This is a genomic window from Paractinoplanes brasiliensis (genome assembly GCF_004362215.1).
GTDB lineage: Bacteria > Actinomycetota > Actinomycetes > Mycobacteriales > Micromonosporaceae > Actinoplanes > Actinoplanes brasiliensis.
In genome coordinates, this window is the sequence record NZ_SNWR01000001.1 from 1,664,872 (window position 1) to 1,720,176 (window position 55,305).

58 protein-coding genes (2 of these 58 cut by a window edge) are annotated in these 55,305 nt (G+C 70.7%); 24 read left to right on the top strand and 34 right to left on the bottom strand.

Annotated features, from left to right (window positions below; genetic code table 11):
- Positions 1 to 1,452: the 5' portion of an MFS transporter gene (locus tag C8E87_RS07045; RefSeq protein ID WP_341771730.1), read on the bottom strand. Its footprint begins 111 nt before the window's first position; 1,452 of the gene's 1,563 nt are visible here — the first part of the coding sequence; its start codon is at positions 1,450 to 1,452; the stop codon falls past the left edge of the window.
- Between the two features lie 95 nt (positions 1,453 to 1,547).
- On the opposite strand from C8E87_RS07045, the gene C8E87_RS07050 reads away from it, so the two are divergent.
- Positions 1,548 to 2,006, top strand: coding sequence for a PH domain-containing protein (locus C8E87_RS07050; protein ID WP_133872329.1), 459 nt, complete (start codon positions 1,548 to 1,550; stop codon positions 2,004 to 2,006).
- A gap of 186 nt (positions 2,007 to 2,192) precedes the next feature.
- Here C8E87_RS07050 and C8E87_RS07055 read toward each other — a convergent pair whose 3' ends face one another.
- The 3 genes from C8E87_RS07055 to C8E87_RS07065 form a co-directional block, all read right to left on the bottom strand.
- Positions 2,193 to 3,221 carry a threonine aldolase family protein gene (locus tag C8E87_RS07055; RefSeq protein WP_133872330.1) on the bottom strand — a complete coding sequence of 343 codons (1,029 nt, stop codon included), beginning with the start codon at positions 3,219 to 3,221 and terminating at the stop codon, positions 2,193 to 2,195.
- Positions 3,214 to 4,620: a class II 3-deoxy-7-phosphoheptulonate synthase gene (locus C8E87_RS07060; RefSeq protein ID WP_133872331.1), complete on the bottom strand. Its 1,407-nt coding sequence runs from the start codon at positions 4,618 to 4,620 to the stop codon at positions 3,214 to 3,216. The genes C8E87_RS07055 and C8E87_RS07060 overlap by 8 nt, the downstream gene beginning before the upstream one ends.
- A 74-nt stretch (positions 4,621 to 4,694) precedes the next feature.
- On the bottom strand, positions 4,695 to 6,173 hold the full coding sequence (locus C8E87_RS07065; protein WP_133872332.1) for a glycosyl hydrolase family 18 protein: 1,479 nt from the start codon (positions 6,171 to 6,173) through the stop codon (positions 4,695 to 4,697).
- A 218-nt stretch (positions 6,174 to 6,391) separates the two neighbouring features.
- Between C8E87_RS07065 and C8E87_RS07070 the strand changes: the two genes are divergently transcribed.
- Positions 6,392 to 7,069, top strand: coding sequence for a DUF429 domain-containing protein (locus tag C8E87_RS07070; protein ID WP_133872333.1), 678 nt, complete (start codon positions 6,392 to 6,394; stop codon positions 7,067 to 7,069).
- A gap of 3 nt (positions 7,070 to 7,072) precedes the next feature.
- Here the strand turns inward: C8E87_RS07070 and proC are convergent, their stop codons facing one another.
- From proC to C8E87_RS07090, 4 genes are all read right to left on the bottom strand, one after another.
- Entirely contained in the window at positions 7,073 to 7,894 is an 822-nt protein-coding gene (proC, locus tag C8E87_RS07075; RefSeq protein ID WP_133872334.1) for a pyrroline-5-carboxylate reductase, read from the bottom strand.
- 65 nt (positions 7,895 to 7,959) lie between these two features.
- Positions 7,960 to 8,988: a 6-phosphofructokinase gene (locus tag C8E87_RS07080; protein WP_133872335.1), complete on the bottom strand. Its 1,029-nt coding sequence runs from the start codon at positions 8,986 to 8,988 to the stop codon at positions 7,960 to 7,962.
- Between the two features lie 272 nt (positions 8,989 to 9,260).
- Complete coding sequence (locus C8E87_RS07085) at positions 9,261 to 9,749, bottom strand: polyadenylate-specific 3'-exoribonuclease AS (RefSeq protein WP_133872336.1); 489 nt, start codon at positions 9,747 to 9,749, stop codon at positions 9,261 to 9,263.
- Positions 9,750 to 9,771: 22 nt separating this feature from the next.
- On the bottom strand, positions 9,772 to 10,626 hold the full coding sequence (locus C8E87_RS07090) for a phosphotransferase enzyme family protein (RefSeq protein ID WP_133872337.1): 855 nt from the start codon (positions 10,624 to 10,626) through the stop codon (positions 9,772 to 9,774).
- 278 nt (positions 10,627 to 10,904) lie between these two features.
- Here C8E87_RS07090 and C8E87_RS07095 point away from each other — a divergent pair, with 278 nt between their 5' ends.
- Positions 10,905 to 11,585: a Crp/Fnr family transcriptional regulator gene (locus C8E87_RS07095; RefSeq protein ID WP_236029546.1), complete on the top strand. Its 681-nt coding sequence runs from the start codon at positions 10,905 to 10,907 to the stop codon at positions 11,583 to 11,585.
- Here C8E87_RS07095 and C8E87_RS07100 read toward each other — a convergent pair.
- Positions 11,536 to 12,264 (bottom strand): lysophospholipid acyltransferase family protein, encoded by a 729-nt coding sequence (locus C8E87_RS07100; RefSeq protein ID WP_133872339.1) that lies wholly within the window; start codon positions 12,262 to 12,264, stop codon positions 11,536 to 11,538. The two genes, C8E87_RS07095 and C8E87_RS07100, sit on opposite strands and share 50 nt — an antisense overlap.
- 129 nt (positions 12,265 to 12,393) lie before the next feature.
- On the opposite strand from C8E87_RS07100, the gene C8E87_RS07105 reads away from it, so the two are divergent.
- Positions 12,394 to 13,212 (top strand): DUF308 domain-containing protein, encoded by an 819-nt coding sequence (locus C8E87_RS07105; RefSeq protein ID WP_133872340.1) that lies wholly within the window; start codon positions 12,394 to 12,396, stop codon positions 13,210 to 13,212.
- 81 nt (positions 13,213 to 13,293) lie between these two features.
- Positions 13,294 to 14,691, top strand: coding sequence for an alpha,alpha-trehalose-phosphate synthase (UDP-forming) (locus C8E87_RS07110; protein ID WP_133872341.1), 1,398 nt, complete (start codon positions 13,294 to 13,296; stop codon positions 14,689 to 14,691).
- Here C8E87_RS07110 and C8E87_RS07115 read toward each other — a convergent pair.
- From C8E87_RS07115 to C8E87_RS07145, 6 genes are read right to left on the bottom strand one after another with little or no spacing between them, the layout of a single operon-like run.
- On the bottom strand, positions 14,680 to 15,450 hold the full coding sequence (locus C8E87_RS07115; RefSeq protein ID WP_133872342.1) for an alpha/beta hydrolase: 771 nt from the start codon (positions 15,448 to 15,450) through the stop codon (positions 14,680 to 14,682). The two genes, C8E87_RS07110 and C8E87_RS07115, sit on opposite strands and share 12 nt — an antisense overlap.
- A complete protein-coding gene (locus tag C8E87_RS07120; protein ID WP_133872343.1) occupies positions 15,447 to 16,799 on the bottom strand; it encodes a flavin-containing monooxygenase in 1,353 nt (450 codons plus the stop codon). Before C8E87_RS07120 ends, C8E87_RS07115 begins: the two co-directional genes overlap by 4 nt.
- 26 nt (positions 16,800 to 16,825) lie before the next feature.
- Entirely contained in the window at positions 16,826 to 17,503 is a 678-nt protein-coding gene (locus C8E87_RS07125) for an endonuclease/exonuclease/phosphatase family protein (protein ID WP_133872344.1), read from the bottom strand.
- Positions 17,504 to 17,522: 19 nt separating this feature from the next.
- Entirely contained in the window at positions 17,523 to 18,473 is a 951-nt protein-coding gene (locus C8E87_RS07130) for an ROK family glucokinase (RefSeq protein ID WP_133872345.1), read from the bottom strand.
- 12 nt (positions 18,474 to 18,485) lie between these two features.
- Entirely contained in the window at positions 18,486 to 19,451 is a 966-nt protein-coding gene (locus tag C8E87_RS45360; RefSeq protein ID WP_239080608.1) for a hypothetical protein, read from the bottom strand.
- Positions 19,452 to 19,474: 23 nt separating this feature from the next.
- Complete coding sequence (locus C8E87_RS07145) at positions 19,475 to 19,924, bottom strand: SRPBCC family protein (RefSeq protein WP_133872347.1); 450 nt, start codon at positions 19,922 to 19,924, stop codon at positions 19,475 to 19,477.
- A 90-nt stretch (positions 19,925 to 20,014) separates the two neighbouring features.
- Between C8E87_RS07145 and C8E87_RS07150 the strand changes: the two genes are divergently transcribed.
- Both C8E87_RS07150 and C8E87_RS07155 read left to right on the top strand, forming a co-directional pair.
- Positions 20,015 to 21,697: a GAF domain-containing sensor histidine kinase gene (locus tag C8E87_RS07150; RefSeq protein ID WP_438866018.1), complete on the top strand. Its 1,683-nt coding sequence runs from the start codon at positions 20,015 to 20,017 to the stop codon at positions 21,695 to 21,697.
- A gap of 7 nt (positions 21,698 to 21,704) precedes the next feature.
- Positions 21,705 to 22,373 carry a response regulator transcription factor gene (locus tag C8E87_RS07155; RefSeq protein WP_133872348.1) on the top strand — a complete coding sequence of 223 codons (669 nt, stop codon included), beginning with the start codon at positions 21,705 to 21,707 and terminating at the stop codon, positions 22,371 to 22,373.
- An 80-nt stretch (positions 22,374 to 22,453) separates the two neighbouring features.
- On the opposite strand, the gene C8E87_RS07160 is transcribed toward C8E87_RS07155, so the two are convergent.
- Together C8E87_RS07160 and C8E87_RS07165 are read right to left on the bottom strand one after the other, a co-directional pair.
- A complete protein-coding gene (locus C8E87_RS07160) occupies positions 22,454 to 22,867 on the bottom strand; it encodes a DUF4395 domain-containing protein (RefSeq protein WP_133872349.1) in 414 nt (137 codons plus the stop codon).
- A 59-nt stretch (positions 22,868 to 22,926) separates the two neighbouring features.
- The gene (locus C8E87_RS07165; protein ID WP_133872350.1) at positions 22,927 to 23,439 is read right to left on the bottom strand and encodes a MarR family winged helix-turn-helix transcriptional regulator; all 513 of its coding nucleotides are present in this window, start codon (positions 23,437 to 23,439) and stop codon (positions 22,927 to 22,929) included.
- Between the two features lie 59 nt (positions 23,440 to 23,498).
- Between C8E87_RS07165 and C8E87_RS07170 the strand changes: the two genes are divergently transcribed.
- Positions 23,499 to 24,740 carry an MFS transporter gene (locus tag C8E87_RS07170; RefSeq protein ID WP_133872351.1) on the top strand — a complete coding sequence of 414 codons (1,242 nt, stop codon included), beginning with the start codon at positions 23,499 to 23,501 and terminating at the stop codon, positions 24,738 to 24,740.
- A 696-nt stretch (positions 24,741 to 25,436) separates the two neighbouring features.
- On the top strand, positions 25,437 to 25,787 hold the full coding sequence (locus C8E87_RS07175; protein ID WP_239080609.1) for a thioredoxin family protein: 351 nt from the start codon (positions 25,437 to 25,439) through the stop codon (positions 25,785 to 25,787).
- Here the strand turns inward: C8E87_RS07175 and C8E87_RS07180 are convergent.
- The 4 genes from C8E87_RS07180 to C8E87_RS07195 all read right to left on the bottom strand — a co-directional run bounded on the left by C8E87_RS07180 (position 25,784) and on the right by C8E87_RS07195 (position 29,926).
- Entirely contained in the window at positions 25,784 to 26,911 is a 1,128-nt protein-coding gene (locus C8E87_RS07180) for a glycosyltransferase family 4 protein (protein WP_133872352.1), read from the bottom strand. The two genes, C8E87_RS07175 and C8E87_RS07180, sit on opposite strands and share 4 nt — an antisense overlap.
- A complete protein-coding gene (locus C8E87_RS07185; RefSeq protein WP_203720925.1) occupies positions 26,911 to 28,167 on the bottom strand; it encodes a M48 family metallopeptidase in 1,257 nt (418 codons plus the stop codon). The genes C8E87_RS07180 and C8E87_RS07185 overlap by 1 nt, the downstream gene beginning before the upstream one ends.
- A 48-nt stretch (positions 28,168 to 28,215) precedes the next feature.
- Complete coding sequence (locus C8E87_RS07190) at positions 28,216 to 28,437, bottom strand: hypothetical protein (RefSeq protein WP_133872354.1); 222 nt, start codon at positions 28,435 to 28,437, stop codon at positions 28,216 to 28,218.
- 118 nt (positions 28,438 to 28,555) lie between these two features.
- Complete coding sequence (locus C8E87_RS07195) at positions 28,556 to 29,926, bottom strand: NYN domain-containing protein (protein ID WP_133872355.1); 1,371 nt, start codon at positions 29,924 to 29,926, stop codon at positions 28,556 to 28,558.
- Between the two features lie 106 nt (positions 29,927 to 30,032).
- Between C8E87_RS07195 and C8E87_RS07200 the strand changes: the two genes are divergently transcribed.
- The 4 genes from C8E87_RS07200 to C8E87_RS07215 all read left to right on the top strand — a co-directional run bounded on the left by C8E87_RS07200 (position 30,033) and on the right by C8E87_RS07215 (position 35,103).
- Complete coding sequence (locus C8E87_RS07200; RefSeq protein WP_133872356.1) at positions 30,033 to 31,832, top strand: DEDD exonuclease domain-containing protein; 1,800 nt, start codon at positions 30,033 to 30,035, stop codon at positions 31,830 to 31,832.
- Between the two features lie 109 nt (positions 31,833 to 31,941).
- Positions 31,942 to 33,732, top strand: coding sequence for a RelA/SpoT family protein (locus C8E87_RS07205; RefSeq protein WP_133872357.1), 1,791 nt, complete (start codon positions 31,942 to 31,944; stop codon positions 33,730 to 33,732).
- A gap of 94 nt (positions 33,733 to 33,826) precedes the next feature.
- Positions 33,827 to 34,273 (top strand): NUDIX hydrolase, encoded by a 447-nt coding sequence (locus tag C8E87_RS07210; protein ID WP_133876679.1) that lies wholly within the window; start codon positions 33,827 to 33,829, stop codon positions 34,271 to 34,273.
- Positions 34,270 to 35,103 (top strand): sugar phosphate nucleotidyltransferase, encoded by an 834-nt coding sequence (locus C8E87_RS07215; RefSeq protein WP_133872358.1) that lies wholly within the window; start codon positions 34,270 to 34,272, stop codon positions 35,101 to 35,103. The genes C8E87_RS07210 and C8E87_RS07215 overlap by 4 nt, the downstream gene beginning before the upstream one ends.
- A gap of 159 nt (positions 35,104 to 35,262) precedes the next feature.
- Here the strand turns inward: C8E87_RS07215 and C8E87_RS07220 are convergent, their stop codons facing one another.
- The 5 genes from C8E87_RS07220 to ctaE form a co-directional block, all read right to left on the bottom strand.
- The gene (locus C8E87_RS07220) at positions 35,263 to 35,550 is read right to left on the bottom strand and encodes an Lrp/AsnC family transcriptional regulator (RefSeq protein WP_133872359.1); all 288 of its coding nucleotides are present in this window, start codon (positions 35,548 to 35,550) and stop codon (positions 35,263 to 35,265) included.
- Between the two features lie 105 nt (positions 35,551 to 35,655).
- On the bottom strand, positions 35,656 to 37,266 hold the full coding sequence (gene qcrB / locus C8E87_RS07225) for a cytochrome bc1 complex cytochrome b subunit (protein ID WP_133872360.1): 1,611 nt from the start codon (positions 37,264 to 37,266) through the stop codon (positions 35,656 to 35,658).
- On the bottom strand, positions 37,263 to 38,369 hold the full coding sequence (qcrA, locus tag C8E87_RS07230; RefSeq protein ID WP_133872361.1) for a cytochrome bc1 complex Rieske iron-sulfur subunit: 1,107 nt from the start codon (positions 38,367 to 38,369) through the stop codon (positions 37,263 to 37,265). The genes qcrB and qcrA overlap by 4 nt, the downstream gene beginning before the upstream one ends.
- On the bottom strand, positions 38,366 to 39,214 hold the full coding sequence (gene qcrC, locus C8E87_RS07235; RefSeq protein ID WP_133872362.1) for a cytochrome bc1 complex diheme cytochrome c subunit: 849 nt from the start codon (positions 39,212 to 39,214) through the stop codon (positions 38,366 to 38,368). Before qcrC ends, qcrA begins: the two co-directional genes overlap by 4 nt.
- A 52-nt stretch (positions 39,215 to 39,266) precedes the next feature.
- Complete coding sequence (gene ctaE / locus C8E87_RS07240) at positions 39,267 to 39,866, bottom strand: aa3-type cytochrome oxidase subunit III (protein ID WP_133872363.1); 600 nt, start codon at positions 39,864 to 39,866, stop codon at positions 39,267 to 39,269.
- Positions 39,867 to 39,974: 108 nt separating this feature from the next.
- Between ctaE and C8E87_RS07245 the strand changes: the two genes are divergently transcribed.
- The 4 genes from C8E87_RS07245 to C8E87_RS07260 all read left to right on the top strand — a co-directional run bounded on the left by C8E87_RS07245 (position 39,975) and on the right by C8E87_RS07260 (position 42,835).
- The gene (locus tag C8E87_RS07245) at positions 39,975 to 40,952 is read left to right on the top strand and encodes a cytochrome c oxidase assembly protein (protein ID WP_133872364.1); all 978 of its coding nucleotides are present in this window, start codon (positions 39,975 to 39,977) and stop codon (positions 40,950 to 40,952) included.
- A 50-nt stretch (positions 40,953 to 41,002) separates the two neighbouring features.
- Positions 41,003 to 41,437 carry a hypothetical protein gene (locus tag C8E87_RS07250; protein WP_133872365.1) on the top strand — a complete coding sequence of 145 codons (435 nt, stop codon included), beginning with the start codon at positions 41,003 to 41,005 and terminating at the stop codon, positions 41,435 to 41,437.
- A 28-nt stretch (positions 41,438 to 41,465) separates the two neighbouring features.
- On the top strand, positions 41,466 to 42,524 hold the full coding sequence (trpD, locus tag C8E87_RS07255; RefSeq protein ID WP_133872366.1) for an anthranilate phosphoribosyltransferase: 1,059 nt from the start codon (positions 41,466 to 41,468) through the stop codon (positions 42,522 to 42,524).
- 119 nt (positions 42,525 to 42,643) lie between these two features.
- Positions 42,644 to 42,835 (top strand): hypothetical protein, encoded by a 192-nt coding sequence (locus tag C8E87_RS07260; RefSeq protein WP_133872367.1) that lies wholly within the window; start codon positions 42,644 to 42,646, stop codon positions 42,833 to 42,835.
- A 61-nt stretch (positions 42,836 to 42,896) separates the two neighbouring features.
- Here C8E87_RS07260 and C8E87_RS07265 read toward each other — a convergent pair whose 3' ends face one another.
- Both C8E87_RS07265 and ctaC read right to left on the bottom strand, forming a co-directional pair.
- The gene (locus C8E87_RS07265; RefSeq protein ID WP_133872368.1) at positions 42,897 to 43,322 is read right to left on the bottom strand and encodes a cytochrome c oxidase subunit 4; all 426 of its coding nucleotides are present in this window, start codon (positions 43,320 to 43,322) and stop codon (positions 42,897 to 42,899) included.
- A gap of 7 nt (positions 43,323 to 43,329) precedes the next feature.
- On the bottom strand, positions 43,330 to 44,244 hold the full coding sequence (gene ctaC / locus C8E87_RS07270) for an aa3-type cytochrome oxidase subunit II (protein WP_133876680.1): 915 nt from the start codon (positions 44,242 to 44,244) through the stop codon (positions 43,330 to 43,332).
- A gap of 223 nt (positions 44,245 to 44,467) precedes the next feature.
- Between ctaC and C8E87_RS07275 the strand changes: the two genes are divergently transcribed.
- Entirely contained in the window at positions 44,468 to 45,604 is a 1,137-nt protein-coding gene (locus C8E87_RS07275) for a cysteine desulfurase family protein (RefSeq protein ID WP_133872369.1), read from the top strand.
- Positions 45,601 to 45,813, top strand: a complete 213-nt coding sequence (locus C8E87_RS07280; RefSeq protein ID WP_133872370.1) for a sulfurtransferase TusA family protein — start codon at positions 45,601 to 45,603, stop codon at positions 45,811 to 45,813. Before C8E87_RS07275 ends, C8E87_RS07280 begins: the two co-directional genes overlap by 4 nt.
- On the opposite strand, the gene C8E87_RS07285 is transcribed toward C8E87_RS07280, so the two are convergent.
- The 4 genes from C8E87_RS07285 to C8E87_RS07300 all read right to left on the bottom strand — a co-directional run bounded on the left by C8E87_RS07285 (position 45,806) and on the right by C8E87_RS07300 (position 49,037).
- Positions 45,806 to 46,309, bottom strand: coding sequence for a P-loop nucleotide/nucleoside kinase family protein (locus C8E87_RS07285; protein ID WP_133872371.1), 504 nt, complete (start codon positions 46,307 to 46,309; stop codon positions 45,806 to 45,808). The two genes, C8E87_RS07280 and C8E87_RS07285, sit on opposite strands and share 8 nt — an antisense overlap.
- 24 nt (positions 46,310 to 46,333) lie before the next feature.
- A complete protein-coding gene (locus tag C8E87_RS07290; RefSeq protein ID WP_133872372.1) occupies positions 46,334 to 47,311 on the bottom strand; it encodes a carbohydrate kinase family protein in 978 nt (325 codons plus the stop codon).
- 122 nt (positions 47,312 to 47,433) lie between these two features.
- Positions 47,434 to 47,802, bottom strand: a complete 369-nt coding sequence (gene erpA / locus C8E87_RS07295; RefSeq protein WP_133872373.1) for an iron-sulfur cluster insertion protein ErpA — start codon at positions 47,800 to 47,802, stop codon at positions 47,434 to 47,436.
- A gap of 119 nt (positions 47,803 to 47,921) precedes the next feature.
- Positions 47,922 to 49,037 (bottom strand): glycerate kinase family protein, encoded by a 1,116-nt coding sequence (locus C8E87_RS07300; RefSeq protein WP_133872374.1) that lies wholly within the window; start codon positions 49,035 to 49,037, stop codon positions 47,922 to 47,924.
- A gap of 113 nt (positions 49,038 to 49,150) precedes the next feature.
- Here C8E87_RS07300 and nadA point away from each other — a divergent pair, with 113 nt between their 5' ends.
- The 4 genes from nadA to C8E87_RS07320 all read left to right on the top strand — a co-directional run bounded on the left by nadA (position 49,151) and on the right by C8E87_RS07320 (position 53,404).
- Positions 49,151 to 50,320 (top strand): quinolinate synthase NadA, encoded by a 1,170-nt coding sequence (gene nadA / locus C8E87_RS07305; RefSeq protein ID WP_203720926.1) that lies wholly within the window; start codon positions 49,151 to 49,153, stop codon positions 50,318 to 50,320.
- A 209-nt stretch (positions 50,321 to 50,529) separates the two neighbouring features.
- The gene (gene murA, locus C8E87_RS07310; RefSeq protein ID WP_133872376.1) at positions 50,530 to 51,885 is read left to right on the top strand and encodes a UDP-N-acetylglucosamine 1-carboxyvinyltransferase; all 1,356 of its coding nucleotides are present in this window, start codon (positions 50,530 to 50,532) and stop codon (positions 51,883 to 51,885) included.
- Between the two features lie 68 nt (positions 51,886 to 51,953).
- On the top strand, positions 51,954 to 52,577 hold the full coding sequence (locus C8E87_RS07315) for a DUF3043 domain-containing protein (RefSeq protein WP_133872377.1): 624 nt from the start codon (positions 51,954 to 51,956) through the stop codon (positions 52,575 to 52,577).
- 68 nt (positions 52,578 to 52,645) lie between these two features.
- Positions 52,646 to 53,404 carry a class I SAM-dependent methyltransferase gene (locus tag C8E87_RS07320; RefSeq protein WP_133872378.1) on the top strand — a complete coding sequence of 253 codons (759 nt, stop codon included), beginning with the start codon at positions 52,646 to 52,648 and terminating at the stop codon, positions 53,402 to 53,404.
- Positions 53,405 to 53,572: 168 nt separating this feature from the next.
- Here the strand turns inward: C8E87_RS07320 and C8E87_RS07325 are convergent, their stop codons facing one another.
- Positions 53,573 to 53,881, bottom strand: a complete 309-nt coding sequence (locus C8E87_RS07325; protein WP_133872379.1) for an AzlD domain-containing protein — start codon at positions 53,879 to 53,881, stop codon at positions 53,573 to 53,575.
- A 242-nt stretch (positions 53,882 to 54,123) separates the two neighbouring features.
- Positions 54,124 to 54,786, bottom strand: coding sequence for an AzlC family ABC transporter permease (locus C8E87_RS07330; RefSeq protein ID WP_133872380.1), 663 nt, complete (start codon positions 54,784 to 54,786; stop codon positions 54,124 to 54,126).
- Positions 54,787 to 54,841: 55 nt separating this feature from the next.
- Between C8E87_RS07330 and C8E87_RS07335 the strand changes: the two genes are divergently transcribed.
- A protein-coding gene (locus C8E87_RS07335; protein WP_133872381.1) for a helix-turn-helix domain-containing protein crosses the window boundary here: on the top strand, positions 54,842 to 55,305 show its 5' portion. 103 nt of this gene lie beyond the right edge of the window; only the first 464 of its 567 coding nucleotides appear in the window; its start codon is at positions 54,842 to 54,844; its stop codon lies off the right edge, out of view.

Sequence of the window (55,305 nt, forward strand, 5' to 3'; positions counted from 1 at the left end):
CAGGGTGTATCCGGCGTGCAGGGCCTCGGTCGCCGAGCCGGCATGGGAGGCGGTACGGCCGGCGGCGAGGGCGGCCAGCACCGACAGGCCGAGCGCTCCTCCGGCCTGCTGCGCGGTGTTGATGAAACCCGAGACCACGCCGGTTTCGGCCGGTGCGGCGCCGGCCATGGCCAGCATGATGATCGACGGAATCGTGACGCCGATGCCGAGACCCATGATGATCAGCGCGGGCAGCATGTCGGTGAGGTAGGCGGGCGTGGCCGGTATGCGGGAGAGCAGCAGCAGACCGCCGAGGAGGACGACCAGGCCGCCGATCAGCACCGGGCGCGGGCCGAGGCGGCCGGTCAGCCGGGGTGCGGCGAAAAGCGACACGAGACCGATGACGATCGGGGTCGGCAGGAAGGCCAGGCCGGTGCCGAGCGCGTCGTAACCTATCACCCGCTGCACGAACAGGGCGTTCACGAACTGGAAGCCCATGCCGGTGGCGAACACCAGCACGACGGCCGCGTTCGAGATCAGCAGCCGGCGACGGCTCAGGATCTTGAGCGGGATCAGCGGGTGGCGGGCGAGGCGCTGCCGCAGCAGGAAACCGAGGAGCAGCAGGACGGTCACGACGCCGGCGGGCGCCGAGGCGCGGACGATCGCGTACACGCCGAGCGAGAGACCCGCGGTGACCAGCAGAGCGCCCGAAACGTCGAGCCCCCGGCCCGGCCCGGGTTCACCCGGCGAGCCGGGTCGCCGGCCCAGCCCTGACTCGCGCGGCGAGCCGGGTCGCCGGACCGCCATCAGTTCGGCCTCGCGCGGCGAGTCGGCTCGCCGGACCGCCATCAGTTCGGCCTCGCGCGGCGAGCCGGCTCGCCGGGCCGTCATCAGGCCGGCCTCGCGGGGCAGCAGACGGCGGCCGGACACCCACACAGCGATGCCGATCGGCACGTTGATCAGGAAGATCACCGGCCAGCCGAGCGCGTCGGTGAGCATGCCGCCCAGCACGAACCCGGCCGCGGCCCCGCCCGCCTGGGTGAAGCTGTAGATGCCCATCGCGCGGGCCTGCGCCCCGGGTTCGGGGAAGAGCCGCACGATCATGCCGATGACGACGGCCGCCGCCAGCGCGCCACCCGCACCCTGCAGGAACCGTCCGGCGATCAGCAGGGCCGCCGTGCCGGCGAGGCCGCAGAGCAGGCTGGCCACGGTGAAGACGGCCAGCCCGGTGAGGAAGACCCGCCACGCCCCGGCCAGGTCGCCGAGCCGTCCGGCCAGCAGGAGCAGGCCCGCGAACGCCACCAGGTAGCCGTTGACCACCCAGGACACGCCGGCGTCGGAGAAGCCGAGGTCGCGCTGAATGTCGGGAACTGCCACGGCCACGATCGTGCTGTCGAGAACGATCATCAAGGACATCGCGCACAGCACCGCAAGGGCTGGGGGGCGTCGTTCGGTCCCGCTCGGAGAACTCATGCTCCGACCGTAACAGATGATCCGCTACCGAACTATCCCGAAGGAACCGATCCACTTTGAGAGCGTTTTTGCGGCGCCGTCCGTCAGTACCGGCCATGAACGCAGAGTGGTCCCGCGCCTATCCACCCAGCGCGGGCCGGTGGGTCGTCATCGCCTGGGAGGCCGCCGGCCTGACATATCTCCACTGGACCACCGTGCGCCTGTTCTCCCTCGGCGACGCCGCCGGCTGGCTGCTGGCCGCGGCCCTGGCCGTAGCGTGGGCCGCCGGCTCCTGGCAGGTGGTCCGGATGGGGCTGTACCTGAGCGAAGCCGCACTGCGGATCCGGGGCGTGTTCCGAACCCGTACGATCCCGTGGCCGTCGATCGCGGCGGTGACCGTCGAGAACGTCGCCTATCGCGCGGGCCCGTGGCGGATCCCGGCCGGCGGCACCGTGATGCTGACCCTGCACGACGGCACCCGCCTCAACACGGCGATGTGGCAGCGCGGCATGGACTTCCACAACCGGCCCGACATGTTCCGCTCCGTCTGCCAGGAACTCCGCCGACGGCTGTGACCCCCGTTACATACAGCGACGCTGAGATGATCCGCCGGCCATGTCCTCAGCATCTTCGGCGGCTTGAAGACACTCGCCTGCCACGGTCTCGCCAGATCCCATGAGCGCACCAGGTCGCACAACTCGGCTTCACTGGTTGAGGTCTCGGCATTGCCACAGCCGACGATGAGGATCTTGGCGCTGGGGTTACAGCTCGGCGCTAAGCAGGCCGCCCAGAACTACGATGGCCTGGTCGAGTCCTTCGTCGTCGATGTCGAGGTGGGTGACCACGCGGGCCACCGAGGGCAGCATCGGCGAGATCAGCACGCCCTGCTTCGCGGCCAGGCCGGTCAGGGTGGGCGCGTCCAGCGACGACTTCGACAGGTCGAGCGGCACCAGGTTGGTGCGGACCTTCGACGGGTCAACCACGCCCAGCGGGGCCAGCGCCTCGGCCAGGCGGCGGGCGCGGGCGTGGTCGTCGGCCAGGCGGTCGATGTGGTTCTCGAGCGCGTGCAGACCGGCCGCCGCCAGGATGCCGACCTGCCGCATGCCCCCACCCAGGCGTTTGCGGATCACGCGGGCCTGGGCCATGCGCTCGCGGCTGCCCACGATCAGCGACCCCACCGGCGCGCCCAGCCCCTTGGACAGGCACACCGACAGCGTGTCGAACACCGCGCCGTACTCCGCCAGCGGCACGCAGTCGGCGACGTGCGCGTGCCAGATGCGGGCGCCGTCACAGTGCAGCCCCACACCCGATTTTTCCGACAAATCCCGTAAATCGCGAAGAACTGAGAGCGGCACGACCGAGCCACCACCGAGGTTGTGGGTCTGCTCGACGGCGATCGCCCGGGTGGGCACCGACGGATAACCCACCGGCCGGATCATGCCGGCGATCTGCTCGACGTCGAGATCGGCGCCGACCGAGGGCCACGTACGGGTCGAAATGCCCCCGAGAACAGCGGCCGCCCCCAGCTCGTACGTGACGACGTGCGCATCCGCCCCGGCCAGCAGCTCCGACCCCGGCTGAACGTGCAGCTGCAACGCGATCTGATTGGCCATCGTCCCCGACGGGGCGAACAACGCCGCCTCGTGCCCGAACAGCCCGGCGACGTGCTCCTCCAGCGCCAGCACCGTCGGGTCGTCCCCGAAGACGTCATCCCCCACCGGCGCCGCCGCCATGGCTTCCCGCATGGCCGCCGTGGGCCGCGTGACCGTGTCCGACCGAAGATCAACCACGAAGCATCTCCGCCACCAGGAACGCGAGCTCCAGGCTCTGCTGAGTGTTGAGGCGCGGGTCGCAGGCCGTCTCGTAGCGGCCCGGCAGGTCGAGGTCTTCGATGCCTTGCGCGCCGCCCAGGCACTCGGTCACGTCTTCGCCGGTGAGCTCGATGTGGATGCCGCCGGGGTGGGTGCCGAGGCCGCGGTGCACCTCGAAGTACCCGAGCACCTCGTCGACGATCCGGTCGAAGTGGCGGGTCTTGTAGCCGTTGGACGACTCGTGTGTGTTGCCGTGCATCGGGTCGCACTGCCAGACGACCTTGGCCCCGGACGCGTTCACCTTTTCCACGATCGGCGGCAGCGCGTCGCGGACCCGGCCGTTGCCCATCCGGCTGATCAGGGTGAGCCGGCCCGGGATGTTGTTCGGGTTGAGCTTCTCGCACAGCTCGATCGCGGTCTCGGGCGAGGTGCCCGGCCCGAGCTTGACGCCGATCGGGTTGGCGATGCGGCTGACGAAGTCGATGTGCGCGTGGTCGAGCTGCCGGGTCCGCTCGCCGATCCACAGGAAATGACCGCTGAGCCCGTACGCCCGTCCGCCGCTCACCCTCGTGAGAGCGCGGTCGTACTCGAGCGCGAGCGCCTCGTGCGAGCAGTACAGGCTGACCGTACGCAGGGCCTCGTTGTCGGTCATGCCGCAGGCGCGGATGAAGTCGAGAGCGCGGTCGATCTCGCGCGCGATGGCCTCGTAACGTTCCCCGGCCGGCGAGGCGCGGACGAAGTCCTTGTTCCAGTCGTGCAGCCCGTGCAGGTCGGCCAGGCCGCCCGCGAGGTAGGCGCGCAGCATGTTCATGGCCGCGGCCGAGTTCGCGTACGCCCGGATCATGCGCTGCGGGTCGGCGACGCGGGCCGCCTCGTTGGCGTCGAGCGAGTTGATCAGATCGCCCCGGTACGCCGGCAGTCCGAGCGAGTCGGTCGGGGCGGAACGGGGTTTGGTGTACTGCCCGGCGACGCGCGCGACCTTCACGACCGGCATCGAGGCCCCGTACGTGAGAACGACCGCCATCTGCAGCAGGGTGCGCGCGTTGGCCAGCAGGTGGCTCTCCGTGTTGTCGCCGAACGTCTCGGCGCAGTCACCGCCCTGCAGCAGGAACGCCCGGCCCTCGCAGACGTCGGCCAGCTTGGCCCGGAGCTGGTCGACCTCGTAGGGCGCCACGATGGACGGCACGTTGTCGAGCACCTGGCAGACCGAGGCGACCTCGTCCATGTCGGCCCAGGGCGGCATCTGCACCCGGGGCAGGCTGCGCCAGCGGTCGAGACCGAGAGCCTCGTCCTCGGCGGAGTCGGTCGACGGGCGGGACGTCTGCAGGGCCTGGTGACCCACTCCCGGGTAGCTCAGCTGATGCCACTCTCGCTGCATAGGGGAAAGCGTACGGAAGCGGGGCACCGAGCTTGCGCCCGGTGCCCCGCTTCCTTTCTGAGGAGATGCAGGCTTTACAGGTTGTTCTTGATCGCGGTGATCAGCTCACCGTTGGCGGTGTCGCCGGAGAACTCCCAGAAGAACGCTCCGCCGAGACCCTGCTGCTTCACGTACGCCATCTTCCCGGCGATGGTCGACGGGGTGTCGTAGCTCCACCAGTTGCTGCCGCACTTGGCGTACGCGGTGCCGCCGACCGTGCCCGTGGCCGGGCAGCTGTTCTTGAGCACCTTGTAGTCCTCGATGCCGGCCTCGTACGTGCCGGGGGCCGCGCCGCTGGCCGAACCGCCCGGGGCGGTCTGGCTGACGCCGGTCCAGCCGCGTCCGTAGAAGCCGATGCCCAGCAGCATCTTGCTGGCCGGGACGCCCTTGCTCTTGAGCTTCTGGATCGCCGCGTCGGACCAGAAGCCCTGCTGCGGGATGCCGGAGTACGAGTTCAGCGGCGAGTGCGGGGCGGTCGGGCCCTGCGGGGCGAACGCGCCGAAGTAGTCGTAGGTCATCGGGAAGACCAGGTTCAGCTTCGAGATGCCGGAGGCGTAGTCGGCCACGTCGAGCTTGCCGCCGTTCGAGCCGTCCGCCGAGATCGCCGAGGTGACCAGGAAGTTGTTGCCGAACTTGTTGCGCACCGCGGTGATCACGTTGTTGTACGACGCGGGACCGCTGGCGTCACAGGTCAGGCCGCAGGCGTTCGGGTACTCCCAGTCGAGGTCGATGCCGTCGAAGACGTCGGCCCAGCGGGGGTCCTTGACCAGGTTGTAGCACGAGTTGGCGAACGCGGTCGGGTTGGCCGCGGCCTGGGTGAAGCCGCCGGACCAGGTCCAGCCGCCGAACGACCAGATGATCTTGATGTTCGGGTACGCCTTCTTGAGCTTGCGCAGCTGGTTGAAGGAGCCGCGCAGCGCGCCGGCGTCCCAGGTGTCGGCGACGCCGTCCACGCTGTTGGCCGCGGTGTAGGCCATGTCGTAGTCGGCGTACGAGTCGCCGATCGTGCACTGGCCGCCGGTGGTGTTGCCGAACGCGTACAGCAGGTGGGTCAGCTTCGCGGCCGAGCCGGAGGTGACCAGGTTCTTCACGAAGTACTGACGGCCGTAGACGCCCCACTGGGCGAAGTAGCCGACGACGTTCTTGCCGCTGGGGCCGGGCGGCTGGGTGGTCGGCGGCGTGGTGGGCGGGGTCGTGGGGGGCGTCGTCGGAGGAGTCGTGGGCGGGGTGGTGGGGGGCGTGGTGGGGGGCGTCGTTCCGCCGCAGACACCGTTGTCGATCCAGACGTCCCACTGGCCGCTCTTGGTGGCGGGCGACTCGCCCTGGGTCCACCACTTGGCGGTGTAGTTGTGGCCGTTCTGAGAGGCGACGTTGTCCTTGACGTAGACAGCGGTGGAGGACCACGCGGGGGCACAGGCCGCAGCAGCCGACGCCTGGGTGGCCGGGACCGCGGCGGTGGCCGCCACCACCACGATCGCCGACACCCAGGTGGCGCGGCGGAGGGATTTCTGCACTGGGTCTCCTCTTTGAACAGTTAGGAAACTTTCCAAAAAGTTCGTTGGGGGAGACCGTAGTCACAGGCATTCATAATCGTCAAGACAGTGGCGAGGGATTACGCAAAGGCTTAACTTTGTCGCGCCGACGGCTACAGGGTGCACTCTGACGGACACAGCGCGTAGTCTGCGTTCATGACCAACTCCGACGTCGTTGTCCCTTTGGCCGTACGCCGCCGATGAGTGTCCGAGTAATAGGTGTCGATGCGTACGCGCTCGGCTGGGTCGGCGTCGAGCTGCGCGACGGCGCGTTCGGCCGGGCCGTGCTGGCTTCCACGCTGTACGAGATAGTCGCCGGCAGCTCCGGCGCCTCGGTCATCGGCGTGGACATCCCCCTGGGCATGCTGCCCGACCGCTGGCGGGCCGCCGACACGCTCGCGGCCGAGGAACTGGGACCGCGCCGCGGCAGCGTGTTCCGGGTTCCGCCCCGCGCGGTCTGGCAGGAAGCCGACTTCACCGCGGCCAACCGGCTGTGCCGCGAGCTGACCGGCGCCGGGCTGAGCCGCCAGTCCTGGGCGTTGCGGCCCAAGCTGCTGGAGGCCAACGCCATCTGGGAACGGCATCCGGGGCTGCTCTTCGAGGCGCACCCGGAGGTCTCGTTCCGCACCATGGCCGGCGAGCCCCTGCAGTACGCGAAGAAGACGTGGACCGGCCAGGCCCGCCGGCGCGAGCTGCTGGCCCGCAACGGGATTGTTCTGCCCGACCAGATCGGCCCGGCCGGTCAGGCGCCGCCGGACGACATCCTGGACGCGGCCGCGGTGGCCTGGTCAGCCCACCGGATGGCGACCGGGACGGCGCTCAGCCACCCCAGCCCACCCGAGGAAACCAACGGCTCCAAGATCGCCATCTGGTACTAGAACTCAGTTCTTGGTGGTCATCTCGGTGGCGATCTGGCGGGCACGATCGCGGGCTGCCTCCAGCGCGCTCAGGAATGCAGCCCGCAACCCGTGGTTCTCGAGCTCACGCAGCGCGGCAGCCGTCGTGCCGCCCGGGGAGGTGACCGACTCGCGCAGCTTGACCGGGTGCTCCCCCGAGTCCCGCAGCATGATCGCCGAGCCGACGGCGGTCTGCACGGCCAGCTCGTGGGCGACGTTGCGGGGCAGCCCGAGCAGCACGCCGGCGTCGGCCATCGCCTCGACCAGCAGATAGAAGTAGGCCGGGCCGGAGCCGGACACCGCCGTCACGGCGTCCTGCTGGCTCTCGGGCACCCGCACAGTGCGGCCGAGCGGCTGGAAGACCTCTTCGACGATCGCCAGGTGCTCGTCGGTCGCGTACGGCCCGGGCGAGATCGCCGTCATCGCCTGGTCGACCAGGGCGGGCGTGTTGGTCATGACCCGCACGACCGGGATCCCGCCGGGCAGGCGCTCGGCGAAGAAGCTGGTGGGCAGGCCGGCGCAGAGCGAGACGACCAGCCTGTCCGGCGGCACCTTCATGCCGAAGTCGTCGAGCAGCTTGCCCGCGTCCTGCGGCTTCACGGCGATCAGCAGGACGTCGGCCTGCGTCACCGCGGTCAGGTTGAGCACCGGGCGGATGCCGTGCCGCTCGGCCAGCTCGGCCGCCCGCTCGGGACGCCGGGTGGTGGCCAGCACCTGCTGCGGCGTCCACCCGGAGCGCAGCAGTCCGGCCAGGACCAGCTCGCCGAGCTTGCCCGCGCCGATCACGGCGACACTGTGCTTGGTCATTGGCGCCCCTCGTCAGAAACGAAGCGAGGGGCGACCGACGGCCGCCCCTCACCCGAAAGCTGGACCTAGCTGCCGAAGAAGACCTCGGCCTCTTCGTACCGCGACAGCGGCACGGTCTTGAGCTCACCGGTGCCGTCGATCAGCGGCACGCGCACGATGTCAGTGCCCCGCAGCGCCATCATCTTACCGAAATCGCCCTCGTGCACGGCGTCGATCGCCTGCAGGCCGAACCGGGTGGCGAGCACGCGGTCGAACGCGGAGGGGGTGCCGCCACGCTGGATGTGACCGAGGACGACGGTGCGCGCCTCCTTGCCGGTCTTGGCCTCCAGCTGCTCGGCGAGCCACTGGCCGATGCCGCCCAGGCGGACGTGACCGAACGAGTCGAGCTCCTGGCTCTGCAGCGCCATCTGGCCCGCGAGCGGGTGCGCACCCTCGGCGACCACGACGATCGGCGCGTACTCGACCTGGAAACGCTTGGTCACGTACGTGGCGACCTGGTCGACGTCGAACTCACGCTCGGGCAGCAGGATCACGTTGGCGCCACCGGCCAGGCCGGCGTGCAGCGCGATCCAGCCGGCGTGCCGGCCCATGACCTCGACGACCAGGGTGCGGTGGTGCGACTCGGCGGTGGTGTGCAGCCGGTCGATGGCCTCCATCGCGATGTTGACCGCGGTGTCGAAGCCGAACGTGAAGTCGGTGGCGTTGAGGTCGTTGTCGATCGTCTTGGGCACGCCGACGACGTTGACGCCCAGATCGTTGAGCTTGGTGGCGACGCCGAGGGTGTCCTCGCCGCCGATCGCCACGAGCGCGTCGACGCCCTGCTCGGCCAGGTTCGCCTTGATCTTCTCGACACCACCGTCGATCTTGAACGGGTTGGTGCGCGAGGAGCCCAGGATGGTGCCGCCCCGGGGCAGGATGCCGCGGACCTCGGCGATGCCGAGCGGCTTCGTCAGACCCTCGAGCGGGCCCTTCCAGCCGTCGCGGAAGCCGACGAACTCGTGACCGTAAGCGGCGACGCCCTTGCGGACCACCGCCCGGATCACCGCGTTGAGACCGGGGCAGTCGCCGCCGCCGGTGAGCACGCCGATACGCATATTTAGCTCGTCCTCCCAGATCGGGTATGCGAGAAGCAGAGAGCCCGTCGAGCCCCAGGGAGATCTTCGGCAGCGTTGCCGGCCCGGGGCGGGCCGCGACCCGAACTCTAGTCGCCGCTCACCAGCCGGATACATCCGCCCCTTAAAGCCTGACCGTTTCGTTCTCGCCGGCGGCGGGAGTCCTTCCGGTCGCGGCCGCCTTGGCGTATCCCAGCAGAGGCCGGAGGCGCGCCGAACGAGAGCGCGGGCCACAGGCAGGCCGAACGGCGACGTCAGCCACCCATCGCGCGCCAGCGGGCCAGGTTGTGCCGGGCGTCGACCAGCGCGTCGTGCCGTCCGGACATGGCGGGCAGCGGCGGGCGGCCCTTGTCGTCCCACAGCTGACGCAGGTCCTTGGTGAAGCGCGGCAGGTCACGCGGCAGGGCCGGCATCGCGCCCCACAGCTGGGCCAGCGCGACGTGGTCGTAAGCGGCGAACCACGCCCACAGCTCGATCTGCTCGTCGCGTCCGGCGACCGGCTCCTTGAGGAACGCGTAGAGGTCGTCGCGGATCCGCTCACGGGAGCGCCACGCCTTGTCGGACGGTGAGGGCAGCTTGTCGAGCACGTTGCGCCGGACCCAGGGAATGGCACGGCTGTCGTCGAACTCCGTGCTGACCGCGTAGAACTCGCGGCCGAACTCGTCGACGACACCGATCGAGACCAGGTCGACCACGCGCCCGTCCTCGATGAACTCGCAGTCGTAGAAATAGCGGTAGACCATCGGGTCCCATCCTGGCCCATCGTCATCCGGGCGCCGACTCCAGGGCCTCCCGTGCGCGCCGCAGGCCCTTCGAGCACCCCGCGCGGGCCGCCCGGTCGGCCTTGACGGCCCAGCGCAGGCGCAGCAGCACCGGCAGCGCGGCTTCGAGCTCCCCGGCCTCGACCGGACCCGCCGCCAGGTAGCCGTCGAGCAGCTCACCCGCCCGCTGCGGGCCCCCGGCGTACAGCACGGCCGCCGCCACGTCGTACACCAGCGGGCCGACCCCGCTCGCCCCGCAGTCGAGCAGGCCGGCGCGGCCGGTGCCGGGGTCGACCACGAAGACGCCGGGGGCGGGGTCGCCGTGCAGCACCCCGTACGTGAGCCGGTCCGTGATCGTCAGACGGGTGGCGGCGGCCGCCGCGTCGGCCACGGCGGCCCGCAGCCACGGCTCGGCGTCGAGGTGGGCCGCCTCCGCGTCCAGCGGCTGCCAGGAGCGCAGGCCAGGGTGGTGGAAGCCCTGCAGGGCCCGGTGCACCGCCCCGAGGCGATCGCCCCACCACTGCTGGTCGACCGGGTCGCCGCCGTCGAGACGCCGGCCCGGCACGCGGTGCAGCACGGCGAGCGCCCCGGCCTCGGTCTGCGCGGTGAGGCCGCCGGCCAGGGTGCGTACGGGTTCACCGGCGGCGATGTCCCGGGCCCGCAGATGCTCGGTGGCGGCCAGGCCGGCCTCGACCGGGAGCCGGGCGCCGGTGTCGCACAGGCGCACGACGTACGTACGGCCTCCGGCTGTCACCTCCCATCCGCGCGAGAGCAGCACGTCGTCCAGGGCGATGATCTCGCGCGGCACGAGATGCCACTCGTCCCGCAGCGTTGATCGAAGAAGCTCAGCATCCGGCACGGCGGGATTATCACGGCAGAACAGGTAAATGCGACGGACTGGTTGGGCGACCCCCACATGAGGACCCCACACCGGGAACGTTCACTCATGGCATTCAGGTGTTTACAGATAGCGACCAGCGCGACATGATCCTATGAGGCGCCGGCGGTACAGGTGCGCAGAAATGGCGCCGGTGGGTTGCTGTGTGCTAAGAGTGATCGTTCGCGTCGTGGGGCCGACGCGGCACGCTTTGCCGACACGGCCCCCACCGGGGGAGGGATGACGCCGTGGACCATCGCATGCCGGACAACGGCGACGCGCTGACCGGCGTGGAGATGTTCGCCGGCCTGGAGCCGGACGTCCGGCAACGGGTCATCGCCACGGCAGTCCCGCGTACGTACCGCAAAGGACAGATCATCTTCGTCGAGCACGACCCCGGCGAATCCCTGATCATCCTGAAACGTGGCGCCGTCGCCATCTTCCGCACGGCCCCGACCGGGGAACGTGCGGTGCTCACCGTGGTCCGTCCGCCCGACGTGCTGGGCGAGGTGTCCCTTCTGGACGCGTCGGCCCGCAGCGCCTCGGCCGAGGCGATCGAGGACTGCCAGGCACTCACCCTGTCGCGGTCCGCGTTCATCGACCTGGTGCACGCGAACCCGCGCATCCTCGACGCGGTGATGCGCTCGGTCGGCGCGCTGATCCGGCGGCTGACCGAGCAGAACACCGACCACGTCTTCCTCGACCTGCCCGGCCGGGTGGCCAAGACTCTGGTGCGGCTGGCCGGCGAGAGCCAGGCTCCGATGATCACGATCGAGCTCAACCAGAGCCAGCTGGCCGAGATGGCCGGCGGCTCACGGCAGAGCGTCAATCAGGCGATCGGCTCGTTCGCCAGCCGTGGCTGGCTGCGCACCGAGGGCCGCCGCATCGTCGTCACCGATCTGCAGGCTCTGCGGCGTCGCGCTGGGATGAATGCGGCTTAGGAGCCTCGATCGTGGTTTTCAGCTTGGAAGCGTAGACGTCCACGTACTCGCGCCCGGAGAGCGCCATGAGCTCGAACATGATCTCGTCGGTGATGGCGCGCTCGACGAACCGGTCGCCCTTGGTGCTCTCGTAGCGGGAGAAGTCCAGCGGCGCGCCGAACCTCATGCGCACACGCTTGATCTTGGGCATGAGGGTGCCGGTGGGCTGGATCTCGTCGGTGTTGAGCAGCGCGACCGGCACGACGACGGCCCCGCTCTCGAGCACCAGGCGGGCCACTCCGGTCTTGCCCCGATAGAGCCGCCCGTCCGGCGAGCGGGTGCCCTCGGGATAGATGCCCGCCACACCGCCCTCGCGCAGCACCCGCAGCAGCGTGTCGAGGGCCGCCTGGGCAGCCTTTCCGCCCGAACGGTCCACCGGGATCGTCCCCGTTCCACTGAAGAACTGGCGCATGAGCCAGCCCTTGATCCCCTTGCCGGTGAAGTACTCCGCTTTGGCGACGAACGTCACCCTGCGGTCCACCACCAGGGGTGTGAAGATCGAGTCGGAGAACGACAGATGGTTGCAGGCCAGGATCACCGGCCCTGTCCGGGGCAGGTGCGACAGTCCGCGCACATCGGGGCGGAAGAGAAGCTTGAGCACGGGTCCGAGGACCACGAACTTGAGCAGCCAGTAGAACACGGTGTCCTTCCCGGGACGTCCGAGCGTCTAGGAAGCGTACGAAGCGGGACGGCGCGCCACAACGCACTCCCGCAACCTGTCCATGTCGTGTCACCATTCAAGGCACGGTCGGCGAGGGAGTGTGCAGGAGTGACAGCGGGTGGCGCCCGCCGCGGGCGGCGGGACAACGGGCTCGACGCGGCCGATTACGCGGTCGCGGGCGACGTGGATCCGCGCGTCGGTGAACACTTACTCGACGTGCTGGCGGCCGGCGGGATCGCGGCATACCTGCAGCCCACGGCCGATCTCAATCCCATTCTGCGCGCCACCACCCTGCCCGCGCGGCCGATCGACCGGCTCTATGTCGACCGCGCCCACCTCGAGGTCGCCCGCGAGCATCTGCACCAGGTGACAGGGGGCGAGCCGCCCACGCCGCCGCCCGCCGATCCCACGTCCGAGCCGCGCACCGATGTCGATGTCGAGGCGGAGTGGGCCAAGATCGTGGCGGGCTTCCACACCACCGTCGACCCGACGTCCGAGCCGTGGCCCGCCTCCGAGAGCGTGGAACGGCCCAAGGAGCCACCGCGTACGGGTGGGCTCTCCAACGCGGCCGACTTCTCGGGCGTGTCGCTCAACCGTCGGCGCACCGACCCTCCGGCCGAGGAGCCGTCGCTGCTCGACGGCCTCGACACGTTCGGCAACGACCTGCCCGACGACGAGGACGACGAGGAGCGGTACATCCCGCCGCCGCCCCCGCCGCTGCCGCGCATCTCGAAGTACGCGGTCCTCGGCGTGCTCGGCGTGGTGGTCGGGTTCCTGCTCTTCCTGTTCCCGACGATGCTGCCGATCGACCGCGACTACGTGACGTTGCTCGGCTTCGCGGCCATCGTCGGCGGCGCGGTGACGCTGGTCTGGCGGTTGCGTTCCGGTGACGACGAGGACGACTACGACGACGGCGCGGTGGTCTGAGCGAGCCGCTTCCCGCGGTGTGAAATGTTCCATAGACCACTGTCGGTATATATCTGGGTAGCCATCCGATAACCTTCGGTGATGCGCCAGAGCTCGCTGGTCGTCGTCGCCAACCGTCTTCCCCTCGATGACAACGTCGCGCCCGACGGAGCGTGCGAGTGGCGCCGAAGTCCCGGCGGGCTGGCCGGCGCGCTGCACGCGATCCTCGAGCAGACCCCGTCGACGTGGGTGGGCTGGGGCGGGGGCACAGGTCCGGCCCGCGACCTGCCCGACATCGGCTCCCTGCGGCTGCGCCCGGTGTCGCTCAGCGAGGACGAGCTCCGCGGCTACTACGAGGGCTTCGCCAACTCGACGCTCTGGCCGCTCTACCACGACGCGGTCGAGCAGCCCGTCTTCGACCGCGAGTGGTGGCTGGCCTACCGCGCGGTCAACCGGCGCTTCGCCGAGGCCGCCGCCGAGGTGGCCGAGCCCGGGGCCACCGTCTGGGTGCAGGACTACCACCTGCAGCTGGTCCCCCAGATGATCCGCGAGCTGCGCCCCGACGTCCGCATCGGGTTCTTCCTGCACGTCCCGTTTCCGCCGCCCGAGCTGTTCATGCAGCTGCCCCGCCGGCTCGAGCTGCTGCAGGGCATGCTCGGCGCCGACCTGGTCGGTTTCCAGCGCCCCCAGGCGGCCCACAACGTCGCTCAGCTGGCGGCCAAGCTGCTCGGCACGCGCGGCGCCGACGACGCGATCATCCTGGACGACCGGGTGGTGCGAACTGGCGCGTTCCCGGTTTCCATCGACGTCGCCGAGATGAGGACCCTCAATGCCCGGCCGTACGTGGTGAACCAGGCCCACCAGCTGCGGCACGACCTCGGCGCGCACAAGCGGGTGCTGCTCAGCGTCGACCGGCTCGACTACACCAAGGGCATCGAGCACAGGCTCACCGCGTACTCGGAACTGCTGCGCGACGGCCGGATCAAGGTTCGCGACACCGTGATGGTGCAGGTGGCCGTGCCGAGCCGGGAACGCGTGGAGAGCTACCGCGGGCTGCGCGACCGGATCGAGCGCGAGGTCGGGCGGATCAACGGCGAGTACGGCCGGGTCGGCGAGCCCGCCATCCACTACCTGAACCAGCCGTTCGACCGGGCCGACCTGGCCGCGCTCTATCAGACCGCCGACGTCATGGTGGTGACCCCGCTGCGCGACGGCATGAACCTGGTGGCCAAGGAGTTCGTGGCCGCCCGGCGCGACGACACCGGCGCGCTGGTGCTCAGCGAGTTCGCCGGCGCGGCAGCCGAGCTCGAGGACGCGTTCCTGGTCAACCCGCACGACGTCGACGGGTTGAAGGAGACGTTGCTGCAGGCCCTGGCCGCCCCGCCCGAGGAACTGGCCACCCGGATGAAGGCGATGCGGGCGTACATCACCTCCAACGACATCCACGCCTGGGCGCGCGCCTACCTGACCTCGCTCGAGAAGCCGGTGCTAGTTCCCTAACTCCTTGGTCAGCCAGTCCAGGATCGCCTCGATCGGCTCGGCCCAGGCCACGTCCAGCAGCAGGTCATGGCCCATGCCGGGGAACAGCAGCGGCGCTCCGCCGTACCGGGTGGCGGTGCGGTCCAGCGACTTGCGCGGCACGACCCGGTCGTCGGGGCTGCCCACGACCAGCACGGGCGGGTCTCCGGCCGGGTCCGGCGCGGGTTTATGGGTGACCAGTTCACGGCGGGGCCGGGCGTCGAGCCGGTCGAGGATCTCGCGGGCACGCTCGTCGGGCAGGCCGGGTGAGAACAGCTGCTTGCGGTTGAGCCGCAGCCGGCCGCCGAAGATCGCGGGCAGCGTGCCGAACGGGTTGGTCCGCAACGCCGCCCACAACGTCGGCCTGCCGTCCATGACGGGCGCCGCCAGCACCGCCGCTCGCGCCGGGTAACGGCCCATCGCGTACGCCACCACGAGCGCCCCCGTCCCGTGACCGACCAGCACCGTCTGGCGCGGCAGCGACGCGGCCACCTGCACGACGTCGTGAACGTGGGCCCGCAGGTCGCCGCCCGGGCGCGGGGTGAGCGCGTACGCCGGGAAGCCGCGGGCCGCCGTCGCGGGCAGCCAGTGCTCGGCGAACGCCCACGCTCCGTGACCGAGGCCGGGCACGAAGAGCAGCGGCGGCAGCTTGGCGTCGGTCTCCTCCGTCATCGAGACGACCTCACGCTCGACCGGCGGCACCGGATTGGTCCAGTCGTCGAAGCGCAGCACACCGGTCATTTCGACGGCTCCATCTCACGCAGCAGACCTTCGACGGCCCGCAGGTAGTCGACGTGGTCGACCTCGAACCAGTGCCGCGGGCTCGGCACCACCCGCCGCCGCGACCAGCTCGCGAGCGGCCGGGTCGATTCCTTCTGCTGTACGGCCGTGGCGCGCTCGGCATCGGCGGCACGCAACCGCAGCCAGCGGGCGACGGCCACGCTCTGCCAGTGCGCCAGCGGGAACAGCCCGAAGTCGGCCTGCACCAGCCCCACCACGGCCAGTGTCGGGTGCTTGCGGGCGAACACGTGCAGGTGCAGGTCGGGCCGCCCGTCCTCGCCGGTGTCGAGCACCTCGGGGGCGAGGAACTCGAAACGCGGACGATAACCGGTGGCGGTGATCACCAGCTCGGGCTCGATGCGGCTGCCGTCGGCGAGCACCACCGAGGCGCCGTCGAAGGCGGTCACATCGGGCACCGGCGTGATCCGCCCGTGGCCCAGGTAGTACGGGAGCTGGCTGTTGACGATGGGGTGACTCTCGTACGGGCGGTGAGTGGGCTCGGGCAGGCCGTAGCGGGTCAGGTCGCCGGTGGTCAGGGCGAGCGTCCGGCGATACAGCCACTGCCGGAGCCACAGCGGCAGGCGGAGCGCGAGCAAGCGGTCGTTGACCTGGTCGGCGGGGCGGCCGAACACGTACTTGGGCGCGTACCAGTAACCACGGCGGGTGGAGTGCCAGACCGTGGACGCCTGCTGGGCCGCCTCGACCGCGATGTCACAGCCGGTGTTGCCGCCGCCGATCACCAGCACCTTGCGTTTGCGCAGCTGCGCCGGGTCCTTGAACTTGGCCGAGTGGATGAGCTGGCCGCCGAAGTCGCCGGGGATGTCCGGTTTGCGCGGCGCCCAGTTGTGCCCGTTCGCGATGACCACACCCGCGTACCGCTGCACCCGTGACGACCCACCGCCGGTGGACTGGGTGGTCACGTCCCAGCGTCCGTCGCCGGCCGGCACGACCGAGACGACCTCGGTGCCGAACCAGACGTCCCGCTCGAGGTCGAAATGCCGCGAATACCGCTCGAGATAGGACAGGACCCGATGGTGGTCCGGATAGTCGGGCCAGGTGTCCGGCATCGGGAAGTCGGGGAACTCGGTCAGCGGCCGCGACGAGATCAGGTGGGTGCCGGCGTAGACCGGGCTGCGGTCGTGCCGCCAGTTCCAGGCGCCGCCGACCGAGGTCTCGCGCTCGTAACAGTCCACCTCGAAGCCGTGCTCGCGCAGGTTCTTGATCGCGGCGAGACCGCTGGCGCCGGCGCCGATGACGCACACGGCGTCACGACGGTCGGCGACCTCGGGTCGGTCGGAATTGTCGGGCACCCGGCGATATTGCCAGAACCTGAGCCCTACTCGGAAGGGACCAACAGGTCGGCGACCACCGGAAGATGATCACTGGCCCGGCGGGCCTGGTCGGACTCGACGACCTCGTACTTCTCGATCGTGATGTCGGGGGTGACGAAGATGCCGTCGATCCGCCGGTTCGGCAGCGTCGCCGGGAAGGTCGGAGAGGCTTCCCCGTACGAGGTGAAGCCGTCCTCGACCGTGCGCCACGCGCCGCCGCCGGGGCCCTCGTTGAGGTCGGCCGCCGCGATCACCGGACCGTCGAGGCGGCTCAGCTCCTGCTTCCACAGCGCCGCCTGGGCGGGCCGCTCGGTGGGGTCGGTCGCCAGATGCGAGCCCGAGACGGTGAACCGGCCCCCGCGCACCGACCCCCGGGCGAACGCGGCGCCGCGCAGATGCCGGCCCGGGGTGAGCGGGTAGCGCATGCACCAGGTGTCGTGCACCGCCACCCGCAGGCTCACCAGCAGCAGATTGCCCAGCGAGGGCAGACCGCCGGCGGCCACCACCAGACCCAGGTCGCCGGCGAGGGCCGCGCACTTGTGCCGCCACCGGAACCGGCGCGGCGCCTCCTGCATCACCAGGACGTCGGGCGCCAGGTCGCGGATCAGGCCGACCAGGGCGGCCCGGTCGTCCTTGAGGCCGTGGACGTTGTAGCTGACCACCCGCAGCGAGGCGCCGGGCATCCTGGTGACCTCCGCCGTCTCAGATGCGCCGGGCCAGGTCGGCCGCGCCGACCACGCCGGCCGTGTTGCCCGTCTCGGCCGCCCGCACCTCGGCCACCGGGAACCGGCCGCGCTGCTCGAGCTGGTCGCGATAGGTGTTGCGGGTCGGGGCCATGAGCAGCTCGCCGGCGTCGACCACGCCCCCGCCGACCACCAGGATCTGCGGGTCGAAGCTCTGCGCCAGGTCGGCCATCGCCACACCCAGCCAGTAGCCGATCTGGCCGAACGCGTCGCAGGCCACGCCGTCGCCCGCCCGGGCCGCTTCGGTGATCTGGCGGCCGGTGATCGCCAGCGGGTCACCGCCGGCCAGCTCCAGCAGCTTCGCGGCACGGTGCGGTTCCTGCCGCGCGCCCGCCCGCGCGAACCGGACCAGCGCGTTGCCGCTGGCGTACTGCTCGAGGCAGCCGAGCCGGCCGCAGCCGCACGGGTGGCCGTCGGGCACCGACTGGATGTGGCCGAGCTCCCCCGCGATGCCGTTGGCGCCCCGCCACAGCCTGCCGCTCAGCACGATGCCGCCACCGATCCCGGTGCCCACGGTGATCATCACCATGGAGTCGTCCGCCTCACGGGCCACGCCGTACCGGAACTCGGCCCAGGCGGCCACGTTGGCGTCGTTCTCGAGCACGGTGGGCAGGCCGACAGCCTTGCTCACGTAGTCGCGCAGCGGCTCGTCCCGCCAGGCCAGGTTGGGGGCGAACAGCACGGTCGCCCCGGGCGCGTCGATCCACGCCGCCGCCCCGATGCCGACCGCGACCGCCTGCGGGAACTGCTGCGCCAGCTCGGCCGCCACCTCGACGATCGTGTCCCGGGTGCCCGCCGGGTCCTCGGCGGGGGTGTCCCGCCGGTTCGAAGCCAGCACGGTGCCGTGCTCGTCAACCACCCCACCGGCCACCTTCGTGCCGCCGACGTCGACTCCGATGGTCAGCGTCACGCTGCCGTCCCCTCAATTGTCCCTTTGCTCGGCGTCGTCCTGGGCGGCACTGCCCGCTTCGTCACCGCTCACTACCGCATCATGATCCACCCGGTCGCCCGGGCCGGAGTCGGCAACACCCGCATCAGCGGTGGCCGCCGCCCATACATCCAACCTTCGGGTCCCGCCCGCGCGTTGCGCGCCCCCGGTCGCCGCGACGTCGCCCACTGCCTCGGCCGCCCGGCGCGCCTTCGCCAGCTCAACGGCCTCGGCCACCCGCCGTTCCGCCTCGGCAGCGGCCCGCAACGCGGCCGCCCGCCGTTCCGCCAGCTCGGCCGCCCGCCGTCCGGCCACCTCGGCAGCGTGCCGCTCGGCCACCGCCGCCGCACTGGTGGTGGTCGCCGCCGCCCACGGATCGTCCCTCACGACATCGCCGAAGACCTCGCTCCCGACGCGGCCACTGCCCGCCTCGCCACTGGCAGCCTCGCGGCTGACCGCCGCCCCTTCTTCGTCGGACAAATCCGATTCATCCGCGGAAAGCGTGCCGGTTTCAGCGCCTGCGGTTCCCTCAGCATCGGTTGCCGCGGACCACGGATCGCCGCTCGGCGCTTCGGCCGGGGCAGCGTTCACCGCCGCCGCCCACGCCGAATCGGCCGTGTTGCTGCCGGCTCGTGTCGCCGCGGACCACGTCTGGTCGGCATTCCCCGGCTCGGCAACCGGAGCGGAAGGCGCCGGTTTCGGCTTCTCCCCCACGATCGCCGAGACCGAGCGCAGGAGTCCCGCCACCGAGCCCGCCAGATCGCTCGCGCTGCCGGCCAGCCGGGCCGCCGTCTCGGGGTTCGGGTCGCGCATCGCCGCGATCGCCTTGCACACCGGGCACACGCAGCACTCCGGATCACCCGTCGCCCAGCGCCGATCGCTGAACGCCTGCCCCGCGACAGCCCGCGCCAGCACCGTGGCGACGAGCCGCTCGGCCTCTTCCCGTGCCGATCCGGCCATGACAACCTCCCGTTGCAGCGTCCTCAGCCCGGCAGGCTCTCGACCCGGCGTTTGAGCTGCTTGAGCGCCGTGTCCATGATCATCTTTTCGGCCTTGCGGCGGAACATGCCCAGCATCCCGATCGAGAGCTCGACCTCAAGTGTGTACGTCACCGTCGTGACGCCGTCGTCGCCCTCGGCCAGGTCGTACGACCCACGCTGGGATTTCTGGGTCTTCGAGGGCTCGACCAGGTGCCACTCGATACGGGAGAGATCGTCGGCATACGCGTACTCGAGCGTGTAGTCGTCGGCCATCACCCCGGCATCGATGACGAACCGGACGCGGCAGGCGTAGCCGTCCTCGTACTCCTCGAGGACCTCCACCTGCTTCATCGCCTCGGCCCACTCGGTGTAGCGCGGGAAGTCGCTGATCACCGCGGCCACACGGTCGAGGGGCGCATGAACCTGGATCGACTGGGTCGAGGTATCCGCCATGCACGGAGGCTACCTCCCGCCTGCGACATTCCCGGCGGCCGGGCCAGGCACGACGAGCCCTCGGGCGGGCAGGCGGCTACCATCCCTCAGGTGCCGGTGCTGACCCGTTTCCCCGCGCGCGTCCAACCGCTCGCGGTGGCCGCGCGCATCGTCATGCTCGCGCTGGTCGCGGCGCTCACCGTGATCGCCACCGGCGACCCGGGGCAGCTCCTGTGGATAGCGCTTCTCGCCACCGCCGGGCTGCCCGCGGTGCTCGCCCCCGATCATCACCTGCTGGCCCCGCTGGGCCGGTTCGCCGAGGTCGTCGTCACCTGTCTCGCGGCCGGTTCGGTCGCCGCGGCCAGCGACAGCAACAACACGCTGGCCGCCGGCTTCGGCGCCGAAGCCGTCATGCCCTACCTGGCGGTGCCGCTGCTCACCGCGGCCCTGCGCCGCCGCCCCACCGAGGGCGCGGCGCTGCTCGGCGTCGCGGCCGTCTCGCTGGTGGTCGGCGGCACCCTGGCCGGCGAGGTCATCACCCAGCCCGGATTCCTCGCGGTCGGCGGCCAGTGGCTCGTGCTCGGCGCGATCATCACGTTCGCGGCCGACACGATGCGCCAGTTCATGCAGCCTTCCGAGCCCACCCCCCAGCCGTACGCGGAAGCCACCCGCCTGCTCACCCAGCTGCGCAGCGTGGCCAGGTCGCTGCCGGGCGCCACGCTCGACCCGGGCGGCATCTCGGAGCACCTGCTCGAGGAACTGCGCCTGGTCAAGCCATCCGACCGGGCCGCGGTGCTGTCCGCCAGCGGCGGCGGGCGGCTGGTCGTGCTCGCCCAGACCGGGGTCGAGCGGGTCGACTGGGAGGTCACGCTCGACGCCGACTCCGCGATCGCCGACGCCTGGGCCAGCCAGCAGCCGCAGGTCGCGAGCCGGTCCCAGGCCCGGTCCAGCCGCCGCGGCGAGGTGTCCTCCCTGGTCGTCCCGCTCGTCGCCGGCGTACGCACGATCGGGCTGGTCATCCTCGAGAGCGATGTCGCCAACGCGTACCCGAAGGAAACCGTCAACGAGGTCACCTGGGTGACCGACGCCGCCGCCCTGCGGCTGGAAGCCGCCCTGCTCTTCGACGACGTGCGGTCGCTGGCCACCAATGAGGAACGTCAGCGGCTCGCCCGCGAGATCCACGACGGGGTCGCTCAGGAACTCGTCATGGTCGGCTACGGCATCGACAACGCGCAGGCCACCCTGCCCGAGGGCGCCGAGGAGACGGCCGAGGAGCTGCGGGCGCTGCGCGCCGAGGTGACCCGCGTGATCACCGAGCTGCGGCTGAGCCTGTTCGAGCTGCGCTCCGAGGTGGACCGCAACGGCGGGCTGGCGGCCGCGATCGCCGAGTACGCGCGCACTCTCGGCACGTCCGCCGGTCTGCGGGTGCACTTCACGTTCGACGAGTCGACGGCCCGGCTGCCCGCCGCGACGGAGGCCGAGTTGCTACGTATCGCCCAAGAGGCGATCACCAATGCGCGTAAGCACGCCGGAGCCTCTAATCTGTGGGTTACCTGCACCGTCGACCCGCCGTACGCCGAGATCGAGGTCTCCGACGACGGCCGGGGCTTCGCCGACGACCGCCCGGACGGTCGTTACGGCCTGACCATCATGGCCGAGCGGGCCGAACGGATCCGGGGCCGATTGAAGATCACGCCGCGACACCCCAGCGGGACAACCGTTGCCGTAGTGCTCGGATCCCCTGCCAGGCGCGATAGCGTGCGGGATAGCGTTTCCGCTCCAGAAGGGGAGTAACCCGAGCATGTCGACCAGTCCGGCGCCGACTGCGCGCACCAAGGTCCTCCTTGTTGACGATCATGACTTGATTCGTAAGGGGCTGCGACACGCATTCGAGCGCGACCGTCAGTTCGAGGTCGTCGGCGAGGCGGCCACGGCCGCCGAGGCGGTCCGTCAGGCCGGTGCGCTGCAACCGGATGTCGTGATCATGGACCTCCGACTGCCCGACGGCAGTGGCCTCGAGGCGACCAAAGCCCTCCGCAAGAACAACGCCAACATGGGCATCGTGGTGCTCACCATGTATGCCGGTGACGACCAGCTCTTCGGGGCGCTCGAGGCCGGCGCCAGCGCGTTCGTTCCCAAGACCGCCCCGGCCGACGAGGTGGTCGCGGCCGCCCGGCACGCCGCCTCCGCGCCCAGCGCCTTCACCGCGGCCGACCTGGCCGAGGCCATGAAGCGCCGGCTCGCCCCCTCGGGCCCGCAGCTCTCCCCGCGCGAGGGTCAGGTGCTGCGCCTGCTGGCCGACGGCATGAGCGTGGCGGGCATCGCGAAGCAGCTGTTCGTGTCGGAGTCGACGGCCAAGACCCACATCTCCAAGCTGTACGAGAAACTGGGCGCCGCCAACCGTGCTCAGGCCCTGATGACGGCCCTGCGGCTCGGCCTGCTCGAGGCCCCCGACGCCCCCAAGTTCTAGGCGTACGTTCCCCACGACGTCAGCGCCCGGTCCCCCACCGGGCGTGTCGTGCCGACGACCACCCTTCCGACATTTCGCATTTATGCGCTTTTAGCGCTCAGCCGCCGGATCGCGAGATACGCCTCGCACCCCAGACACAACCCGAAAGCGGCGTTCAGGAAGGCGGCCAGCAACGCGAACGCGGCGAAAACCACCCCCAGCACCGTCACCCCGGAGAGGTACCCGACACTCGCGACAGCCATAAAGCTAAATCCGACTAACTGCGCAAATCGTACGGGCGCACCCGGTTCCCGCGAGACCGGCGGCCCCACTCGGGGAAGAACCAGAGCGCGATACACGTACGCGTAAGGCCCGCGCCGCGGATCGACCGCCGAGATCGCGAAAACCACCGCCTGAGCCAGCGCCGGCCACCCCCACCCGGTCGCCAGCACGACGACGAGAACGACGCTGGTCACCGTGGCGGCGAACCGCTGCCCGCGCGGATCGAGTTCCATGCCGCCAGGGTCGCACCCACCAGCGCTTCTGCCGCCGCCGCGCCCCCGTGACGGGCATCTCAGCCCTCCAGGTCGAGAACGACCTTCCGCAGCAGCACGTTGAGCTGGATCAATTCCTCGTACGTCAGCGCCCGCAGCAGGCGCTGGTCGCGGGCCATGCCCTCGAAGATGTACTTGCTCCACATCGCGCGCCCCGCGGCCGTCGGCCGGATCAGCACGCGCCGGCGGTCGGTCTCGTCGTTCTCGCGGGTCACCAGCTCGGCCGCCACCAAACGATCAAGCCGGCTGGTCATCGCGGCCCGGGTGACCTTGGCCGCCTCGGCCAGCTGCGCGGGCGTCGCCTCGATCGGCCACGGCTGGACCATCAGCACGTGGAGGGTCTTGTAGTCCTCGGACGACAGCTCCCGCGACTCGGCGAACGCGGCCGCGTCGGCTCGCCGGGCCTCGCGCTGGATGAAGTTCATCCGTACCAGCGCCCCTTCCACCTCGGGCGCGAAGGCCGGCTCGTCCTTCCAGAACGCCGCCCACCGAGCCACGTGCTGATCAACGCTGTCCTGCTCCATGATCGCCATTCTGCCAGCATCTTACTTTTAGATTGCTAATAGTTAGACGGTGAACTAGTTTCTCCGTCATGCGGATCTCTGACTTCCGTCTGCTCGCGATCGGGCAGACCCTGTCCTGGGTGGGCAACGGCTTCCAGACCGTCGCCCTGGCCGTCGCCGTCGTGCTGGCCGGCGGCGGACCCGGCGACCTCGGCCTGGTCATGGCGTCGTCGATCGTGGCCCGGCTCGCCTGCACCCTCTTCGGCGGCGTGTGGGCCGACCGTCTGCAGCCCCAGCACGTCATGGTCGGTTCCGATCTCGTACGTCTCCTCGCCGCGGCCGCCATGGCGTTGATGTTCGTGAGCGACGGCTACCACCTCGTGCTGCTCTGCGGCCTGGCGGCCATCTCGACCGGGGCCGCGAGCTTCTTCGACCCGGCCTTCGGCGCGCTGCGCCCGCTGCTCGTCCCGGCCGAGAAGCGGCAGTCGGCCAACGCGACGTTCAGCATGCTGCAGACCGGCAGCCAGGTGGCCGGCCCCGCGCTCGGCGGCCTGACCGTGGCCGCGTTCGGCGCCTCGGCCGGGTTCACGGTCAACGCGGTCAGCTTCCTGGCGTCCACGGTCGCCGCCCTGATGCTGCGGGTGCGGGCCGAACGCGGACCCCGTACGTCGATGCTGACCGAACTCGCCGAGGGCTGGCGCGAGATCAGCAAGCGCGACTGGCTGATCGGCGGCCTGTTCAGCGCGACGCTCTACCACGTCGCCAACGGCATCATCCTGGTGCTCGTCCAGGTCGTGGCGATCGAACGCCTGGGCGGCGCGTCCGCGGCGGGCTTCATCGCCGCCGCCGAGGGCCTGGGTGGCGTCCTGGGAGCGGCCGTCGCGCTGCGCTTCAAGCCCCGCCGGCTGCTGCGGGCCGGGTGGCTGACCCTGCTGCTCATGCCGCTGTGGGCCCTGGCGTACGTGTGGCCGGCCGAACTGATCGCCGTCATCGCGGGCGCCGTCATCGGCTACGCGGGCCTGATCTTCTTCGACGTGGCCTGGGAGACGGCCATCCAGGACAACGTCCCGCAGCGCATGCTGGGCCGCGTCTCCTCATGGGACTACCTCACGTCGTTCATCGCCATGCCGCTCGGCAACGTCCTGGCCGGCCCGCTCTCGACCACCTACGGCACCGACCGCGTCCTGATCGTGTGCGCCGGGGTGCTCGGCCTGTCCGCCGCCGTCCAGCTACTGATCCCCGGCACCCGCAACCTCACCCGGACCCTCACCACACCGTCCACCACCGCACCCCCGAAGCCTCCCGAGCTGATCGAAACGGCCGGCATCTGACAGCAGTGGCCATCAAGGGGCCAGGCCGCGAAGCAACGACGCCTCCCTCGCACCCCCTGCTCCGCACAGCACCACCCCACCCGCACCACCGCACCCTCAGCGCACCACGCGCAGCGCACCGCTGCACCCCTGTCCACATCGCCCTACTCCCCCGGTCAAGCGACCCTCACCGGTTCCGAGCCGTCCTGCGCCGACCATGCCACGACCCGCCCGGCTCGCCCAGGCCCATCTATGAGAGGCACCTAACCAGCATGAACGCGACAAAAGCCAAGGAAAACATCATTTCCGGTCGTCGATTCGACGATGGCGACACCGGGAACCGGTCGCCCCCGTTCATGGGTGGCCCGCTCGCCCGACGCCGGTTCCGCCTCGGCCCGGCCGGGCAGTACGGGTTCGTCGACCCTCACAGGGTGGGCTGGGTCGCTTGACCTCGCCTCTCGAGGATCGGCGTGACAGAGTAGTCCTATGGATTTGGTGGGTGCCGCCGCGATCATTGCCGTGCTGGCCGTAGGCGTCGCGATCGGGTGGTGGCGAAGCCACACGGACGGTCAAATCCGAGATGTCGCCCTCACCGGAAATGCCGGACGAACTCCCCGCGCACCCATGGGCCAGGTCCTCGGCACAGCGATTCCCGACGATGCGGCCCGGCCGAGGGGAACGGGCACAGTGAAGGCGGACGAACGAGAGGAGCCGGGCGTGTTCGAGGGAACCGGAACCGACCCCAGCGCCGCGGGCCGGCGCCTCGACGCCGCTCTGCTCGACGAGCTCGGTGTGGGCGAGTCAAAGGCGACCCTCCTGCAGTTCTCCTCCGCCTTCTGCGCCCCCTGCCGGGCCGTGCGTCGCGTCAGCGAAGAGGTGGCCGGCATGATCCCCGGCGTACAGCACGTGGAGGTCGACGCCGAGAGCCACCTCGAAGCCGTCCGGGCGCTCGGCATCTGGCGCACGCCCACCCTGCTCGTCCTGGACAGCGACGGCCGCGTCGCCAAACGCGCCACCGGCGTCCCCGCCAAGCCCCACCTGATAGCCGCCCTGGGCGACGTCCTTTAGGACGGGTTCAGCAGGTTGTTGAGGCGGGACGCCTGGGTTTCCCAGCGCCACTCCCGTTCGACCCACGCGCGGCCGGCCGCGCCCAGCGTCTTGGCCCGGGTGGGGTCGCTCAGCAGCTCGGTCAGGCGGGCCGCGATCGCTTCGAGGTCGCGGCCGCCGACCACGTAGCCTGTCTCGCCCTCGCGGACGGCGTCGGGGGCGCCGCCCGAGTCGCCGCCCAGCACGGGCAGGCCGGTGGCCGACGCCTCCAAATAGACGATGCCCAGGCCTTCCACGTCGAGGCCGCCGGCCCGGGTGCGGCACGGCATCGCGTAGACGTCCCCGGCGGCGTAGTGGGCCGGCAGCTCGGGCCACGGCACCGAACCGGTGAGGACGACGTCGTTCTCCACGTCGTGGTCGCGGGCCAGCCGCGCGAGCGTCTTGCGGTACGGCCCGCCGCTCACCAGCAGCAACGCCGCGCCGGGGACGCGGCGGCGGATCGTCGGCAGGGCGCGGATCAGCATGTCCTGGCCCTTGCGCGGCACGAGGCGTGAGACACAGACGATCACGGGCCGGTCGCTCAGGCCGTGCCGGGCCCGGACCTCGCCGCCGTCGACGCCGGGGTGGAACGCGTCGACGTCGACGCCCGGCGCCAGCCTTTCCAGGGTGGTCAGGCCGTGCAACGCCCGGTCGAGCCGGGTGCGCTGATAGTCGCCGAGGTAGGTGACGACGTCGTTGCCGCGCCCGATGCGGCGGAGCAGGCCGCGCGCGCCGGGCAGGGCGGCCCAGCCGATCTCGTGGCCGTGGGTGAGGGCGACCGCGCGCGTGATGCCGGCGCGGCGGCGCAGACCGTCGGCGAGCAGGCCGAGCGGGGCGGCGGCGCCGAACCAGACGCGGTCGCAGTCGTACGCCCGCGCGATCTCGGCCGCTCGGCGGGCCACCGCGGGCGTCGGCAGCAGCATGCCGGTCTTTTCCCGCACCACCTCGAACGGCTGCTCGGCGTCGAATTTCTCAGCGCCGCGCCAGGTCGACGAGTAGACGACCACGGAGCCGGCCGGCTGACGGACCGCCAGGTTGTGCACGAACTGCTGGATGCCGCCGGGACGGGGCGGGAAGTCGTTGGTGACCAGCAGGGTGCGGCCCATCAGCGCGCGCCCCGGGCGAAGGCGCGGGCGGCGGCCATCCGTTCCACGGTGGACGGGTGTGAGGCGAACATGGCGTGCTCCCAGGCTGGCGGGTCGGGGTCGGACAGGTTGACCGTGCCGAGGCGGCGCTGCATCGCCTCGAACGTCGCCGGGTCGCCGGTGAGGACGAGGGCGTGCTCGTCGGCGCGGGCCTCGATGCGCCGCGACACGAAGGCCTGCGCGGGCCCGGCTGTCAGGCCAGCGAGCGTGGCCACGGCGAGGAGCAGGCCGATGGCGCGCGGTTCGGAGATGGTGTCGACGCCGGCCCGGGCGAGCAGCCACTGCCACGAGCCGAGCAGGAACAACGCGATCACCGCGGCCGCCGTGCCCAGGGCGCCCAGGATCGTGCCGGTCAGGACGTCGCCGTCCTTGGCATGGCCGAGCTCGTGGGCTGCCACCGAGACGACCTCGGCCGGCTCGGCCTCCTTGAGCATCGTGTCGTAGACGACGATGCGCCGGGTCGGGCCGAGACCGGAGACGTAGGCGTTGACGGCTCGGGTGCGGCGCGACGCGTCGGCGACCAGAACATCCTTCACCGGCACGCCGTCACGGGCGGCCAGCTCGATCAGCTCCGTACGCAAGGGACCGTCGGCCATCGGCGTGAACTTGTTGAAGACCGGCTCGACCACCACCGGCAACACGAACGACAGCAGCACGACCAGCCCGGCCGCGCCCGCCGCCCCGATCGCCCACCACCAGCGCGGCGCGAAGTGGGTGACCGTGTAGAAGCCGGCCAGCGCCAGGCCGCCGATCACCGCGCCGACGGCGAACGACTTGAGCAGGTCGATCGTCCACGCGCCCCAGGACTGGGTGGAGATGCCGTAGCGGACGACGATCGTGTGCCGCCAGGCCGCGAGCGGCAACGTGACCACCTCGGTGACCAGCACGACGGCGAACCCGCCGAGCACCGCCTGGGCCAGCCAGTGCCCGCCGAACGGCCGGCCGGCCTGGGTGACGAGCCAGGCGCCGAGCGGGGTGAGCCCGACGACCAGGGCGACGATCAAGGTCAACAGCATCGACGCGTACGAACCCGGGCGCAGCTCGGCGTGGAACGCGCGCCCGCGGGCCACCTGGTCGGCCGGGAGCTGTTCGAGCGCGGCGAGTTGGTCGGCACGCGGGGCGGGCGGCCGGTGCCACGGGATCATCTGCCACGCGACGACGGCGAGCACCGCGAGCAGAACCACCAGCGTGCCCGCCGCCCAGACCCGATTCATCACCCGCACGTCCTCCCGGCCACCGTGACCGCCCATCCTAGAGAGTCGCGATCACGCCACGTGACGACCTCGCCGATACATCGGGACGACCACCGGCGGCTCGGGCGTCTCGAGCAGCTCGACCTCGAAGCCGGCCAGCTCGAACACCTCGACCGCCCGCAGCTCGCCCGGAGTCAGGTCGCCGATGCCGTCGGGTGTGGTCAGCAACGCGCCGACGACACACTCGCGGCACTGCCGCACGCTCCGGTCGCAACGACCGCAGTCGATGATCATCACTCCTCCTCCCCGGGTGGCGGCGCGACGTCAACGGGGGAAGCAACCGTCGCGGACCGACCACCATCGGTGACCACAACGGTAGGGCGGGGGTATGACAAAAACCTGTTACCGCAGGTCAGGAGCGGGAGAGCCGACGTAGCAGAGAGTCCGCACCCATCGGGTAGGCCCCGTGCCGGCGTACACCGTCGGCGACCTCGCGGTCGGACGAGATGACCACGATCGGCCGGCCCGCCGGCTCGCCCCGCACCAGCTGCCGGATCAGCTCGTCGGCGGTGTCGCCCTTGCGCGAGAACAGCACCCGCACCCCGCGCGGCGCCGGCGGCAGGCCGTGCACCCGCTCGGCGCCGTCGAAGACCACGGTCACCTCGTCGCCGGTCTGGGCCGCGATGCCGCCGAGCCCGGTGATCAGGCGTTTGCGCTGCTGTTCGAGGGACATCTCGGCGAACCCGCGCTTGGTCACGTTGTAACCGTCGACGATCAGGTGGGCCCGGGGCAGGGCGAGCAGCTGATCGAGCCGGCCGGGGTCGTCCGTGTCCTGCGCGCGGGCCCGCGACCGCTCGGGCGAGCCGGGGCGGTCGGCCACGGCGTCGGCCACGAAGTCGGCCGGCATCTTGTCGGACGGGTTGAGCGCGAGCTCACGCCGCAGCCCGGAGGCGGCCTGGCCGATGGTCTCGATCAGCAGCCAGAGCCGGGCGTCGTCGGCGGCGCGAGCCTCCTTGGCGGCCGCCTTGCCGGTGGCCGCGAGCGCCTCGGCCTCGGCCAGCCTGGTCTTGAGGCGCCGGACCTCGGCATCGTGGTCGGCCGCGATCCGGGCCGCGCGCCCCTTCTCGGTGGCCAGCAGGTCGCTCGCGCGTTTCTGGGCGGCCTGGGCCTCGCGCAGCGCCTTGCCGTTGGCCCGCGCCTCCTCCCGCACCTGACCGAGTTCCTCACGGACCCGGGCCAGCTCGTCGCGGAGCTTGTCCGCCTCGACCTTGGCCACCGCGCGGTCGTGCTCGGCCCGCGCCGCCCGCTGCTCGGCGTCCCGCAGCTGGTTGGCGACCGCGGCGCTGTCGGCCTCGGCCTGCACGGCGTGGCCGGCTTCCTCGATCAGGTCGCGCCAGCCGTCGGGGCGGGCGAGGTAGGCCAGCGCGGCCACCTCGACCGGGTCGGCCGCGCCGGGCGCCACACCCGCGACGATCGCGCTGCCGAGGTCGCCGGCGTCCGTCACGACCCGGCCGCTGATCCGCTGGCGGAACAGCGGGTCGGCGGCGAGCTGGGCGGCGATCTCGCGTCCGCCGAGCCGGGCGCGGCGGTTGGGGGCGAAACGGGCGACCCGGCGCATCTGCACCGGCATCTCGTCGGCGGGCAGGCTGGGCAGGGCGGCGGCCGCGAGAACGGTCACCCGCTGACGGACCGGCTCGGGCAACACCGGTTCCGGGGCGAACTCCGCATCCTGGACAGCCGCCTCCTCCTCGGGGCGGTCGCCGGACGTCGGGAGCTCTGACATCTACCCATTCTCCCACCGCCGACTGCGGAAAAGCTTGTCGAAGCAAGTGATCTTTTCAAGAGGACCCCAGGGATTAATGTCGTACCCCCTCTCTAGTGTCCCCGCCGTGGCACAACCGGCTTATGTCCAGGGCACCCTGGACACCCTTCTCAGCGCCGACGGCTCGGTCGAGCCGGCGGCGCTTTCCCTGGCCGACACCACTTTCGTGGTGCTCGATCTCGAGACGACCGGCGGCGCGGCCGACGGCGCGGGCATCACCGAGATCGGCGCGGTCAAGGTGCGCGGCGGGGTCGAGCTGGGCGTCTTCGCGACCCTGGTCAACCCGGGCGAGCGGCTTCCGCCGTTCATCACCGTGCTGACCGGCATCACCGAGGCGATGCTGGCCCCGGCCCCGCCGATCGAGTCGGTGCTGCCCAGCCTGCTCGAGTTCCTGCGCGGCGCGGTGCTGGTGGCCCACAACGCGCCGTACGACGTGGGTTTCCTCAAGGCCGCCTGCGCCCGCCACGGCTATCCCTGGCCCAGCCCGCGGGTGCTCGACACGGCCGCCGTCGCCCGGCGCGCCCTGACCCGCGACGAGGTGCCCAACCGCAAGCTCGGCACGCTGGCCCAGTTCTTCCACGCCGCCGTGCAGCCCACCCACCGCGCGCTCGACGACGCCCGGGCCACCGTCGACGTGCTGCACGGCCTGATCGAGCGGCTGGGCAGCTTCCGCGTGCACACCCTGGGCGACGCGATCGAGTTCGCCAAGGCGGTCACGCCCACCCAGCGCCGCCAGCGGCATCTCGCCGACGGCCTGCCCCACGTGCCCGGGGTCTACGTGTTCCGCGCCGCCGACGGCCGAGCCCTCTACGTCGGCACGTCCAAAGACATCGCCACCCGCGTACGCAGCTATTTCACCGCCAGTGAGAAACGGGCGCGCATCTCCGAGATGCTGGGCGCGGCCACCCGGGTCGAGGCCGTCGAGTGCGCCCACTCGCTCGAGGCCGAGGTGCGGGAACTGCGGCTGATCGCGGCGCACTCCCCGCCGTACAACCGCCGCTCGAAATATCCCGAGCGCGTGGTCTGGCTCAAGCTCACCACCGAGGCCTACCCGCGGTTGTCAGTGGTCCGCTCGCTGGCCGACGACGGCGCGGCCTATCTGGGGCCGTTCTCGTCGCGCCGCACGGCCGAGCTGGCCGCCGCCGGGGTCTACGACGCCGTCCCCCTGCGTCAGTGCGGCCACAAGCTCTCGGTGCGCACCCCGACACCCGCGTGCGCCCTGGCCGAGCTGGGCCGCTGCCCCGCCCCGTGCGAACACAAGATCACCCCGGAGGAGTACGCGGCCACGGCGGCGCTGCCGTTCCGCAGTGCCATCCACGGTGACCCGTCCCAGGTGGTCGACGCCCTGATGGATCGCATCGAGGCACTGTCCGGCAAGCGCCGCTACGAGGAGGCGGCCGTCCTGCGCTCGCGGCTCATCGCTCTGCTGCGGGCCACCGTACGGATGCAGCGGTTGTCCGCTTTGACCCGGCTGGCCGAGATTGTCGCCGCCCGCCGGAACACTATCGGCGGCTGGGAGATCTCGGTCGTGCGGCACGGCCGGCTGGCCGCGGCGGCCACCTCCCCGCCGCGGGAACATCCTCGCCCGACCCTCGACGCGGTCCGCCTGACGGCCGAGACGGTCCAACCCGGACCAGGACCGGTTCCGGCCGCCTCCGCCGAGGAGACCGAGCGGATCCTGGCGTGGCTCGAACGGCCCGACACCCGGCTGGTGGAAACTTCCGGCGACTGGGTGTCACCGGTTCGTGGCGCGGCGCGGTTCACCGCCCTGCTCAACCGGGCAGAAGCCGCAGCATCGGGCAAAGACTCGGCCGTTCGCTCATCCGTAACTGACCGTTCGGATGACGCTCGCTCGCTTAGGCTGTAAGGCAAGTGAATTCTCCGGCCTGGTTCGCGGGGCTTCACGACGATTTGGCCCTCGGTTCCCGCGCTCCCCCGCGCGTGAGTTGGCGGCCCTTGTGGTGAGGGGGTGTCCAGTGGACGTCGACGCCGGCCACGGCGCCGCCCTTGGACGTGCCCTGCCAACTCCCCAGCGCGACATGTCGATCACCCGGCGACTGCGCTCGTTCCTCAGCTTCAATGGCGACGACGACGATCCCGTCACCGTCCTCACCCGCACTCACCGGGCCGTGCATCCGTCGGCCGACGCGGGCGTGCTGCGGCGCAGCTATGCGATCGCGGAAAACATGCACCGCGGCCAGATGCGCAAGTCCGGCGATCCCTACATCACCCATCCTCTCGCTGTCGCCCAGATCTGCGCCGAGCTCGGGATGGACACGACCACCCTGGTCGCCGCCCTGCTGCACGACACGGTGGAGGACACGAGCTACACGCTCGAGGCGCTGCACGGCGACTTCGGTCCCGAGGTGACCCACCTGGTCGACGGCGTGACCAAGTTCGACAAGGCGTTCTACGGCAAGGCGGCCGAGGCCGAGACGATCCGCAAGATGATCGTCGCGGCCGGCAAGGACGTCCGCGTCCTGGTGATCAAGCTGGCCGACCGGCTGCACAACATGCGCACCCTCGACGCCCGCTCCGCCGCCTCCCGCGCCCGCATCGCCACGGCCACACTCGACGTGCTCGTCCCGCTCTGCGACCGGCTCGGCATCCAGGCGCTCAAGCGTGACCTCGACGACGTGGTGCTCTATCACCTCGAGCCGGAGTCGTACGCGCGGATCGACGAGCACGTGCGCAACCGTCCCGGCTGGTCGGAATACCTCGACGACGTCAGCGGCAAGGCGCGGACAGCCCTGCGCCGCCAGCGGGTGACGGCCGAGGTCACCCCGCGGCCACGGCACTACTACTCGATCTGGAAGGACACCGTGGCCGGCGGGCACACCGTCCCCTTCGACCTGCCCCGCATCGCGGTGGTGGTCGACGGCCCCGAGACCGACTGTTACGCCGCGCTCGGCGCGATCCACGGCCAGTGGCGCCCGGTGGCCGGCCGCTTCAAGGACTTCATCGCCTCCCCCAAGAACAACCTCTACCGGTCGCTGCACACCACGGTCACCGGCCCCGACGGGCGCCTGGTCGAGGTGCTGATCCGCACCCGCGCGATGCACCGCTACTCGGAGTACGGCGTCGCCACGACGTATCGCTATCCGAAGTACGCGGAGACCGCCGAGGCCCTGGGCGCCGACCAGCTGACCTGGCTCAAGCGGGTGCTCGACTGGCAGCAGGACACCACCGACGCCGCCCAGTTCCTCGCCTCGCTGCGCTGCGATCTGGCCGAGGCCCAGATCACCGTCTTCGCCCACGGGCACGCGTTCGAGCTGCCCAGCGGCTCCACCCCGGTCGACCTGGCGTACGAGCTGGGCCCGCAGACGGGCGACCAGTGCCTCGCGGCCACCATCAACGGCCGGCTCGCGCCGCTCAGCTCCCAGCTGCGCGACGGCGACGTGGTCGAGATCTTCTCCGAGACCGATCATCATGTGGAGGTGGAGCCGAACGCTCCTCGCGGCCCGCGCCGCGAGTGGCTCGGCTTCGTGAAATCGAGCCAGGCCCAGCTGCAGATCAACCGGTACTTCGACGAGAAGAACGAGCCGGGCATCAGCATCGCCGACAAGGTGCGCCTGGGCCGCGCCACGATCGGCCTGACCCTGCGCAAGCACGACCGCGGCCTGGCCAGCGAGGTGCCGCTGCGCCGCCTGGCCGAGGAACTGGGCTATCCCGACCTCGAGACGATGCTGGTCGCGGTCTGCGAACGCACCCTCGAGCCCGACACGGTCGTCGAGCAGCTGATCGCCCTGGTCGACCACCCCGACTGAGCCCGTTCCGGGGCGCTTCCGGTGCACCGATAGCCTTGTGTTCGTGAGTATTCCTCGGCGCGTGCGGGCGTACGCCTATCAGACGTTCTATCGCATGCCGAGCCCTGTACGCCGTGCGGTCGCCCGCCTGGTCGCCCCGAAGTACCTGGTCGGCGCGGTCGCGGTGATCCGTGACGCTGACACGCCGGAGCCGTCGCGGCTGCTGTTGCTGCGCCAGCCGACCAAGCACGGCTGGAGCCTGCCGGCCGGCCTGCTCAAGAAGCACGAGCCGCCGGCTGTCGGCGCCGCCCGCGAGCTGTTCGAAGAGACCGGCGTCCGCCTCGACCCGTCCGAGCTCACCCCCGGCAACCCGAACGCGATCATCCACCCGGTCGGCGTGGTCGACACCGTCTGGTTCGGCTCTGTTCCCGCGTCCACCACCGAGCTTCGCGTCGACGGCGGCGAGATCCTCGAGGCCGGCTGGTTCCCGGTCGACGATCTGCCCCGGCTCACCCGCAACACCGCCCAGCTGCTGGCCCGCTACGACATCGGCCGCTCGTGATCGAGGTCTGCGGGGTCGTCCTCGCTGCCGGTGAGGGCCAACGGCTGCGTCCGCTCACCGAGACGCTGCCCAAGGCGCTGTGCCCCGTCGGCAACGTGGCCCTGCTCGACCGCGCGCTGGCCCGGCTGAACGCACTCGGCCTGACCGGCCCCGAGTCGGTGGCGGTCAACGCGGCCTACCTCGCCGAGCAGGTCGTACGGCATGTCGGCGACCGCGCCCATCTTTCGGTCGAGCCCGACGGCCCGGTGGGCACCTCGGGGGGCGTGGGCCGGCTCAAGGGGTGGGCCGACGGCCGCGGCGCTCTGGTCGGCAACGCCGACGCCTATCTGGCCGATCCGGCCCGTGACCCCGGCAAGGACATCGCGGCCCTGCTCGACGGCTGGTCGGGCGACACGGTGCGGATGCTCACCAAGCCCAACCTGCCCGGCGCGACCGGCGGCTTCAGCGGCCGCCGCTTCACCGGGTTCTCGCTGCTGCCCTGGCGCTACGTCCGCGCCCTTTCCACCGGCCACGGCAATCTCGTACGCACGGTGTGGCGCCCCGCCGAGGCCGAGGGCGCGCTGGAGCTCGTCAACTACGACGGCCTCTACATCGACACCGGCACCCCGGCCGACTACCTGAGAGCCAACCTGCACGCCGCGGGCGGCGCCAACCTGATCGACCCCGCCGCCATGATCACCGGGACCGTCACCGGCTCCGTGGTCGGCGCCGGAGCCCGGGTCCACGGCACGATCACCCGCTGCGTCGTCTGGCCGGGCGCCGAGGTAGCCGCCGGCGAGAGCCTTGCCGACTGCATCCGCGCCCCGGGCGATGTCACCGTCCAGGTCTGAGCCGTCCAGGTCTGAGCCCAGCCAGGACTGATCCCGTCCAGGTCTCAGCCCAGCCAGGACTAAGCCGTCCAGGTCTGAGCCGTCCCGATCTCAGCCCAGCCAGGACTGAGCCGTACGGGTCCCGGCGTCGCCCGGTCCGAGCCGTCCCCGGCCTGAACTTCAGTCGGCGTCGGGCAGGCCGATCGCGAACGCGTCCTCCAGGTCGTGCTTGGAGTAGGCGCGGAACGCGATGTGCGACTCGGTGTTCAGCACGCCCGGCGTCTTGGAAATCTTGCCCGCGATGACCTCGGCGATGTCGTCGAACTTGGCGACCCGCACGATCGCGATGAGGTCGACGTTGCCGGCCACCGAATAGACCTCGCTGACGCCGTCGAGCGCGGCCAGGGCCTCGGCGACCTCGGGGATCGAGTCGGTGGCGCAGTCGATGTGCACGATCGCGGTGTTCACCTGAGGGCTCCTCGGCGGTGCAGGACGGGATGGTCGCGACCATGCTATCCGGCATACGGGAAAGGGCCCGCCGAAGCGGGCCCTTCCGGTGTCGTTCCTGATGCCTTACTTGCGGCCGGACGTGATCTCTTCGCGGTCGTCGCCGCTGACCGGCGGCATGCCGGGTGAGACCGGCGCCTCGGCCGGCTTCTCGACCGGGTAGAAGAAGCCCTTCACGGCCGGGGCCAGCGCGCCGACACGGTTCATCTTCTTCGGGACGACCCAGCCGCCGTACTCCAGCGGGATCGGGTGCCCGTGGTCGTCGACCGGGCCGAGCGGCTGGTGCACCTCGACGAACTGGCCGTTCGGCAGGCGCTTGATGATGCCGGTCTCGACGCCGTGCGCCAGCACCTCACGGTCGTGCTGCTGGAGACCCAGGCAGACGCGGACCGAGATGAAGTACGCCAGCGGCGGCAGGACGATCAGCCCGATACGGCCGGCCCAGGTCATCGCGTTGAGGCTGATGTGGAACTTGTCGGCGATGACGTCGTTGGCGCCGGACAGGGTGGCGATGACGAAGAACGTGAACGCCATCGCGCCGATGCCGACGCGCTCCGGGTTGTCGCGCGGGCGCTCCAGCAGGTTGTGGATCCGCTTGTCGCCGCTCTTGCGCGCCTCGATCCAGGGCCAGAACATCGGGACCGTGGTGAGGGCGCCCAGGCCGACCACCGCGGGCCAGAACAACGGCGGGATGCTGTAGTCGCCGATGTAGATCTGCCAGTTCGGCATGAGCCGGACCAAGCCGTCCATGAACATGACGTACCAGTCGGGCTGCGACGCCGAGGAGACCTCGGACGCGCGGTACGGGCCGAACAGCCAGATCGGGTTGATCTGGAACAGGCCCGCCATCAGCGCCACCGTGCCGAAGACGGCCATGAAGAAGCCGCCCTGCTTGAGCGCGTACCGCGGGAACATGCGCTCGCCGACCACGTTGGTGTTGGTGCGCATCGGACCCGGCCACTGGGTGTGCTTCTGCTTGAAGACCAGGCCCAGGTGGACGCTGATCAACGCGAGCAGGCCGCCCGGGATGAGCAGCACGTGCGCGATGTAGAAGCGGCCCATGATCAGATGGCCGGGGAACTCGCCGCCGAAGATCGACGCCGAGACCCAGGTGCCGACCACCGGGATCGAGAGCATGATCGCGGAGGCGATACGCAGGCCGGTGCCGGAAAGGCCGTCGTCCGGGAGCGAGTAACCGGTGAAGCCGGCCAGGAAGCCCAGGAGGAACAGCGCCACGCCGATGGCCCAGTTCGCCTCGCGCGGCTTGCGGTAGGCGCCGGTGAAGAAGATGCGGGCCATGTGCACGACGATTGCCGCCATGAACAGCAGCGCCGCCCAGTGGTGCATCTGGCGCATGAACAGACCACCGCGCACCTCGAACGAGAGGTGCAGCGACGACGCGTACGCCTGGGACATCTCCGTGCCGCGCAGCGCCGGGTAGGCGCCCTGGTAAGCGGTCTCGGTCATCGAGGGGTCGTAGAACAGTGTCAGGAAGACGCCGGTCAGCAACAGGATGATGAACGAGAAGAGCGCGATCTCACCGAGCAGGAACGACCAGTGGTCGGGGAAAACCTTGTTGAGCAGGGCCCGGAGCGGGGTCGCCGCCTGGAACCGCTCGTCAACGCCCTTGGCCGCGGTGACGGGCGCCTGCTGCAGATCTACTTTGCGGCGCTTCACGGACGCTCCCAGAAGTCAGGTCCGACGGTGTCCTTGAAGTCGGACGTTGCCACGAAGAAGCCCTCCTCGTCCACCCCCAGCGGCAGCATCGGCAGCCGCCGCGTAGCGGGACCGAAGATCGGCTGGGCGTTCCGGGTGATGAGGAACTGCGACTGGTGGCAGGGGCACAGCAGGCGGTTCGTCTGCTGCTCGTACAGGCTGGCCGGGCAGCCGGCGTGCGTGCAGATCTTGGAGTACGCCACGTAGTCGTTCCACATCGACCCCCTGTTGCGCGGGTCGGCGTTGGCGGCCTCGCGGGTCGCCTCCGCGTCGTCGGAGCGCAGGTGGATCAGAAGGGTGGGCGAGTCGGCGTACTCGTTGGTCGCGCCGTGCGGGATGCCGGGGAAGACCGTCATCTGACCGCCGGTGCTGACGTCCTCGGGGCGGATCGGCGTGCCGTCCTCGCGGGTCAGCCGCACCGGCTTGCCGCCGTTCATCCCGGGGTTGAACCCGGTGGTGTACATGATCGGCAGGTCGTCCTTGTGCGGGTTCTCGATCAGGCCGCCGATCAGCGGCGCCGCGGCGACCAGGCCGATCGGGGCCAGGCCGAAGCCGATCGCGCCCTTGAGCAGCGGACGGCGCTGGACACCGTTGTTCAGCTCGTCGGCGACGAACAGCATCGTCTGGCCGGTGATCTTCTGCTCGTCGGTGGGCGACCCGCCGTCGTGGCGGGCCTGGATCGACACCTCGTGCGGCAGCAGCTTCTTGGCCCAGGCCAGGATCGCGAAACCGAGGGCGAACAGCGAGACGCCCAGCGTGATGCCGAGCAGCGGCGTGTAGTAGTCGGCCGACCCGTGGCCGAGCTCGAACCGCCACGGCCACCAGATGTAGAAGCCGAGGAAGGCCAGGGCGGCCAGGCCGGCCACGATGAACAGCAGGGCGATGTTGCGGACGACCCGCCGCTCCGCCTTGGAGTTCGTGCCCTGGAACTGCGACTCGTACGTGATGATCTCGATCTCGTCGCGGCGCAGGCCCTCTTTGACGATGTCGAAGCGTGTGAGGTTCGGGTCGTCGACGTCGACCGGCTTGGCAGCGCCGGGCGAGTCGTGATGCAGCGTGGTCATGACTTCCCCGCAATCCACAGCGACGTGAAGACCAGGAGCGTGATGCCGACGAGGAAGATCGCGATACCCTCGGTCGACGGGCCGTAACGGCCCAGGTTGAACAGACCGCCCGGGTCCTTGTCCTCCTGCAGCTGCAGGGTGATGTAGGTGATGATCTCGCGCTTCTCTTCGGGCGTGAGCTGGTTGTCACCGAACACCGGCATGTTCTGCGGGCCGGTCAGCATCGCCGCGTAGATCGTCTCGGGGGTCGCGTCGTGCAGCGCGGGGGCGAACTTGCCCGACGAGAGCGCGCCGCCGGCGCCGCCGAAGCTGTGACATGAGGTGCAGTTGACCCGGAACAGCTCGCCGCCGCGAGCGATCGCCTCGGGGTTGTCCTCCAGGCTCTCGACCAGCTCACCGGAGGGCAGCTGGGGGCCTCCGCCCAGCTCCTGGATGTACTGGCCGAGCTGCTTGGTCTGGTTCTTGTCGAACTGCGGCTTCTTTGCCTCGGCCTGAGCCTCCTGCCGGGTCATCGGCATGCGGCCGGTGCCCACCTGGAACTCGACCGACGCCGAGCCGACGCCGATCAGGCTCGGCCCGCGGTCGTCGACACCCTGGCCGTCGCGCCCGTGGCAGCTGATGCAGCTGTTGTCGTAGAGCTGCTTGCCCTCTTGAGCCGTGGCGGACAGCTGCCTCGGTTCGTCGGCGAACGCGCCCGGCGCGAACGCGGTGTAAACGCCGCCGGCGAGCGCGAGCGCGGCGACCATGCGGGTGGCCGCCCCGAGACGCCGCCGCGCCTTGCTCGGCGCGCCTCGCCGCCGGGAGAACACCCGGAGGCGCCGGCCGGCGGGGGTGTCTGAAGTCATGGGTTGTATCCCTCTGCGTTTTGACCAGAAGCTCATGGACGGGCGTGCGGCTCTACTGCAGCCAATAGATCATGGCGAACAGCGCGATCCACACGATGTCCACGAAGTGCCAGTAGTACGACACCACGATCGCCGAGGTGGCCTGCGCCGGGGTGAACCTGCCCATCGTCGTGCGGATCATGTAGACGATGAAGGCGATCAGGCCGCCGGTGACGTGCAGGCCGTGGAAGCCGGTGGTCAGGTAGAACATCGAGCCGTACCCGTCGCCGTTGAGCTTGATGCCCTCGCTGACGAGAGTGCGGTACTCGTTCGCCTGCCCGAGCACGAAGATCAGGCCCATCACGAAGGTGATGGTGAACCAGCGCCGCAGCGCGAACACATCACCCTTCTCCGCCGCGAAGACGCCCAGCTGGCACGTGACCGAGGAGAGAACCAGGATCACCGTGAACGTCGTCGCGTACGGCAGGTCGAGGTGCGGGGTGTGGTGCTCCCACATCTCGTAGTCCGCCGCGCGGATCGAGAAGTACATCGCGAACAAGGCCGCGAAGAACATGAGCTCGCTGGAGAGCCACACGATCGTGCCGACGCTCACCATGTTGGGTCGCGTCAGCGAGTGGATCCTGCTCTTGTCGATGGCTGAGGCCGCTGTCACGGGCTCATTATTGCCCCGCGATCAGTCCAACGTGCTGCGGGGGGTCGAATTCGTCGCACGAGTTGCAGCCCGGCGCATCGGGCGCCGATCGGGTAGGCCTAGCCTCGAGTGGTGCACCTAGCCGAAACGCCCACACTCGCCGCCTCCGGCGGGGATACTGTCCTTCCGCCGTTCACTCCGGGCGTGATCTTCACCGAGATCCACCTGGGCAGCCTGATCGCGCTGTTCCTGCTCGTGGCGGCGGCGTTGTACGGCTACGGCGTTCACCGGCTGCGGCAGCGGGGTGACGCCTGGCCGGTGGGCCGCACGGTGGCGTTCGTCGCCGGTGGACTCGGCTCGATCGCGGCCGTCGCGGTGACCGGCATCGAGGCGTACGACACCACGCTGATCTCGGTGCACATGGTGCAGCACATGGTGCTCTCGATGGTCGGCCCGATCTTCCTGGCGCTCGGCGCGCCGGTGACGCTGGCGCTGCGCACGCTGCCCGCCTCGCCCCGCAGGAAGCTGCTCGCCGTCGTGCACAGCCGGGTCGCCCGGGTCCTGACGTTTCCGCTGGTCGCGTTCGGAATCTTCGTGGCCAACCCGTTCGTCCTCTACTTCACCGACCTCTACCGGCAGACACTGCTGCACTCCTGGCTGCACGAGTTCATCCACGTGCACTTCATCGTCACCGGCTGCCTGTTCTTCTGGCCGCTGCTGGGCCTGGACCCGCTGCCCGGCCGCTGGCCCTACCCCGGCCGCGCGCTGCTCATGGTGCTGTCGGTGCCGTTCCACACCGTGCTCGGTCTGACGATCATGCAGAGCAAGACGCTGCTGGCCGGCGACTACTACCCGAACCTGGGCCTGAGCTGGCTGGATCCGGCCGCCGACCAGGTCACGGCCGGCGGCATCCTGTGGGCCGGCGGCGAGCTCGTCAGCGTCACCATGCTGGGCATCCTGGTGCTGCAGTGGGTCCGCCAGTCCGAGCGCGAGGCCCGGCGCATCGACCGCGCGCTGGATCGTCAGGAGGCGGAGGACGCCCGGCGGGATGCTGCCAAGATCACAAACGGGGCCCCCGCCGACACCCCGGGGTCCGACACCCCCTGAGCGGTTCCGTTACGATCGGCGAGCACCTACGACGCGAACCGGGGCACACCATGAGCGACGAACCGACTCAGTACACGGTCCTGCTGTACAGCGACGACGCCGCTGTGCGCGACCGCATCCGGATGGCGATCGGGGTGCGACCCGCCGCCGACCTCAAGGTCGAGTTCGCCGATGCCTCCACCTGGGAGGACTGCCGCGACCTGCTCGACAAGTACGAGATCGACCTGATGGTGCTCGACGGCGAGGCGGCGCCCGCCGGCGGCCTGGGCATCGCCCGGCAGACCAAGGACGAGTACGCCACTCCCCCGCCCGTCTGCGTCGTGCTGGCCCGCGCCGCCGACCGCTGGCTCGCGGCGTACGCGCAGGTCGACCAGACCCTGATCGCGCCGCTCGACCCGGTCACGACCGGCCGGACGATCGCCGCGATGCTCCGCGCCCGCCGCAACGGGGCGATCCCCCTGGGCACGCTCGGCACGCTCGGTTAGATCCCCCACAGACGAAAGGGCCCCCGCCGTGGGCGCACGCACCTGGCCGAACCTGACGAGCGCCCTGCTGCGGGGCGAAGAGCTCGGGACCCCCGACACGGCCTGGGCCATGGGCGAGATCATGGCGGGCAACGCCACGCCGGCCCAGATCGCCGGTTTCGCGATCGCGCTGCGCGCCAAGGGTGAGACCCCGGGCGAGCTGGCCGGCCTGGTCGAGGCGATGCTGGCCAACGCCACCCTGGTCGAGCTGCCGGAGCCCGTACGCACCGACGCTGTCGACGTGGTCGGGACGGGCGGCGACCGGGCCAACACCGTCAACATCTCCACGATGGCGGCGATCATCACAGCCGCCTCGGGTGTGACAGTGGTCAAGCACGGCAACCGGTCCGCCTCGTCCAGCACGGGCACGGCCGACCTGCTCGAGCACTTCGGCATCCCGCTCGACCTGGGCCCCGAGGGCGTCGCGAGCACGGTGACCGACGCCGGCATGGGCTTCTGCTTCGCGGCCCGCTTCCACCCCGGCATGCGGCACGCCGCGGTGACCCGGCGCGAACTGGGCGTGCCCACCTTCTTCAACGTGCTCGGCCCGCTGACCAACCCGGCCCGGCCGACCGCGGCCGCCGTCGGCTGTTTCGACCCGCGCATGGCGCCGGTCATGGCGGCCGTCTTCGCCCGGCGTGGCGACTCGGCCCTGGTGATGCGCGGCGAGGACGGCCTCGACGAGTTCACCACCTCGGCTCCGACCCGCCTCTGGCAGGCCAAGGACGGCCAGGTCACGGAACACGTGATCGACGCCGTCGAGCTGGGCCTGCCGCGCAGCGAGCCGGGGGCCCTGCGGGGCGGGGACACTGCTTTCAACGCCGAGGTGGCGCACCGGACGTTTGCCGGCGAGCCCGGCCCGGTGCGGGACGCTGTCGTGCTGAACGCGGCGGCGGCGCTGTCCGCGCACGCGGGCTTCCCCGGCGACCTGAGGGACACGCTGCGGGCCGGAATAGCCCGGGCCCAGGAAACGATCGACTCCGGCGCGGCAACGGCTCAGCTGGCCCGCTGGGTGGACGCGGCGCAGAAGGCCAAGGCCGCGGAGTAACCGCGTACGAGCAATTTCACAGCGGACACGCCGCGAGCAATACGCCCAAATGCCGGATTTACGTGGCAGCGTCGGAAGGAGTTTCGGGTAATCCACCTTCCGGCGAAGAGGAGCCACCCGTGTCCGATCAGGAACCCCGCTGCGTCATCTGCGGCAGCGACATGCTGTTCGAGGTCCCGGCCGCGCCCGACGGCCAGGTGGAAGAGCTGGTCTGCCGCCGCTGCGGCGCAGCCGAGGTGGTGACCCCGGTTGTGGCCCACCTCTGGCCCGCCAGGCAGCTCTCTGTCCCCCACCAACGCCGCGCCGCCTGACGCGAACCCCAGAAACAGTAAGGCCCGCGCCCCAGGGGACGCGGGCCTTACTGACGCTAAATCAGTGCTCGGCGGGATGCCTGGTGCCGGTGTAGTACTCGAAGATCATGGCGGACGACGCGACGATCACCATGATCAGGCCCAGCGCCAGCAGCCACCACATCCAGAACACCAGGCCGAGGCCCGCCACCGTAGCCGACAGCGCGATGCCGAACGGCCAGTAGCTGCCCGGGCTGAAGAAGCCGATCTCGCCGGCGCCCTCGGCGATCTCGCCGTCCTCGCGGTCTTCCGGACGCAGGTCGATGCGCCGGGCCACGAACCAGAAGAAGCCGCCGCACATCGAGCAGAGCAGTCCGGACAGGATCAGCGCGACCGTGCCGATCCACTCCAGATGGCCGGTGGCCCCGTGGGTGTAGAAGCCGTAGACGACCGCCGCGCCGAAGAGGAAGACCGCGACGCCGGCAAAGATCTTGTATTCGGTACGCACGCTGTCCCTACTTCCCGGCCGTCACGGCCGCACCGGCCGGCGCCGCCACGGCGCCGCGCTGGTTCCAGCTGTTCTTCTGGCGCCGCGTGTCGAACGGCTCGGTCGTGGTGGCGTACGCCTGGTCGCCGGTGAAGCCGATGGCCGCCATCGCTTCCTGCGTGGAGGCGCCGTCGCGCTTGGCCGCGAGGAACTGGTCGAAGCGTTCGGACGACACCGCCACGAGCTCGAAGTTCATGAAGGCGTGGTACGTGCCGCAGAGCTCGGCGCAGCGGCCGACGTAGCGGCCTTCCTTGTCGAGGGTGATCTCGAAGGTGTTGCGCACGTTGCCCGGGAAGACGTCCCGCTTGAACAGGATCTCGGGGACCCAGAACGAGTGGATGACGTCGCGGCTGGTCTCCTCGAACCGGATCTTCTCGTTGGTGGGGAGGACCAGGATCGGGATGACGTCGGACGAGCCGACGGTCGAGGCGACCGTGTTGGCCTCGGCGCCCATGCCGTCGCGGTAGTTGAACTGCCAGTTCCACTTGAACGCGACGACCTCGACGACCTGGTCGGGGTTTTTCGAGAGCTTGTCCACGTCGGTCTGCACGACGGCCGTGTAATAGAAGAGGATCGCCACGATCAGCACCGGGGTGACCGTGTAGAGGACCTCCATCGGCATGTTGAACCGGGTCTGCACGGGCAGCTCGTCGCCGCGCTTGCGGTACCGGATGACGCACCAGAAGATCAGGCCCCACACGAAGATGCCGACGATCAGGGCCGCGATCACCGAGGCGATCCACAGGTCGTACATCTTGTGCGCCTGCAGCGTGATGCCCTTGCCAGGCCATCCGAAGTGGCCGAAGGCGTCCCCGACGCCCTCAAGGGAACATCCCGAGAGCAGCATCAGCAGCGCCGTCCCGCTGAAGCCCAGCCCGGCCATCCGGACTGCAGCTCGCGACCGCGCGGCCGAACTCTTTGCGCTCACCTGCTTTTGCCTCCTTAGCAGCGCCGCCTCCCGCCCGAAACGGACACGAGTGGCCAGGCGTTACCGACGGTCGCACATTACTCGACCAGGCCCTGCCGCACCTGTGCGGGGGTCCGATCTTCGACCGTGCGCGTATACCCCTCGACAATCGGACGATACCGTTCCCAGGGTGGAAAACATGGGCGATCCCGCTGGTCCGGCGGCCTACCTCGACGCCGCGACCGCGAGTCCACTGCATCCGGTCGCCCGCGAGGCCTTGCTGGCCGCGCTGGCCGACGGCTGGGCCGATCCCGCACGTCTCTATTCCGCCGGGCGGCGCGCCCGGCAGCTGTCCGACGCGGCCCGGGCTGCGTTCGCCGAGGCGCTGGCCGTACGCCCCGACGAAGTGTCCTTCTGGTCCTCCGGTTCGACGGCCGCGCAGGCCGCGGTGCTCGGGGCGCTCGCCGGCCGGGCCCGTCAGGGCGACACGCTGGTGCATTCGGCGATCGAGCACTCCGCCGTCCTGCACGCGGCCGCCCGCGGCAAGGCGGTCGAGGTCGGGGTCGACCGCCTGGGCCGCCTCGACCTGGACGCCTGGGACAGGGCCGTGTCCGCGCCCGGGGTGGCGCTGGCCTCGTTGATCAGCGCCAGCCACGAGGTGGGCACGGTGCAGCCGATCGCAGCGGCGGCCGGCTACTGCTCCGAGGCCGGGGTGCCGCTCTTCGTCGACGCCGCCCAGTCGGTGGGCCGTGTCCCCGTACCGCAGGGCTGGTCGTTGCTGAGCGCGAGCGCGCACAAGTGGGGCGGCCCGCCCGGAGTGGGTGTGCTGGTGGTCCGCAAGGGTGTGCGTTGGATCTCCCCGTACCCGCAGGATGATCTTTATCGCCCTCAGCCGCCCGGCAGTGTCGACCTGCCCGCCGTGGTCGCCGCCGCGGCCAGTCTTCGCGCCGTGCTGGCAGAGGCACAGACCGAGGCCGTACGGGTGAGCGCGCTGGTCGACCGCATCCGCGCGCGCGTGCCCGAGCTGGTGCCGGACGTCGAGGTGGTCGGCGACCCGGAGCAGCGGCTGCCGCACCTGGTCACGTTCTCGTGCCTCTACGTCGACGGGGAGGCGCTGCTGCACGCGCTGGACAGGGCCGGTTTCGCCGTCTCGTCGGGCTCGTCGTGCACGGCGTCGACCCTGCGGCCCAGCCATGTGCTCGAGGCGATGGGGGTGCTCAGCCACGGCAACGTACGGGTGTCGCTGCACCGCGGCACCACCGAGGCCGACGTCGACCGGTTCCTGGCCGTGCTGCCGGGCCTGGTCGAGGGCATCCGGCGGGAGGCGGGGATGTGATCGAGCTGGACTGCCGGGGTCTGAAGTGCCCGCTGCCGGTGATCCGGCTGGCGCAGAACATCGGCCGGGCCGCGGTCGGCGAGGTCGTACGGGTGCTGGCCGACGACCCGGCCGCCGCGAACGACATCCCGGCCTGGTGCCGCATGAAGAAGCAGGAGTACGTGGGGTCGCCCGCCCCGGACGCGTACGAGGTGCGCCGGCTCAGCTGACCAGGTAGCCGGTGACCGGGGCGACCGGGTCCTTGGCCAGGCTGGTGTCGACGACCAGGCGCGGACCCAGGTACGGCTCGTACTCCGCCTGACGTTCGAGCACCCGCACCCAGTCGGGCACGCCGTCGTGATCACGAGCGGCGTACCGTTTCTCGACGCGGCGGCGGTGCTCGGCGTCGTCGGAGCACACCACCTCGACCACCCGCAGCGGCACCCCGGCCCGCTCGGCGAGCTCGACCCAGAGCTGCCGGGCCGCCTTGACCGGGCTCACCGCGTCGATGATCACGTGGTGGCCCATGCCGAGCTGGTCACCGGCGAGCGCCGCCACCACCCCGTACGCGGTGAAACCGGGCCGGGGCTCGGACACCTCGTACCGCTGGAGCGCGAAGTCGACGGTGTCGACCGCGAGCACACACGCGGGCAGCCCCGTGGCCACCCGCGCGGCGAGCGTGCTCTTTCCGACACCGGGCAGACCGGCGAAGACCGCTAAGACCATGCCCCGATCAGACCATGCGCCTGGTCAGGCCGGAAGGTGGGCCTTGATCTCGCCCGCCGCGGTGTCGCCGTAGGAGTCGGCGAAGCGCTTGGCGAAGTCCTCGGCGCGGACGTCGTATTCCTGCGGGCCGACCGACTCGAGCACGAGCGCGGCCACCAGCGAACCGACCTGGGCCGCCCGCTCGAGGCCGAGGCCCCACGAGACGGCGCTGAAGAAGCCGGCCCGGAAGCCGTCGCCGACACCCGTCGGGTCCTCGGCCAGCACGTCGCGGGCGACCGGCACGTGGATGCGCTCGATGTCGCGGCCGGTGATCTCGACGCCGTCCTTGCCGAGCGTGGTGACCCGGATCTTGACCTGCTCGAGGACCTGCTCGGAGGTGAGGCCGGCCTTGGTCTCGAGCAGTGAGCGCTCGTACTCGTTGGTCAGCAGGTAGTCGGCGCCCTTGATCAGGGTGAGCACGTCGCTGCCGTCCATGCGGGCGAGCTGCTGCGACGGGTCGGCGGCGAACCTGAAGCCCCGGGCCCGGCACTCCTGCGAGTGGCGGATCATCGCGGCCGGGTCGTTCGCGCTGATCAGGACGAGGTCGAGGCCGCCCGCGCGCTGCTCGACCGGTGCCAGCTCGATGTTGCGGGCCTCGGCCATCGCGCCTGCGTAGAACGAGGCGATCTGATTGAGGTCGTCGTCGGTGGTGCAGACGAAACGCGCGGTGTGCGCGACCTCGCTGACGTGCACCGAGTCGCAGTCGACGCCGTGCCGCTCGAGCCAGGACCGGTAGTCGGCGAAGTCGGCGCCGACCGCGCCGACCAGGATCGGGTGCAGGCCCAGCTTGCCCATGCCGAACGAGATGTTGCTGGCCACGCCGCCGCGCCGGACCACCAGGTCGTCGACGAGGAACGAGAGGGAGACCTTGTGCAGCTGGTCGGCGATGAGCTGGTCGGCGAACCGTCCCGGGAAGTGCATCAGGTGGTCGGTGGCGATCGAACCGGTCACGGCGATCTTCATGAGGGCCCTCGGGATTTTCGGGAACAGGGGGCTTACGTACGCAGCCTACCGGCTGGTTACACGCAGCAGGCCGCCCCGTTAACGGAGCGGCCTGCGGTGCGGTTCTTGCCGTGACGCGTGGATCAGTGGAACGAGTCGCCACAGGCGCAGGAGTTCTGCGCGTTCGGGTTGTCGATCGTGAAGCCCTGCGCGTCGATCCGGTCGGCGAAATCGATCGTGGCGCCGGCCAGGTAGGGGGCGCTCATGCGGTCGACCACGACCTCGACACCGCCGAAGTCGTTGACGATGTCACCGTCGAGCGAACGCTCGTCGAAGAAGAGCTGGTAACGCAGGCCGGAGCACCCACCGGGCTGAACGGCGATACGCAGGCGCAGGTCGTCGCGGCCTTCCTGCTCGATCAGGGCCTTGACCTTCACCGCGGCGACGTCGGTCAGGAGGACTGTGGTCGGGGCGGTCGCCTCGGCCGACTCGGTGTGCGATTCAGTGGTCACTGCGTTATCTCCCTGCAAGTGCGGACAGATCTGCCGTACTGGCCAACGCTAGCCCCATTCCCGCGGATTCCCAATCGGGGTGGCTCAGTTCACCTGTTCCTCACCGACGTCCGCCGCCGCTATCCGGAATAACCGCGACCCCATTGCTCGCTCAGGCGTCCGGCCAGCTCACGCAGCCCGCGGGCGGGTTCGGCGAGCGCGATTTCCGTGCTGCCGAAGTGCTCGGTCAGGGAATACGTCTCGGTGACACCGGCCGCGGCGGCCTCGCGATAACCCGTCTCGTTGCGCCCGGCGAGCACGACACAGGGCAGTCCCCGGTCGCGGGCGGCGTTCGCGATCCCGGCCACCACCTTGCCGCGCAGCGACTGGTGGTCGAAAGATCCCTCTCCGGTGATCACCAGGTCGGCCGCGTCGAGCTCCTTCTCGAGACCGATGGCCGTGCTGACCAGGCCGATGCCCGAGACCACGCGGCCGCCGAGGGCGATCAGGGCCGCGCCGATCCCGCCGGCCGCGCCGCCGCCGGGGACCCGCTGCAGGTCCTCGACCCCGAAGGCCTTTTCCAGCACGCCGGCGAACTGCTCGAGGGCGGCGTCGAGGCGATAGACGTCCTCACGGCTCGCGCCCTTCTGCGGCCCGAAGACGTTGCTCGCCCCCTGCAGGCCGGTCAGCGGGTTGTCGACGTCGGTGGCGGCGATCAGGCTGACCTGCCGCAACCGGGGGACGCCACCGAGTGAGGCGGCCGCGTTGAGATAGGCGCCCCCGTACGGGAGGGCGTAGCCGGCGATGTCGACCGGCGGGGCGCCGAGCGCGGCCAGCATCCCGGCCCCGGCGTCGTTGACCGCCGAGCCGCCGAGCCCGATCACCACCTCGGTCGCACCCGCCTCGACCGCCGCGATCAGCAGCAGGCCCAGCCCGTACGAGGAAGCGCTGTTGGGGTCTCGCTCCTGAGGGGTCAAAAGGTGCAGGCCGCAGGCGTGCGCGCTCTCGATGTAAGCCGTGGGGCCGGAGAGCAGGATCTCGCCCTGGACCGGACGCCCGAGCGGGTCGACCGTGGGCACCGGGACGCGGCGGCCCGGCAGCGCGCCCGCCAGCACCTCGACGAACCCGGGGCCGCCGTCGGAGAGCGGCCTCTTGACCAGTTCGTCGGGCCTGCCCCAGCCCTCGATCACAGCGTCGGCGACCTCGGGGGCGGACAGGGTGCCGGCGAACTTGTCCGGACAGATCAGTACGCGCACGGTATGAGTGTGGCAGGCCACGTCCGCCACCCCACTCACCGCCGGTGACCGGACCGAAGACTGTGTTTTTTGCTACGCCGACACCCTTCCCGCGCTGTGCGACGATGGCCGGTGTGACGTCGACCTGGACCGAACCCTCGAACACCGCCACCGCCCTGCTCCTGCTGGGCCGGGGCAGCGACCCCGCCTCCGAGCGCGGCGTGGACTGCCCGGGTGATCTGCCCGCGCCCAGCGATCCCGGCCTGGTCGCCCGGGCCACCGCCGCCAAGGCCGCCCTGGGTGACCGAGTGTTCGTGCTGGGCCACCACTATCAGCGCGACGAGGTCATCCAGTTCGCGGACGTCACAGGCGACTCGTTCAAGCTCGCCCAGCAGGCCGCGGCCCGGCCCGACGCCGAGTTCATCGTGTTCTGCGGCGTGCACTTCATGGCCGAGAGCGCCGACATCCTGACAACTCCGTCGCAGCAGGTCATCCTGCCCGACCTGGCGGCCGGCTGCTCGATGGCCGACATGGCCGTGCTGGGTCAGGTCGAGACCGCGTGGGAACGCTTCACCGACCTGGGCATCGCCGGCGACGTCGTCCCGGTCACGTACATGAACTCGTCGGCCGACATCAAGGGCTTCGTGGGGCGCAACAAGGGCGTGGTCTGCACGTCGTCGAACGCCAAGCGCGCCCTGACGTGGTCGTTCGAGCAGGGCAGCAAGGTGTTCTTCCTGCCCGACCAGCACCTGGGGCGCAACACCGCCGTGCTGGAGATGGGTTTCGACCTCGACGACTGCGTCCTTTACGACCCGCACAAGCCGGGCGGCGGCCTCACGGACGACGAGCTGCGCGACGCCCGGATGATTTTGTGGCGGGGGCACTGCTCGGTGCACGGCCGGTTCACCCTCGACAGCGTGCGTGAGGTGCGCGAGCGGGTGCCCGGGGTCAACGTGCTGGTGCACCCGGAGTGCCGCCACGACGTCGTACGGGCGGCCGACCAGGTGGGCTCGACCGAGTACATCATCAAGGCACTGGAAGCGGCGCCGGCCGGGTCGGCCTGGGCGGTGGGCACCGAGCTCAACCTCGTACGGCGTCTGGCCCTGGCGCACCCGGACAAGCAGGTCATGTTCCTCGACCGTACGGTCTGCTACTGCTCCACCATGAATCGTATCGACCTCCCCCACCTGGTGTGGGCGCTGGAGGAACTGGTGGCCGGCCGCGTGCCGAACGTGATCACGGTGGACGAGGACACGGCTCACCACGCGCGCGCCGCCCTCGACCAGATGCTCGCCCTGCCGTAACGGAATGTAGTCAGTAAGATCCGCTGGGCGCGTTTCTTTCTTTCCGTTGTCTTAACTGTCGGGTTTTCTGGGCCCACAGGCGTTGTGTGACTGGCGTCCTTGTCACTCAGCGCTATGCTTCCCCGGTTGCAGAAACGGGTACCCCAGCCCGGTCCTGCCCCCTCGATCATCTTTGGGCGCCCCCTGACGCCCGCCTGCTGGAGGTTACGTTGACCGACGACGTCCTGGTCGTGCACGGCGGTACGCCGCTGCAGGGTCAGATCCGGGTCCGTGGCGCCAAGAACCTCGTGTCCAAGGCGATGGTGGCCGCCCTGCTGGGCGAGACGCCGAGCCGCCTGTTCGACGTCCCGCGCATCCGCGATGTCGAGGTCGTCCGCGGCCTGCTCGAACTGCACGGTGTCAAGGTCAGCGACGGCGCCGACGACGGCGAGATCGTCATGGACCCGACCAACGTCGAGAGCGCCAGCACCGACGAGATCAACGTGCACGCGGGGTCGAGCCGCATCCCGATCCTGTTCTGCGGCCCGCTGCTGCACCGCCTCGGGCACGCGTTCATCCCCGACCTGGGCGGCTGCCACATCGGCCCGCGCCCGATCGACTTCCACATCCAGGCGCTGCGCGAGTTCGGCGCCGCGGTCGAGAAGACGCCCGAGGGCATGCACCTGAGCGCGCCCCACGGCCTCAAGGGCGCCAAGCTCGAACTGCCCTACCCCAGCGTCGGCGCCACCGAGCAGGTGCTGCTGACCGCCGTACGGGCCGAGGGTGTCACCGAGCTGCGCAACGCGGCCATCGAGCCGGAGATCATCGACCTCATCTGCGTGCTGCAGAAAATGGGCGCGATCATCACCGTCCACACCGACCGGGTCATCGAGATCCAGGGCGTGCCCCGGCTGTACGGCTACCAGCACAAGCCCATCCCCGACCGGATCGAGGCCGCCAGCTGGGCCGCCGCCGCGCTGGCGACCAAGGGCGAGATCGAGGTGCTCGGCGCCCGTCAGGCCGACATGATGACGTTCCTCAACGTCTTCCGGTCGATCGGCGGCGAGTTCCAGATCACCGACGACAGGGTGGCCCGTCCGGGCGTGACCGGCGCCGAGGGCGGCATCAAGTTCTGGCACCCCGGCCACGAGCTGCAGGCCGTGGCGCTCGAGACCGACGTGCACCCCGGCTTCATGACCGACTGGCAGCAGCCGCTGGTGGTCGCGCTGACCCAGGCCCGCGGCCTGTCGATCATGCACGAGACCGTGTACGAGCAGCGCCTGGGCTACACCGACGCGCTCAACCAGATGGGCGCCACCATCCAGGTCTACCGGGACTGCCTCGGTGGCACCCCGTGCCGGTTCGGCCGCCGCAACTTCAAGCACTCCGCGGTCATCGCCGGCCCGTCCAAGCTGCACGCGGCCGACCTGGTGATCCCCGACCTGCGCGCCGGCTTCGCCCACCTGATCGCGGCGATGGCCGCCGAGGGCACCTCCCGGGTGTACGGCGTCGACCTGATCAACCGCGGCTACGAGGACTTCGAGGGCAAGCTGGCCGCCCTCGGCGCCCACGTCGAGCGGCTCTAGTTCTTCAGTTTCATCACTATCAGCGGCGCGGTGTGAATCACACCGCGCCGCTTGGCTACTCTCTGAGCGTGCCCTCGCTTTTTCGCCGCAAGCAGTCCGATGTCACCGCCGCTCCCGAGGTTGAGGAGGTGGTGAGTCCGGCTGAGCCGCGCCCCAAGGGCTACACCCCCAGCAAGAAGGAGCTCGGCGTCGTCACGCCCAAGCGTGTGACGACCGGCCGCCGCGTCGGCGCCGAGCCCGCCCCGGCCAACCGCCGCGAGCAGGTCAAACAAATGCGCGAGCGGCAGCGGGCCGAGCGGGCCGAGGCCTCCGCGGGCATGCGCAACGGCGACGAGCGTTATCTGCTGGCCCGCGACCGCGGCCCCGAGCGTGCTCTGGTCCGCGACATCATCGACAGCCGCCGTACGGTCGGCACCTACTTCTTCGGCGGCGCGCTGCTCGTGCTGATCGGCTCCACGGTGCAGATCCCCGCCGTCCAGCTGGCCAGCAACCTGCTGTGGCTGATGCTGGCGCTCGGCGTGATCGTCGACAGCGTGCTGATCTCGCGCAAGGTCAAGCGCCTGGTCAACGAGCGCTTCCCCAAGACCGGCCAGCGGATCGGATCGCTGCAGATCTACGGCGTGATGCGGGGCCTGACGTTCCGCCGCATGCGGGTGCCGAAGCCGCGGGTCGAGCTCGGCGAGGCCGTCTGATCCCGGCGGTTCTTGCCGATTCAGCAAGGCTGCGTGCGCTTGACGCAAACAGCCCCTAGCTTCGAGGCATGGCACACGACCACCTGATCGAAATGCTCGACCTGGACGCCGAGGTCCTGAGCGACTACCACCGCGACCTGATCACCTGGGTCGGCCGCGAGGCCCCCGAGCGCCCGCACGTGGTCGACCTGGGCGCGGGCAGCGGCACCGGCGCCCTGGCCCTGGCCCGCGAACTGCCCGGCGCCCGCGTCACCGCGGTCGACATGTCCCCCGACATGCTCGCCTACCTGCGCACCCGCGCCGCGGAGGCCGGGCTGGGCGACCGCATCCGCACGGTCGAAGCCGACCTGGACCAGCCCTGGCCCGACCTGGGCGAGGTCGACGTGATCTGGGCGGCGTCCTCGATGCACCACATGGCCGATCCCGCCTTCGCGCTGACCTCGGCCCACGCCGCGCTCCGGCCCGGCGGCCTGCTCGTGATCGCCGAACTCGACTCGCTGCCCCGCTTCCTGACCGGCACGCCCGACGAGGAGGTCGAGGCGCTGGCCCACACCCAGGCGGACAAGGCGCGACACGAAGCCGGCATGCACATGCACGAGAACTGGGGGCGGCTCGCCTCGCGGGCCGGTTTCACCGATGTGGTCAAGCGGCGCTTCGAGATCGCGCTGGACCCGCCGCTGGACGCCGCTGTCGTGCGCTACGCCGAGATGTGCCTGAGGCGGTTGGGCGAAGCGGTGCCGGGGGCGGACCGGGTTGTCGCGGGGCTGCACGGGCGGACCGACTTGAGCGTGCGCACCGAGCGCACGGTGTGGCTGGCCCGCCGCTGACGATCGCGTCCCCTGCTGCTCCTATCCAGAACCCACTGCTCCTATCCAGAACCCACCGCTCCCTGGGGGGCTTCCCCCGCCACGGCCACAAGTGTGACGGCTGGTTGCGATCTTTGCGGGGTGCCGGGGCCCGCGCTGTGGATGACCGCGCGACTGTGGATATCGACGTTATTCGATTCCGGCTGCTCGGAGCAGGGCTGCGGTCGCCGCGGCGGCCACAACCACGACGACGAACGTGGCCTTCCGCCAAGCCAGCAAGGCCCCGACGACGACACCGGCCGGGCGGGCCACCCCGGCGAAGCCGCTGCCGGCCATCAACGTCGACGTGGCGGCCAGCGCGGTCAGCAGGGCGGCGGCGGCCATCGGGAGCAGACGTTGCAGGCTGTCGGAGAGCTCCATGCGTTCACGCAGCAGCACCCCACCGAGGCGCATCGTGTACGTGCCGACGCCGAGCACGATGATCGCGGCCAGCATCATGCGACAGCCCTCCGACAGGTGCCGACGCCGAGCACCATGATCGCGGCCAGCATCATGCGACAGCCCTCCGACAGGTGCCGACGCCGAGCACCATGACCGCGGCCAGCATCATGCGACAGCCCTCCGACAGGTGCCGACGCCGAGCACGATGACCGCGGCGTGCGCCATGCGGCCGTCCTCCCCACGGCGGTTACGGATCTCGGCGGGCCTCGAGGGACGAGCCTCCAGCGGCAGAGAGCGCGTCACGGGGTGGTCCGGAGCGGGCGCAGCAGCGTGAGCAGGCCGAGCAGGGCGCACAGCACCGGCAGCCCGGCCGGCAGCACGGGGGTGGCCAGCACGGCGACGGCGGCGCCGGTGAGGGCGACGAGCCGGGTGGAACGGTCGCGCAGCGAGGGCAGGATCAGGGCGATCAGCGCGGCCGGGAACGCGGCGTCGAGGCCCAGCGACTCGTAGTCGCCGACGGCGGAGCCGAGCAGCACGCCGAGGGCGGTTCCCAGGTTCCACGACGTGAACAGGGTGATGCCGATCAGCCAGTACGTGCGGCGGCGCTGCGCCGGGTCGTCCTCGGCCAGGGTGAACGCCACCACCTCGTCGGTCATCAGGTGGCTGCCGATCAGCCTGTCGCGCCGGCCGGCGCCCATGCTGCTGCCGATGGCCATGCCGAACGGCAGGTGGCGGGCGTTGAGCAGCAGGCCGGCCAGCACGGCGGCGACGGGACTGGCGGCGAGCAGGCCGACCGCCAGGAACTGCGCTCCCCCGGCGAACACGACCGTGGACATGAGGAACGGCACCCAGACGGGAAGCCCGTACGCGATGGCGATGGCCCCGAACGAGGCGCCGACGGCCACCATGGCCGCCGCGATGGCTGCCGCGTCGCGCACCAGCGTTCGCTGTATCGTACGCATAGTTCGAGATACTGAACGATGTGAAGCCCGTTCGTCAAACCGAACGACTCGATCGATGGAGCGAACATTGCAGCAGCCCGCGCCTCCGCTCGCCACGATCGCCGCCGCCCTGCGCCGGGAGCGGGAGCGGGCCGGCATCTCGCTGGCCGAGCTGGCCCGCCGGGCCGGGCTGGCCAAGTCGACGCTGTCGCAGCTGGAGGCCGGCACCGGCAACCCCAGCATCGAGACCCTGTGGTCGCTCGGAGTGGCGCTCGGCGTGCCGTTCAGCCGCCTGGTCGAGCCGCCCGAGACCCAGGTACGGGTGATCCGGGCCGGTCAGGGGCCACGACTGCAGGCCGACGAGGCCGACTTCGTGGCGACTCTGCTCGCCGCCGGGTCGCCACACGCCCGCCGCGACCTGTACGTGATGGAGCTCAAGCCCGGCCCGGCCCGCGACGCGCTGGCCCACATCCCGGGCAGCGTCGAGCACATCGTGCTGGCGTCCGGCCGGATCAAGGTGGGCCCGGTCGGCGAGCAGGT

What these genes read in the sequence shown, in the direction of transcription:
- C8E87_RS07050 (WP_133872329.1), top strand. Translation starts at nt 1,548, where the DNA reads ATGAACGCAGAGTGGTCCCGCGCCTATCCACCCAGCGCGGGCCGGTGG.
- C8E87_RS07060 (WP_133872331.1), bottom strand. Translation starts at nt 4,620, where the DNA reads ATGCAGCGAGAGTGGCATCAGCTGAGCTACCCGGGAGTGGGTCACCAG.
- C8E87_RS07070 (WP_133872333.1), top strand. Translation starts at nt 6,392, where the DNA reads ATGAGTGTCCGAGTAATAGGTGTCGATGCGTACGCGCTCGGCTGGGTC.
- proC (WP_133872334.1), bottom strand. Translation starts at nt 7,894, where the DNA reads ATGACCAAGCACAGTGTCGCCGTGATCGGCGCGGGCAAGCTCGGCGAG.
- C8E87_RS07080 (WP_133872335.1), bottom strand. Translation starts at nt 8,988, where the DNA reads ATGCGTATCGGCGTGCTCACCGGCGGCGGCGACTGCCCCGGTCTCAAC.
- C8E87_RS07085 (WP_133872336.1), bottom strand. Translation starts at nt 9,749, where the DNA reads ATGGTCTACCGCTATTTCTACGACTGCGAGTTCATCGAGGACGGGCGC.
- C8E87_RS07095 (WP_236029546.1), top strand. Translation starts at nt 10,905, where the DNA reads ATGCCGGACAACGGCGACGCGCTGACCGGCGTGGAGATGTTCGCCGGC.
- C8E87_RS07110 (WP_133872341.1), top strand. Translation starts at nt 13,294, where the DNA reads ATGCGCCAGAGCTCGCTGGTCGTCGTCGCCAACCGTCTTCCCCTCGAT.
- C8E87_RS07115 (WP_133872342.1), bottom strand. Translation starts at nt 15,450, where the DNA reads ATGACCGGTGTGCTGCGCTTCGACGACTGGACCAATCCGGTGCCGCCG.
- C8E87_RS07125 (WP_133872344.1), bottom strand. Translation starts at nt 17,503, where the DNA reads ATGCCCGGCGCCTCGCTGCGGGTGGTCAGCTACAACGTCCACGGCCTC.
- C8E87_RS45360 (WP_239080608.1), bottom strand. Translation starts at nt 19,451, where the DNA reads ATGGCCGGATCGGCACGGGAAGAGGCCGAGCGGCTCGTCGCCACGGTG.
- C8E87_RS07145 (WP_133872347.1), bottom strand. Translation starts at nt 19,924, where the DNA reads ATGGCGGATACCTCGACCCAGTCGATCCAGGTTCATGCGCCCCTCGAC.
- C8E87_RS07155 (WP_133872348.1), top strand. Translation starts at nt 21,705, where the DNA reads ATGTCGACCAGTCCGGCGCCGACTGCGCGCACCAAGGTCCTCCTTGTT.
- C8E87_RS07160 (WP_133872349.1), bottom strand. Translation starts at nt 22,867, where the DNA reads ATGGAACTCGATCCGCGCGGGCAGCGGTTCGCCGCCACGGTGACCAGC.
- C8E87_RS07165 (WP_133872350.1), bottom strand. Translation starts at nt 23,439, where the DNA reads ATGGCGATCATGGAGCAGGACAGCGTTGATCAGCACGTGGCTCGGTGG.
- C8E87_RS07170 (WP_133872351.1), top strand. Translation starts at nt 23,499, where the DNA reads ATGCGGATCTCTGACTTCCGTCTGCTCGCGATCGGGCAGACCCTGTCC.
- C8E87_RS07180 (WP_133872352.1), bottom strand. Translation starts at nt 26,911, where the DNA reads ATGGGCCGCACCCTGCTGGTCACCAACGACTTCCCGCCCCGTCCCGGC.
- C8E87_RS07190 (WP_133872354.1), bottom strand. Translation starts at nt 28,437, where the DNA reads ATGATCATCGACTGCGGTCGTTGCGACCGGAGCGTGCGGCAGTGCCGC.
- C8E87_RS07195 (WP_133872355.1), bottom strand. Translation starts at nt 29,926, where the DNA reads ATGTCAGAGCTCCCGACGTCCGGCGACCGCCCCGAGGAGGAGGCGGCT.
- C8E87_RS07210 (WP_133876679.1), top strand. Translation starts at nt 33,827, where the DNA reads ATGCCGAGCCCTGTACGCCGTGCGGTCGCCCGCCTGGTCGCCCCGAAG.
- qcrA (WP_133872361.1), bottom strand. Translation starts at nt 38,369, where the DNA reads ATGACCACGCTGCATCACGACTCGCCCGGCGCTGCCAAGCCGGTCGAC.
- qcrC (WP_133872362.1), bottom strand. Translation starts at nt 39,214, where the DNA reads ATGACTTCAGACACCCCCGCCGGCCGGCGCCTCCGGGTGTTCTCCCGG.
- C8E87_RS07250 (WP_133872365.1), top strand. Translation starts at nt 41,003, where the DNA reads ATGAGCGACGAACCGACTCAGTACACGGTCCTGCTGTACAGCGACGAC.
- ctaC (WP_133876680.1), bottom strand. Translation starts at nt 44,244, where the DNA reads ATGGCCGGGCTGGGCTTCAGCGGGACGGCGCTGCTGATGCTGCTCTCG.
- C8E87_RS07275 (WP_133872369.1), top strand. Translation starts at nt 44,468, where the DNA reads ATGGGCGATCCCGCTGGTCCGGCGGCCTACCTCGACGCCGCGACCGCG.
- C8E87_RS07285 (WP_133872371.1), bottom strand. Translation starts at nt 46,309, where the DNA reads ATGGTCTTAGCGGTCTTCGCCGGTCTGCCCGGTGTCGGAAAGAGCACG.
- C8E87_RS07290 (WP_133872372.1), bottom strand. Translation starts at nt 47,311, where the DNA reads ATGAAGATCGCCGTGACCGGTTCGATCGCCACCGACCACCTGATGCAC.
- C8E87_RS07320 (WP_133872378.1), top strand. Translation starts at nt 52,646, where the DNA reads ATGGCACACGACCACCTGATCGAAATGCTCGACCTGGACGCCGAGGTC.
- C8E87_RS07325 (WP_133872379.1), bottom strand. Translation starts at nt 53,881, where the DNA reads ATGATGCTGGCCGCGATCATCGTGCTCGGCGTCGGCACGTACACGATG.
- C8E87_RS07330 (WP_133872380.1), bottom strand. Translation starts at nt 54,786, where the DNA reads ATGCGTACGATACAGCGAACGCTGGTGCGCGACGCGGCAGCCATCGCG.